The 57,671-nt window shown below is 54.4% G+C and carries 41 protein-coding genes and 1 rRNA gene (2 of these 42 cut by a window edge); 23 read left to right on the forward strand and 19 right to left on the reverse strand.

Annotated elements, in window-relative coordinates; all coding sequences use genetic code 11:
* Positions 1-3,785, forward strand: the 3' portion of a protein-coding gene (locus R3C20_10805; GenBank protein MEZ6040988.1) for a neutral/alkaline non-lysosomal ceramidase N-terminal domain-containing protein. The gene continues 1,825 nt to the left of window position 1, outside the view; the window shows 3,785 of its 5,610 coding nt (coding positions 1,826-5,610); its start codon lies beyond the left edge, outside the window; its stop codon occupies positions 3,783-3,785.
* 2 nt (positions 3,786-3,787) lie between these two features.
* On the opposite strand, the gene R3C20_10810 is transcribed toward R3C20_10805, so the two are convergent.
* Positions 3,788-4,174: a hypothetical protein gene (locus R3C20_10810; GenBank protein MEZ6040989.1), complete on the reverse strand. Its 387-nt coding sequence runs from the start codon at positions 4,172-4,174 to the stop codon at positions 3,788-3,790.
* A 253-nt stretch (positions 4,175-4,427) separates the two neighbouring features.
* Between R3C20_10810 and R3C20_10815 the strand changes: the two genes are divergently transcribed.
* From R3C20_10815 to R3C20_10825, 3 genes are all read left to right on the forward strand, one after another.
* Entirely contained in the window at positions 4,428-4,850 is a 423-nt protein-coding gene (locus tag R3C20_10815) for a hypothetical protein (protein MEZ6040990.1), read from the forward strand.
* Positions 4,851-4,915: 65 nt separating this feature from the next.
* Positions 4,916-6,232, forward strand: a complete 1,317-nt coding sequence (locus R3C20_10820; protein MEZ6040991.1) for an ABC transporter permease — start codon at positions 4,916-4,918, stop codon at positions 6,230-6,232.
* Positions 6,233-6,565: 333 nt separating this feature from the next.
* Positions 6,566-8,059, forward strand: a 16S ribosomal RNA gene (locus tag R3C20_10825).
* Positions 8,060-8,290: 231 nt separating this feature from the next.
* Here the strand turns inward: R3C20_10825 and R3C20_10830 are convergent.
* A complete protein-coding gene (locus R3C20_10830; GenBank protein ID MEZ6040992.1) occupies positions 8,291-8,776 on the reverse strand; it encodes a TadE/TadG family type IV pilus assembly protein in 486 nt (161 codons plus the stop codon).
* A 10-nt stretch (positions 8,777-8,786) separates the two neighbouring features.
* Positions 8,787-10,934 (reverse strand): VWA domain-containing protein, encoded by a 2,148-nt coding sequence (locus R3C20_10835; protein ID MEZ6040993.1) that lies wholly within the window; start codon positions 10,932-10,934, stop codon positions 8,787-8,789.
* Between the two features lie 237 nt (positions 10,935-11,171).
* Here R3C20_10835 and R3C20_10840 point away from each other — a divergent pair, with 237 nt between their 5' ends.
* Positions 11,172-11,729, forward strand: a complete 558-nt coding sequence (locus R3C20_10840; GenBank protein ID MEZ6040994.1) for a hypothetical protein — start codon at positions 11,172-11,174, stop codon at positions 11,727-11,729.
* Here R3C20_10840 and purN read toward each other — a convergent pair.
* The gene (gene purN / locus R3C20_10845) at positions 11,688-12,359 is read right to left on the reverse strand and encodes a phosphoribosylglycinamide formyltransferase (protein MEZ6040995.1); all 672 of its coding nucleotides are present in this window, start codon (positions 12,357-12,359) and stop codon (positions 11,688-11,690) included. The genes R3C20_10840 and purN overlap by 42 nt on opposite strands.
* Before the next feature lie 79 nt (positions 12,360-12,438).
* Positions 12,439-14,220 carry a hypothetical protein gene (locus tag R3C20_10850; GenBank protein ID MEZ6040996.1) on the reverse strand — a complete coding sequence of 594 codons (1,782 nt, stop codon included), beginning with the start codon at positions 14,218-14,220 and terminating at the stop codon, positions 12,439-12,441.
* A 367-nt stretch (positions 14,221-14,587) separates the two neighbouring features.
* Here R3C20_10850 and trxA point away from each other — a divergent pair, with 367 nt between their 5' ends.
* The 4 genes from trxA to hrpB all read left to right on the forward strand — a co-directional run bounded on the left by trxA (position 14,588) and on the right by hrpB (position 20,862).
* Positions 14,588-14,917, forward strand: coding sequence for a thioredoxin (trxA, locus tag R3C20_10855; GenBank protein MEZ6040997.1), 330 nt, complete (start codon positions 14,588-14,590; stop codon positions 14,915-14,917).
* 20 nt (positions 14,918-14,937) lie between these two features.
* Positions 14,938-16,881, forward strand: coding sequence for a hypothetical protein (locus R3C20_10860; protein MEZ6040998.1), 1,944 nt, complete (start codon positions 14,938-14,940; stop codon positions 16,879-16,881).
* A gap of 281 nt (positions 16,882-17,162) precedes the next feature.
* Positions 17,163-18,254, forward strand: coding sequence for a serine hydrolase domain-containing protein (locus R3C20_10865; protein ID MEZ6040999.1), 1,092 nt, complete (start codon positions 17,163-17,165; stop codon positions 18,252-18,254).
* Between the two features lie 37 nt (positions 18,255-18,291).
* Positions 18,292-20,862, forward strand: coding sequence for an ATP-dependent helicase HrpB (hrpB, locus tag R3C20_10870; protein MEZ6041000.1), 2,571 nt, complete (start codon positions 18,292-18,294; stop codon positions 20,860-20,862).
* A 95-nt stretch (positions 20,863-20,957) separates the two neighbouring features.
* On the opposite strand, the gene R3C20_10875 is transcribed toward hrpB, so the two are convergent.
* The 3 genes from R3C20_10875 to R3C20_10885 all read right to left on the reverse strand — a co-directional run bounded on the left by R3C20_10875 (position 20,958) and on the right by R3C20_10885 (position 27,228).
* Complete coding sequence (locus tag R3C20_10875) at positions 20,958-24,017, reverse strand: secretin N-terminal domain-containing protein (GenBank protein ID MEZ6041001.1); 3,060 nt, start codon at positions 24,015-24,017, stop codon at positions 20,958-20,960.
* Between the two features lie 166 nt (positions 24,018-24,183).
* The gene (locus R3C20_10880; protein ID MEZ6041002.1) at positions 24,184-25,644 is read right to left on the reverse strand and encodes a tetratricopeptide repeat protein; all 1,461 of its coding nucleotides are present in this window, start codon (positions 25,642-25,644) and stop codon (positions 24,184-24,186) included.
* Positions 25,645-26,070: 426 nt separating this feature from the next.
* Positions 26,071-27,228 carry a DNA-binding transcriptional regulator gene (locus R3C20_10885; GenBank protein MEZ6041003.1) on the reverse strand — a complete coding sequence of 386 codons (1,158 nt, stop codon included), beginning with the start codon at positions 27,226-27,228 and terminating at the stop codon, positions 26,071-26,073.
* 185 nt (positions 27,229-27,413) lie between these two features.
* On the opposite strand from R3C20_10885, the gene R3C20_10890 reads away from it, so the two are divergent.
* The 4 genes from R3C20_10890 to R3C20_10905 all read left to right on the forward strand — a co-directional run bounded on the left by R3C20_10890 (position 27,414) and on the right by R3C20_10905 (position 33,506).
* A complete protein-coding gene (locus R3C20_10890; protein ID MEZ6041004.1) occupies positions 27,414-28,529 on the forward strand; it encodes a Gfo/Idh/MocA family oxidoreductase in 1,116 nt (371 codons plus the stop codon).
* 193 nt (positions 28,530-28,722) lie between these two features.
* On the forward strand, positions 28,723-29,313 hold the full coding sequence (locus tag R3C20_10895) for a ThuA domain-containing protein (protein MEZ6041005.1): 591 nt from the start codon (positions 28,723-28,725) through the stop codon (positions 29,311-29,313).
* Positions 29,300-30,148: a hypothetical protein gene (locus R3C20_10900; protein MEZ6041006.1), complete on the forward strand. Its 849-nt coding sequence runs from the start codon at positions 29,300-29,302 to the stop codon at positions 30,146-30,148. The genes R3C20_10895 and R3C20_10900 overlap by 14 nt, the downstream gene beginning before the upstream one ends.
* Positions 30,054-33,506: a c-type cytochrome gene (locus R3C20_10905; GenBank protein MEZ6041007.1), complete on the forward strand. Its 3,453-nt coding sequence runs from the start codon at positions 30,054-30,056 to the stop codon at positions 33,504-33,506. The genes R3C20_10900 and R3C20_10905 overlap by 95 nt, the downstream gene beginning before the upstream one ends.
* 42 nt (positions 33,507-33,548) lie before the next feature.
* Here the strand turns inward: R3C20_10905 and R3C20_10910 are convergent, their stop codons facing one another.
* The 3 genes from R3C20_10910 to R3C20_10920 all read right to left on the reverse strand — a co-directional run bounded on the left by R3C20_10910 (position 33,549) and on the right by R3C20_10920 (position 35,433).
* Entirely contained in the window at positions 33,549-34,013 is a 465-nt protein-coding gene (locus R3C20_10910) for a thioesterase family protein (GenBank protein MEZ6041008.1), read from the reverse strand.
* Positions 34,014-34,184: 171 nt separating this feature from the next.
* A complete protein-coding gene (xerC, locus tag R3C20_10915; GenBank protein ID MEZ6041009.1) occupies positions 34,185-35,099 on the reverse strand; it encodes a tyrosine recombinase XerC in 915 nt (304 codons plus the stop codon).
* An 88-nt stretch (positions 35,100-35,187) separates the two neighbouring features.
* Positions 35,188-35,433 carry a hypothetical protein gene (locus R3C20_10920; protein MEZ6041010.1) on the reverse strand — a complete coding sequence of 82 codons (246 nt, stop codon included), beginning with the start codon at positions 35,431-35,433 and terminating at the stop codon, positions 35,188-35,190.
* A 350-nt stretch (positions 35,434-35,783) separates the two neighbouring features.
* On the opposite strand from R3C20_10920, the gene R3C20_10925 reads away from it, so the two are divergent.
* Positions 35,784-37,292, forward strand: coding sequence for an ATP-binding protein (locus tag R3C20_10925; GenBank protein ID MEZ6041011.1), 1,509 nt, complete (start codon positions 35,784-35,786; stop codon positions 37,290-37,292).
* 33 nt (positions 37,293-37,325) lie between these two features.
* On the opposite strand, the gene R3C20_10930 is transcribed toward R3C20_10925, so the two are convergent.
* Positions 37,326-38,354: a zinc-binding alcohol dehydrogenase family protein gene (locus tag R3C20_10930; protein ID MEZ6041012.1), complete on the reverse strand. Its 1,029-nt coding sequence runs from the start codon at positions 38,352-38,354 to the stop codon at positions 37,326-37,328.
* 359 nt (positions 38,355-38,713) lie between these two features.
* On the opposite strand from R3C20_10930, the gene R3C20_10935 reads away from it, so the two are divergent.
* The gene (locus R3C20_10935) at positions 38,714-39,556 is read left to right on the forward strand and encodes a MotA/TolQ/ExbB proton channel family protein (GenBank protein ID MEZ6041013.1); all 843 of its coding nucleotides are present in this window, start codon (positions 38,714-38,716) and stop codon (positions 39,554-39,556) included.
* 4 nt (positions 39,557-39,560) lie between these two features.
* Positions 39,561-39,962, forward strand: a complete 402-nt coding sequence (locus tag R3C20_10940) for an SxtJ family membrane protein (protein MEZ6041014.1) — start codon at positions 39,561-39,563, stop codon at positions 39,960-39,962.
* Between the two features lie 63 nt (positions 39,963-40,025).
* Here R3C20_10940 and R3C20_10945 read toward each other — a convergent pair whose 3' ends face one another.
* The 3 genes from R3C20_10945 to R3C20_10955 form a co-directional block, all read right to left on the reverse strand.
* Positions 40,026-40,301, reverse strand: coding sequence for a DUF5989 family protein (locus R3C20_10945; GenBank protein MEZ6041015.1), 276 nt, complete (start codon positions 40,299-40,301; stop codon positions 40,026-40,028).
* A complete protein-coding gene (locus tag R3C20_10950; GenBank protein MEZ6041016.1) occupies positions 40,298-41,356 on the reverse strand; it encodes a substrate-binding domain-containing protein in 1,059 nt (352 codons plus the stop codon). Before R3C20_10950 ends, R3C20_10945 begins: the two co-directional genes overlap by 4 nt.
* 66 nt (positions 41,357-41,422) lie before the next feature.
* Positions 41,423-41,938, reverse strand: coding sequence for a histidine phosphatase family protein (locus R3C20_10955; protein ID MEZ6041017.1), 516 nt, complete (start codon positions 41,936-41,938; stop codon positions 41,423-41,425).
* Between the two features lie 183 nt (positions 41,939-42,121).
* On the opposite strand from R3C20_10955, the gene R3C20_10960 reads away from it, so the two are divergent.
* Complete coding sequence (locus tag R3C20_10960) at positions 42,122-43,693, forward strand: sigma-54 dependent transcriptional regulator (protein ID MEZ6041018.1); 1,572 nt, start codon at positions 42,122-42,124, stop codon at positions 43,691-43,693.
* Between the two features lie 153 nt (positions 43,694-43,846).
* On the opposite strand, the gene R3C20_10965 is transcribed toward R3C20_10960, so the two are convergent.
* Together R3C20_10965 and R3C20_10970 are read right to left on the reverse strand one after the other, a co-directional pair.
* Complete coding sequence (locus R3C20_10965) at positions 43,847-45,358, reverse strand: sugar ABC transporter ATP-binding protein (GenBank protein MEZ6041019.1); 1,512 nt, start codon at positions 45,356-45,358, stop codon at positions 43,847-43,849.
* Between the two features lie 187 nt (positions 45,359-45,545).
* The gene (locus R3C20_10970) at positions 45,546-47,183 is read right to left on the reverse strand and encodes a Na/Pi cotransporter family protein (protein MEZ6041020.1); all 1,638 of its coding nucleotides are present in this window, start codon (positions 47,181-47,183) and stop codon (positions 45,546-45,548) included.
* Positions 47,184-47,343: 160 nt separating this feature from the next.
* Here R3C20_10970 and R3C20_10975 point away from each other — a divergent pair, with 160 nt between their 5' ends.
* The 6 genes from R3C20_10975 (at position 47,344) to R3C20_11000 (ending at position 54,659) form a co-directional block, all read left to right on the forward strand.
* Positions 47,344-48,057, forward strand: a complete 714-nt coding sequence (locus R3C20_10975) for a molybdenum cofactor guanylyltransferase (protein ID MEZ6041021.1) — start codon at positions 47,344-47,346, stop codon at positions 48,055-48,057.
* 60 nt (positions 48,058-48,117) lie between these two features.
* A complete protein-coding gene (locus tag R3C20_10980) occupies positions 48,118-49,179 on the forward strand; it encodes a bile acid:sodium symporter (protein MEZ6041022.1) in 1,062 nt (353 codons plus the stop codon).
* Between the two features lie 176 nt (positions 49,180-49,355).
* A complete protein-coding gene (locus R3C20_10985; protein ID MEZ6041023.1) occupies positions 49,356-49,622 on the forward strand; it encodes a hypothetical protein in 267 nt (88 codons plus the stop codon).
* 59 nt (positions 49,623-49,681) lie between these two features.
* A complete protein-coding gene (locus R3C20_10990; protein MEZ6041024.1) occupies positions 49,682-50,830 on the forward strand; it encodes an ATP-grasp domain-containing protein in 1,149 nt (382 codons plus the stop codon).
* Between the two features lie 180 nt (positions 50,831-51,010).
* Positions 51,011-51,946, forward strand: a complete 936-nt coding sequence (locus tag R3C20_10995) for a hypothetical protein (GenBank protein ID MEZ6041025.1) — start codon at positions 51,011-51,013, stop codon at positions 51,944-51,946.
* A 520-nt stretch (positions 51,947-52,466) separates the two neighbouring features.
* A complete protein-coding gene (locus R3C20_11000) occupies positions 52,467-54,659 on the forward strand; it encodes an alpha/beta hydrolase family protein (protein MEZ6041026.1) in 2,193 nt (730 codons plus the stop codon).
* Positions 54,660-54,758: 99 nt separating this feature from the next.
* On the opposite strand, the gene R3C20_11005 is transcribed toward R3C20_11000, so the two are convergent.
* Positions 54,759-56,837: a hypothetical protein gene (locus R3C20_11005; GenBank protein MEZ6041027.1), complete on the reverse strand. Its 2,079-nt coding sequence runs from the start codon at positions 56,835-56,837 to the stop codon at positions 54,759-54,761.
* 294 nt (positions 56,838-57,131) lie between these two features.
* On the reverse strand, positions 57,132-57,671 hold the end of the coding sequence (locus R3C20_11010) for an arylsulfatase (GenBank protein ID MEZ6041028.1). It continues 939 nt past the right edge of the window; only the last 540 of its 1,479 coding nucleotides appear in the window; its start codon lies beyond the right edge, outside the window — the gene reads right to left on this strand; its stop codon occupies positions 57,132-57,134.

Consider the following 57,671-nt stretch of genomic DNA (forward strand, 5'->3'; position numbering starts at 1 on the left):
CCGGATTTGCAACGCACAACGGACAGGCGCGAGTCAATAGTTTGCAGTGGGGCCTGGATGGTTGGGTCTATGGATCCTGTGGCTTGTTCGGCGGCAGGATCACCAACGAATCCGGTGTTGTAGTGGACGTGACAGGGCGAGATTTTCGAATACGGCCTGACACTGGCGAGATGGAGCCTGTGACAGGACGAACGCAGCAAAGTCGTGTCCGTGATGACTGGGGAAACTGGTTCGGATGCGATAACGGAACGCTGATTCGACATTACCCGGTTTCTGAGGATTACGCCCGCCGGAATCCTTTCGTACCGCCTTCCCCAACCGCGGTCTTTGTTCCCACCGGACAGGATGCCGGACGACTGTTTCCTTCCAGCGATCTTGTGTTATTTAAACTTTCCGGCGCCGCGGGGCGTGCAACGGCAGCCTGCGGCGTTGGAGTTTATCGAGACGACTTACTGGGCGAGAGCTACTCTGGAAACTCATTCAGTTGCGAGCCCGTAAACCAACTGGTCTACCGTCAACAACTGTTCCGTCAGGGAGCGACGATTCGCGGCAGACGAGCGCCCAACGAACAGTCCGTGGACTTCCTGACCTCGACAGACCAATGGTTTCGGCCGGTGCAGGCTCGTACAGGCCCGGATGGAGCGATCTGGGTTGTCGACATGTATCGGTACGTTATTGAACATCCCAAGTGGATACCGGAGGAAACTCTGGCTGAGCTGAATGTCTTTGCAGGCCAGGGACTGGGGAGGATCTATCGGGTGACCACGGCTGGCGCCGGACGCCAATCGGTTGGCGATCTGCGGGCGAAAAGTAACCCGGAACTTGTTGAACTCGTCAATCATCCGAATGGAACTGTGCGCGACATGGTTCATCAATCCCTGATTTGGCGAGAGGCGGCCGACGTGACAGATGCCCTGAACCACGTGGCAACGGCCGGAAGCCGTCCCGCCTCACGTTTGCAGGCGTTATCCATCCTGGACGGACTGGATCAGCTTTCACAAGACGTATTGCTGGTCGCACTGCAGGATAAACATCCTGAAGTGCGGCGAAACGCAATTCGTTTGTCAGAGGCTGTGCTGGCAAATTCCGGGGCGGCGACAGGAAAAACAGGTGTCCTGCTGGAACAAGTGCTGGCGATGAAAGACGACCCGGCATTTGAAGTTCGACAGCAGCTGGCATTGTCTCTGGGTAATGTCAGGTCTGCCCGGGCACCGGTGGTGCTCGCGGAACTCGCTCAGTCGTCCAGCGATCCCTTCATGTCCGGCGCCGTGCTGAGTTCCCTGAACACAACCAATATCGCTCCGTTCACCGAGATCGTTTTGCAGAACCCCGGTTTGCGTTCGCGATTGGGCGACGATGTGCTTGCATCTGTGGCAGGAATGGGCAATGAAGATGCCGTCCGCGATGTTCTGAGCGTGCTGCTGACCTCTGAAGGCAGTGCCAATGGGCTCCGGTGGCACTCCTGGCAGCTCCAAAGTCTGGCTCGGTTGCTGGATGGACTTGATCGACGCAAACCAGCACCGGTCGGATGCGTGACGCCGGAATTAGAGGCGGCGGCGGGTCATCTGGCCAGCGACATTCGCAAAGCACTGATGAACTCTGAAACCTCGGATGAAGACCTGTCAGCGATGCTGGGTTTGCCGGGACGTCGTTTGGGACCCGTTTCATTGAAACTGTTTCAGCCGGGTGACTTGCCTGACAGTGCCGAAATCGTCTCATTCGTTAGCCCGCAGTTTTCGTCTGATCGACAGCTATCAGCCGTGAGAGCAATGACGAATCGGGCAGAGGAGGATGGCGGAGCATTGCTGCTGAGCCGAATATCTGCCGCCACTCCTGCCGTTCGACAGGAGATCGTGAAGGCATTGCTCAGTCAGCGAAATTGGGACTCGGCAACCGTAACTGCGCTGGAAGATGGAAACCTGACTGCTTTCGATCTTGACGCCGCCGCACGTGAACAACTTACAGCGAGGCTGTCCGGGGATTTGAAAAAACGGGCGAGCAAGGTTCTGGAATCGACGCATTCGGATCGTCAGGCTCTGGTTGCCGAATGGTCGGACGTCGCCACAATGACCGGAGATTTATCGGCAGGCAGGGCGGCATTCGCGAAACGTTGTAGTGTGTGCCACCGGCTCGAAAACGTCGGCCATGTCGTGGGACCTGATCTTGCGGCCCTTACGGCACGTTCGACCAGCTTTCTCTTGAATGCCATTCTCGACCCCAATCGGGATGTCGATGCTCGTTATCAGTCATACGTTGTGGTCAACGATCAGGGACAATCGTTTAGCGGACTGATGGTCAGTGAAACGTCAACCAGCATCACTTTGCGTCAGCAGGAGGGAAAGGAAATCGTATTCCTGCGAAATGAACTGGAGGAAATCAAGGCCACCGGAAAGTCAGTCATGCCGGAAGGCCTTGAGAAAGATCTGACGAGGCAGGAGCTTGCAGACATTCTCGCGTATCTGCAGGAACTGGGGCCCGAACCAAAATCATTTGAAGGAAATCATCCTTCCCTGGTGAAAGCCATCGAAAACGGACAACTGAATTTGCTGGCTTCAACAGGTTCCATCTACGGAGACGAAATTGCCTACGAAACAGATTCGCCCTTCCGGAATATAGGTTATTGGCATTCCGCAGAAGATCGCGTTGTCTGGGGTTTACTGGTGACGGAATCCGGCGACTTCGATGTGTGGATGGACTACTCATGCGATGACGCAACAGCCGGCAATCATCTGCGAATCGATGGTGGTGAACCCACATTGACCACCGTCGTTGCTGGTACCGGAGGATGGGCCAGCTACCGACAAAAACTGATCGGGAGGATCCACCTGTCGTCCGGAAGAAATCAGCTTTCATTAAAAGCGGCCGCTGCACTGCGAGGCACCGCACTGCTGGACCTGCGAAGCCTGATCCTTGTTCCTGCAGGTGCCACTCCGTTGCTGGCCATGGACTCGACTTCCGAAAACAAGGATTTCAGTACGGTGTCTCCCGTCATGATTGCCAGAACTATTCTGGACGACACGATCTCAGGAGCAGACCGGGAAAAGGTCATTGCGGACAATTCACAGCATTCCGCCGCTGTTATACGGGCAATGACTGAGGACCTTCCGGAAGATCCCACAGAAGAGTATCGGCGGATTCCATGGATCTGGCGTGTTGCAATTGCAGCGGGTCGTCGTAATCAGTCAGGTGAGATTCTGGCGATCCTTGACGCGTCTTTGCCGCAACAAAATCAACCTCTGCGTGACTGGCAATCCGTTGTTATCGGTGGCGGAATCATTAACGGCATCAGTCTTGAAGGGGGCTGGCCACTCGATCGCATCCAGCGTCTGATTGCTGGCAACACGAATTTGAGCATCCGATGGAATCTGGCCATCCAGCAGGCAGGCATCATGGCTGATAACGATGCTGTTCGGAAAGGAACACGGTACGACGCCCTTCGAATGATCGCGTTACAGACCTGGGATGAGGCTGGCGAACAACTGGTGAAGTATCTTGGCAGGGATGTGGATGCCGAATTACAGCAAGGTGCAGTCAGCGGGCTTTCTGATATGCCTGCCGCCGAAGCAGGACGCCAGTTGCTGATTCATTTGCCACATTTGACAGCCAGGAACAAAGAGTTTGCACTCGATGCCCTGATGCGAACAACTGCTCGAATTCACCGGCTCCTGACCGCCGTTGAAAATGGTGATGTAAACGCATCAGATCTGGGGACGCACCGCATAGAGAGGCTCCGGGAACATCAGGAGCTTGAAGTTCGAGACAAAGCGAACCATCTATTGCCGTAACGTCAGGTTCCTGGTGCCAGCATGCCAAGAATCACAACGCTTGCGCTGCCGAGGAAAGCCACTCCGAAAAGGACCGTGCCAACAAGCGCCAGAATGCGAGAGCGATGCGGGATCAGAAGACCGTATACGCAAAGAATCAGAGCGACCACATTCAGCAATGCACCGCTTCCACCCAGGGCCACCAATTGAACGAGCGTCGAAGGATCGTTCTGAAGCTGATGAAGTTCCGCAGGAGATCCGGGAAGCCGTGACGCCCAGTAAAACAGCAGGGCATACAGACCGATCGATAAGAGACCAAACGCAAAACCGGCAATAGCCACGGTATTTGTTGATCCCTGGTCGACGACGATTGGCGGCTGGCTCGCTGTTTCCGTGTTTCTTTCTGACACAACTGGAATCCTGTGGAACGGCATGGTCAACTGATGTGCAGCAAATCTCACGCAACGGCAGTACGCCACGCACGTGCGTACATAGTCATAACTCTGCACCTACTCGCTGGGGTGTATCACATGATCTCCACCACAACACTTGACGCATCCATTAACATGTGGTGTCATATACGTTGTCCTCAAGGGTGGTTGCCCCCTGCCTCGTAACGGTTGGGCAAAAAGATTGGCACTGAGATTTTAACAGGAGAAAGAAATGCGTTTTGCAAGTTCAGCTGTCGTTGTCTTTCTGATTCTTGGTCTTGCAGGATCTGCTCCGTTCGGAGCGACCGCTCAGGAAAAATCGAAAAGCAAATCTTCTGCCTCTTCGAAAGAGAAGGAGAAGCAGGCGTCACCGTGGCGGCGGCTGCCGCCGGGCTACGGAAGTCTGGAGCTGTCAGAAACTCAAAAGGAGAAAGTTTACAGCATCCGGCAGGAGTACGGTGCGCAAATCGATGACCTTCAGGAACAAATCAAAACACTTCGAGAAAAGATGAACAAGGAGACCGAGGCGATCCTGACGACAGATCAGAAGAAATCGCTGGCAGCGAACGAAAAGCCTGAAGAAGGCGATTCGACAGAAAAGAAGAGCTCGGGTACAGCGAAGAAATCATCCTCAAAGTCTCGAAAAACCAAATAATCGTGGCTGCCTGAATCCGAGCTCAGTCACTCTACTCGTGCGAGACTGTTTGCTACAGTGGCCGCATGAAAATTGCTGTTCCGGACAGACGATCGCCGTTTCGGGCGATAGACGATTATGGAATGCTGCTGGTGCTGTTGTTGCTGGCAGCATTCTTTAGTGTCTGCACGTTTAATGAGCAACACCCGAGCGGTGCCGACGCGGGCATTCAGGTGGCCGACTTCATCGCAAATGGTCACTTTACCAATGTGTTAATCGTCGTTCGCGACACCGTGGAAGACGGAGAGTTTGCCGATGCCGTGGAAATGCGACTTGCGGAGAGAGACATCGATGTCCTCAGCACCGTAAGGGGCGGACCGGGCGACGTGCGAGTCGCAATCGACAAGATACTTTCAGAGGGAGGAAGAATCGACGCCGTTGCTGCTAATGACGTATCCGCAAAATGGACCATCTTTGATCGGTACGTCGATGTGGGACGTGAAAAGTGCGTGACTCCCCAGCCTTATCGATGGCCGGATTTCCTGAAGCGTTCCAACCTGCTGGGAGTGGCGAATCAGACCGCCATTTACGCGATCATTGCCGTGGGAATGACAATGGTCATCATGACCGCCGGGATCGATTTGAGTGTTGGTTCCCTGGTTGCTTTATCTTCCGTGACAGCAGCGGTCCTGATCCGAAAGGCGGGCGGAGTTGAGTGTGGCTTGCCTGCGATGATCGCCGCATGCTTCGCAGGAATCGTCGTTTGCTCACTTTCCGGGCTGTTCACAGGGCTGATGGTGACGCGATTTGGGGTGCCTCCATTTATCGTATCACTGAGCGTAATGATGATGGCCAGTGGCATCGCCTTTCGAATTTCCGAGGGCCGTTCCGTTCCTGAGGTTTCGCAGTCGTTCCTGTGGATTGGTGGTTCCAATATCATGGGGGTTCCCAGCCCGGTCTGGATGATGGGGATCATCTACCTGGTGGCACACTGGGTGATGTCTCGCACAGTTTTCGGTCGATACGTCTACGCAATTGGTGGCAATCCGGAGGCATCTCGATTGTCAGGCGTACCTGTCGGGCCTGTTCTGCTGGCGGTTTATGTGCTCAGCGGTGCACTTGCGGGAGCGGGCGGCATCATACTTTCGTCAAAACTGGCAGCCGGAGACCCAAAGTTTGGAGACATGTACGAACTGGATGTCATAGCCGCGGTCGTCGTGGGTGGAACGTCACTGATGGGTGGTGAGGGCCGAATTTTTGGTACGCTGATCGGGGCATTTATCATTGCAACGATCAAGAATGGAATGAACCTGACCGATGTTGATCCTTTCAACCAGAAAATCGCCCTCGGAGCCGTGCTGCTTGGCGCGGTGCTTGTTGATCGTCTGAAACGCCGTCCCTGAAAGCCGGCATGGAAGAAGTCAGCGTCCGCTAATTCCTGAGGTTGGTTTCTGAGAGAAAACAAACAGAAGGGCGTTGACAGCGGAACCGATAACGTTAGACTTCCCCGCTCGCCTGACGGAGGCCGAAGAGTCTTCGGGGCGAAACCGATCTTTGACAACATGGTTGAGAATGTGAGCCTGTGAGTTTTGTGCACTAGGTAAATTGTTGGTCGTTCTTTGACCGGAACGACAAACAGGTATTAAACCACTCTTGTTTTGTAGTCAGTCTCAAAATGGTGTCACGCCCGTGGCACTGGCTTCTTCGGAAGCAGTTTTGATGCTGATTCAAGCATATTTTTGAAGGGTTTGATCCTGGCTCAGAATGAACGTTGGCGGCGTGGATTAGGCATGCAAGTCGAGCGCTCATAGCAATATGGGAGCGGCGAACGGCGTAGTAATGCATCGGAACGTACCCTTCGGTCGGGGATAGCCACGGGAAACTGTGGGTAATACCCGATGATATCTGCGGATCAAAGGTGAGATTCCGCCGGAGGAGCGGCTGATGTGATATTAGCTTGATGGTGGGGTAATGGCCTACCATGGCGATGATGTCTAGGGGGTGTGAGAGCATGGCCCCCACGACCGGAACTGAGACACTGTCCGGACACCTACGGGTGGCTGCAGTCGAGAATCTTCCGCAATGGACGAAAGTCTGACGGAGCGACGCCGCGTGCGGGATGAAGGCCCTTGGGTCAAACCGTCAGAGGGGATGAAATCATGGTTGGCTATCCTTCCACGTTGACAGAGCCTCAGAGGAAGCACGGGCTAAGTATGCCAGCAGCCGCGGTAACACGTACCGTGCGAACGTTATTCGGAATCACTGGCTTAAAGGGGTGCGTAGGCGGCGGCAACTGGTCAGGTGTGAAATGAGCCCAGCCCGCGGCATTGCGCTTGAAACTGATTTGTTTGAGTATTTAGGTGGGAACTGCCAGTGGAGCGGTGAAATGTGTTGATATTGGTAGGAACACCGGAGGCGAAAAGGCCACACTGGGGGAATAACCGACGCTGAGGGCACGAAAGCCGGAGCGAACGGGATTAGATACCCTGGTAGTCCTGGCTGTAAACGATGAGTACTGGGCGGAAGCGTCTGCTTTTCCTGCCGTAGTGAAAACGTTAAGTACTCCGCCTGGGGAGTATGGTCGCAAGGGCTGAAAACTCAAAGTAACGACGGGGCTCACACAAGTGGTGGATGATGTGGCTTAATTCGAGGCAACGCGAAGAACCTTATCCCCGGACTTTACATGGCCGATTAACTCAGAAAGTGAGCTGCGCCTGGGGTGATACACAGGTGCTGCATGGCTGTCGTCAGCTCGTGTCGTGAGACGTCGCGTTAAGTCGCTTAACGAGCCGCAACCCTTGTCCTTATTGCGGGCGAGTAATGTCGGGGACTTAAGGAGACCGCCGGTGTCAAACTTTCGGGAGGAAGGTGGGGACGACGTCAAGCTGTCATCATGGCCTTTATGTCTCGGCTGCAATACACGCTAACGTGGCGTACAAAGGGCATGGAACCCGCGAGGGCAAGCTAATCTCAAAAGCGTCGCTCAGTTCGGATTGCAGGCTGCAACCTGCCTGCATGAAGCTGGAATCGCTAGTGCGTAATCGCAGGTCAGCTATACTGCGGTGAATATGTTCCTGAGCTTTGTACACCGCCCGCTGCCACGAGTGGGGAAGTTTCAAAAGTCGCCAAAGTAACTTTCGGAGAGGCAGGTGCCTAGGGCGAACTTCGTGATTGGGACTAAGTCGTAACAAGGTAGCCGTAGGGGAACCTGCGGCTGGATCACCTCCTTTCTAAGGATGATTGATGGCTCTCTGAGCTTTCCGTACAGAAAGCAGACCCATCTACCAAAAAGAAATCCTGGTACGACAAAACCACACTGATACTCTCAACCTGTTTATGTTAACGTAAAAAGGCGAGCGAGCCTTCATCGGACTCTCGCCTTTTCATGCGCGATACGCACCGCGGATCTGCCTGGCTCCTCTTGCGGAGACCGTTCTCTCGAATTCCGCTGCCGAATTGCCCTATTCGTGACGCATGGTTGTCTGTGCTGACAGTTGTTTTCCTTCAAGCCATCTTCCGGCAATGAAGCCCACTTTGTTGTATGGGATGGAAACATCAACCGTGACCAGGTCGTACATTTGAGCATCCGCAAGATTATTACCCGTGGTGGTATTTGCCGGATCCGGAGTAATGGTGATGGCAATGGAGATGCTGCTAACGTCGGCGTTTAATGCGCCCGAGAGCTTATCCTGAATATATGCCTCGATTTCCGCGTTGGTGGCCCCGTCCAGAACGCCACGGCGAGCGGCCTCGCGAGACGCATTCGTCACCAGTTGGCTCACCATCATCGCGCGGCCAAACTCAACTATGCCCGCGATTGCCAGAAAAAACACTGGCAACACAACAGCCGCCTCCACAAGCGCCGCACCTGTTCGCTTTGGCTTGCGAATGTTTCGGGGTCCTGGATTTGGCAGGCAGACGTGATTGCGATTGATGAAATGATTCATATTCGAAAGTCTATCGAACGAGTTTAGAACCCGGGCGGTCAATAATCTTCTTCAGGATTTCGGTGAGCTGTGATTCGTATTCAGCGGGGTTGCCCGAGCTGCGAGCGCTGATTCCGTTGTTATCAGTACTGGCAATTCGGGCCAGCCGATCCATAAAGTCGTAGTCTGTCCCAAGCCCCATCCCGACGCTGTAGAGTTTTCCGCGCTGGGTCATGAAGAACTGTTGTGTTTGTGCGAGGGCCGAATTGAACCAGTCATAACCAGCAGGGTAGAACTCCGCGCTCGGTTCGCTGGCCATGTATTGCTCAAGGGTGGCGGCATCCATTTCCCAGGAATTCGGCATACCATCGGTCAGCAGGATAATGACCTTGGAGGTGAACTTTCGCCCCTGGGGACCCAAAGGATCATTGGATGGATTTGACGATGATGTCCTTGCGGTCAGATGCTGCCGGGCCAGTGCCAGGCCGCTTTCTGTCGAAGTTGTAGCGCCAATATCACCCGCTGCCTGAAGAGTAGTGCAGGCCCGCTTTGCGGACTCAAAATCGTCAGTGAGCGGCTGGACGATCGATGGTGCATGCCACTGATCTCTTCCATCAAACGTCACGATGGCAACTCTGTCACCCGCGCCAGCTGCCACCCCTTGATTTCGGTCCTGAATGACCTGAAGTCCTGCGATTAGTGAACGGCGGACCGAATGCATCGGCTGAGTACGTGGGGGAAACTGAAATGTTCCGCCAGCTGTTGACTCCGTATGCAATGGGCAGTCCGGACTCAGAATTGACAGAGGCGTTTTTCCGGCCAATCCCGGATTGGAATTTTCGCTGTTGTCGAACTCCGGCGAACGCTCTCGCCCCCAGTCGAGCATGAATTGAACATAAGTCCGGTAGCCGTACCTGTTTCTCCAGTACCACGGTACGCTGGCAGACGGAAAGGATGCCTTGTTGGGATTGTTAAACTGATAAATCCGATCATTGTCGCAATACCATGGAACCCAGATATATTCGTTTGAACCGCGGCGCGGGCATCCCGGATAGGTCGATTCCGGCGCGATCACAATCGCAGAAGACATCGAAAGACTCAATCGCAGCGGACTGCTGAGCATCGATGATGTCAACAGACGACCACCGACGTACTCAATCGCATTCAATGGTCGTCCAAGGTTTCCGATGGTTGGCGGTGGTGGAGGTGATGGAGAAGTTGGCGGTGTTGTCGTTCCACCTCCGCCACCTGTCGACGTGGGTGGTGGCGTACCGACCCAGGCACCTTCCATCAGATAATCAATGTATCGTGACCAGTACTCGAAATTCTGTGAAGAATCCGGTGCTGGTTTTGCCGCAGGCATGAGCCTTGCAAGCTGGTAGTCGATAATCCATGCGTAGGATTTGCGTCGTCTGTCCCATTCTTCATCCGTGTTCAGGATTCTGTATTGGCTGGGAAGTGTGGAACTCGTCAGCGGACCGTCGTCCCGGGTGATCTCCGCGATGGCGTATCCGTTTTCGGGCGCACCGAGAGGGGCTCCCAGATATTCAGTCTGACCAGGAAAAGCGCCAAATCCAAAATCGGTGTAGAGATCCTGCATCAGGTCAGTGGCCACATCCGGATAACCGAGTGGTGAGTAGGTTGCTGTCAGCGCATCCGTTGCCCAGCAGGGTTCGGTGTCGTCATTCATAGATCCCGAAAGGTCAACGACAAAGACGACATCGCGTGGGTTCAGCATACCGATTGAAGTTGCCTGCATGTCGAACGCGTTGTTTCCCATCACCTGAGCGAAGAAATACTTCTGGTTCTGGACGCTCGCGGTCACGCGGACGGCATTTGCTGAACTGGGATTAACTACGAAAGTCTTCTGCGCGTAGTCGAAGAACCCCAGTTCAATATCTGAATCATCCAGAGACACTGGAGCTCCGGCCGCTTTGTTAAGTGCAGCGATGCTTTTGGCAGAAGAAGTGACCCTGGCTGCTCCGGCCGGTATGTCTTGTGCGCTTCCCAGGGCGGCAGCGTCTGCCGCACCCTGTAGCTGCGTACGCACGACCGCCATGTATCCGATATCGACAGTGAACGCGACAAAGGCAAAAACAGCCACCATCAGGATGGCGCCAAGGACCAGAATGATACCTCGCCGAGGTCTGTTTATTCGGGCTTTTTGACTTGTGAGCATTACGCGTTTCCACGGCCTGATAATCTGGCTTTGTTCCACAGGAAACTTAGTTCGCCAAATCTGCGCCCGGCGGGAAATACCCAATTTTGCAGAAACACCCGCCGGATGTTTCATCATGAGGTAAGATGCACTGGCTCATTTCCCGGGAATTCCTGCCTCGGGTTGTCGCCCTACCGCCAGTCTGTTTGCGTAACGCTATTCAGCCGTCTGGTTGCTGCACCCATTAGGTGATTGCACATGGAACTTTCTCGATCCAAGCGCACAACGCGATACATTTCATCAGCGATCCAGGGAAAGCTGATGGTCCGGCTGTCTATCTACTGGATCGTTTACAACTCAGCCTTGCTGGTCGTCATGGCTGGGCAACAGCTGGTGCGACTGGCTCCGGATCTGGTGACCGGGCAATCAAACTTTGATCTGGGTCGTTTCTCGCATGAATTCTTCTCTTCGAGTCGCCCGCTGCTGATTTCTATGTCTGTGTTCTGCCCATTAATCATCTGGGACATGTTGCGATACTCGCACCGAATTGCTGGCCCGATCTATCACTTCCGCCGTGTCATCGAGACTTACAACGACGGCGGGGAGCTGCGGAAGGTGACTCTCCGTGGAGATGACCTGCTGCAGGAATTTCAAGTGACGTTCAATCGACTTGTCGACCGCGTTCACCAAAAATCAGGCACGCAGGTACCGGAAGAAGTCGTTGACCTTGCGGCTGAATCACAACTGGACGCGATCCATTCTTTGATCGAAGGCTCAGGCATCCGTGCTGTAGAAGCACCGCCCGTCAGCAACTGACAGATGGCCTGATGCGATTCGCCGAATGGCTTCGGGATAGGCCACTTTTTCGGTCTCAAAGACCATCGACGCCAGTTGATCCGGGGTGGCATCGTCCGGGACCGAAACAACTTCCTGAAGTATGATTGGGCCGTGATCGTAATGATTATCGGCAAAATGGACTGTGCATCCGCTCACTTTGACGCCTCTGGCAATCGCAGCTTCGTGAACATGGTGACCGTAGAATCCCTGTCCGCAAAACGCCGGGATGAGCGACGGGTGAATATTCAGAACCCGCCAGCGAAAATCCTCTGGAACAATCAACAGGCTTAGAAACCCCGCCAGAGCCACCAGGTCAAGATCATAACGCCGGAGTTCCGCAAAAACGGCGGCACTGAAGGCATCAACATCCATGAAATCACGGGGTCGAATCACCAGAACGTTGAGCCCCAGGTCTTTCGCCCGCTGGACACCCTGACAACTTCGCTGACTGGCGATGACCACAGGTATGACAGCAGAAAGTGTTTGTGCTTCAATCTGAGAAACAAAATTCAGCAGTGTTGTGCCCCCACCGCTGATAAGCACGCCCATTCGAATCGGGCGATCAGCGATGGCATCAAATTCGTGCGTGTTGGCAGCGGAGTCTGGCATTTGTATCCCTGGCCTTCCGTGATGTTGTGGACGGACTGATGTTCAGCGAAAGAAGACCGTCGTAGCATTGCCAATGTCTTCAAAGGACCCCATTGTCCGGCTCGCCAATTTGCGATGTTTCTCGCAGGCGAGCCAGCACAGGGTCGATCAGATGCTGATCAAAATCCCGCTGAGACTCCACCACTTCCAGCAATCGTCGTCGTTCTCTCCGATCCCGCTGCACACGACCCCAAATCATCATCATCACAACAAGGGCGACAAAACCAAGCAGCATCACTCCCGTTTCGCTCAGCTTGTTCGAACTGTTTCGCTTACGTGCAGCGATCACGGTCGCCGAATCCGCCGGCATGGAGCCTTCATTGGCCAGCGATCGAATCTGGTCATCCGTTGGTGACCAGAAAATCCGGCCAGCCAGTATCAGAGGAGCAATTCGGTGGTCCTGTTCCGCTCGATAGACATACGGCTTGAAGAAGCAGCCCGTGACAGTGACGCGGTCGACCACTTCCGCCCCCACAGGAAACTCCGGGGGCAGGTTCGGGGTCACGATGACCGCCGGATTTCGTTGCGAGTCATCTGTATAGAGCCACAGTTCGTGCAGAGTCTGACTACCGAAAAACTCGCTGCTGCCCGTATAACTTGTTACGCGCCGAACGTGTCCATGAAGCGTTAGCAGCTTCCCTGTCCACACCTGCGGATGTTGAAACACATCAACGTACAACGGAAATTTATCCGGCTCGGTCAGGTACTCCCGGTGTCGCTGAAGACGAAACGCCAGTTGCCTTTCCAGCCTTAAAGATCGCGAGTGGTACTGCTGTTCCGTGATCTTCTGCTGTCGAAGATTTGAAGCCAGACTCTTCTGAGCTTCCTCTGTCTTATGCTGGATAGCCGACATCAGGTCGTTAATTCGATCCCTGATGTTGGTCGCAGCGATCTGCGACTGCCCGGCAGCATTGGTCAACTGCATCTGACGGAGGGTTTCGTAGTAAATCCACTCCTCCTCAGATGTCATTGGTCGTCTTGGCTGGGCATAACGTTCGATAAATGCGTCGTACGGTTTTGGGTACAAAATGCGAACAGATTCGGTCATTACCAGGGGATACTGCCCCCAGCGTTTAATAAACCATCCCTTGACCATGACAGGGATCGCAGCGGATTCCGTCGGCCAGATGCGCGTGGGCAGCATCTGTTCGTAGGGCGTGATATACCCGGCAGCATGCACCATCGCCAGGGTCCGGGAATTCGAAAGATCCTTGAGGACTCCGCCCTGAAAGGCCAGGGGTGGTTCATCCTTCTGAAGGACCTCATAGCGTGACGGAGGAAGCTCGACCTGGCCTTTGGGGATAAACATTCCATACAACACGATGGGCCGACCGACGAAATGGTCCGGATAAGTCGCTATGTCGGCGAGCAGAGAATACGCTGCCTGGGGGGGACGAGTCCCAAAAGGGGTACGGCTGCGGTGACTTGCATCATCGGCTTCACCGGGGATGCCCTGCAATTCCAGTTGACCGTTTCGCCAGGCACGCCTGCGAGCGGCCTCAAATTTGTAAAAAGAGGACTGCCAGAGGTTCTCAATCTCCTGCTCGGTCAGGGCTTCGTCAAATTCCTGGGCGGCCGCGTACCGACGCTCCTCGATGACGCGATACAATTCCCGATAGGCTTCCGCTTCTGAATCCGTTAGTCCCGGTGTGCCATGAACGAACGGAAGGTCCAGCCCCATTCCCAGGTCAGAAACAGAAACTCGCTGCTGAACCCAATCGAACTCAATGATGTCCTGCCGTTCAGCAGGTAAAGATGCAGCAGTTTGTCCCTGGGCGTAAACACGAAGGAACAACAGACACGGCAGCAGAAACAGATTCACTAGGCACGTCAAGCGGCGCTCAGGCTCCCGGCGCGAAAGAGTCCTGCCATTTGATAATGTGTGGCCGTCAGAAGTATCCATTTCTGAAGTGCTTTCGAATTGCCGGAGCGCGCGCCTGATGAAGAATACCGAGCCTGCGAAGTTTAGGTGTTTTACGTCGATTGTTTCCAGTGCGGTACCCGGGGAATTACCGTGTGGCACCAGGAACGGCAGACTTTGCCGAACGAAAGCTATTTATTTGTAAGGACTTTCGACTGATGAGCGTCCTCAGGAGTCACGTTGACACCGTTTGGCGTTCGTCCAATAATCTGCAGCTTTCCACGGTCTAACGCTAAGTGAAGGCGGCATTGTTCAGGAGAAGTGGTTGATGGCTGGTAATCTGGTTGAGTTTACTGATGACAATTTCCAATCCGAAGTTCTGGAATCGGCCACACCGGTTCTCGTCGATTTCTGGGCTCCCTGGTGCGGGCCCTGCCGGATGCTGATGCCGACCATCGAAGAACTTGCCGCTGAATATGATGGCAAAGTGAAGATCGGAAAGGTTAACACAGACGAGAATCAGCAGACCGCAGCCTCATTTGGGATCACCAGCATTCCAACAGTGATGTTGTTTAAGGGTGGCCAGTTGGTAGACAAAGTGGTTGGAGCCCCGGGCAAGGCGCATTTTGTGAACATGATCGACAAGGCCAGCGCCTAGTTGTTGAACCATGGCCGGGCATGCGAGGTACTTCGCTGTTTCGGCTGAATCTGTTTGGCGCGTGTGAACCGTGGTTTGGGAAGGGAATCCCGAACATGCCGGATGACGAACTGAATGAGCTGCTGAGAAATGCCTCGCAGCCATTCCGCGCGCCGAACGAGGTTCCTCTGACCTCAACCCCGAGCAAAGACGGACCCATCGAGGTACCATCCGTTCATGTGCTGCCGTCAACATCCAGCACGATGCCCCGGGTCCGGAGCCAGCCGGTCAAGCCGGATTCCGGTCAGGTGGCTTCAAGTGATTCCGACGCCCTGCGCATACTCCTGCAAGCTTCGGCTGCTGCGGAATCCCTGCAGAAGCGGTTCACCGAACTAAACCAGCAACGCTCCGAAATTGCAGCCGAACATCAGCAACTCGCAGCTGATCGTCGCGCCTTTGAATCCCGAGCCCGTGAGTTTGCCGAACAGGTTGCGCGCGATCGCACTGCGCAGCGAGAACTACAGGCGGAACTGGACCAGCGGATCGCTCGCGTTGCCACTCAGGAGGAACAACTCGAACGACAAACTGCGGACCTCCGCGCGGCGCAGCGTGCACTCAGCGAAGAACGCGTCTTGCTGAAGCAATCCGTGAAGGCAGAACTGGCCGAGCAACAGTCGCAGCTAGAACAACAAATGAAGCTGGTTGAGACAGAGCGACAGCGGGTTCTCGAACAGAATGAAAAAGACCGCCTCGAACATGCGGAACGGATGAAGCAGCTGGACGCCGAGCTTCAGTCGGAACGCGATCGACTTCTGGAAAAAGTCCGGAAAGAGGTCTCCAGCGAACTGGCGCAACTGAATCGCGAGAAGCAGGAATGGGCAACTCAGCGCGAAGCACATCGACTGGAAATGCAACAACAGCAGGAAGACCTTCAGCAACAACGCGAAGTATTCGGAGAACAGCTGGAAACGGAACAGATGCGACTTCGTGAAGAGGTTGAAAAGCGTCGCCAAATGCTGTTGACGGAACAAAGTAATTTACAGCGGCGATATCGGTTTCAGTTCGAACATCTTGGACGAGCCAGAGAAGACCTGGAGTTCGAAGTTCGCGAACTTCGACGGGAGCAGCAGCTGTTTCGCACCGAACGCCATCGGTTCACCGAGCTGCATCGACTTCGGTTTCACCAACTGGAACAGGTTCGACGGACACTTGCTGCCACAGAAGCTTCACTGGCTCGAGACACTCGCATTGTTGAACGATCGCGCACAGCAGCTCTGGCAGACATCCAAAAGCAGCAGCGTCGCGCGGAAGAGGAACGTGATGCGCTGAATCAGGACACGGAAAACCGGCTGCGACGAGTTCGCCAGCAGGAAGTGAACCTCGCTGAATTGGCCACCCAGCTCGAAGAACGTTCTCAGCGGCTGAGCCGCCTTCGTTCCGAGTTGGATCGGACACAGGGAGAAATTCTTGAACAGCGGCTGGCCGTTGAAGAAGCCCGGGAATCCCTTTTCAGGGACAGTAGTCTCGGCGAAACCGCACGCATCCGCCTTGAGCAGGCGCGGGGAGATGTCCAATCATTCTTCGACCGCATGAAGAGTCAGATCAACAGCGAACGGGACAAGGTGGAGTCGTTATCCGCTGAAGTAACGAATCGCCAGGCGCAGTTTCGGCAGGACCGTGCGGCGCTGGAAGAATGGTTCCTCGAACGCGAAGCGTCCCTGAACGCCCGGACATCCGAATCCGTGGTCGAGGAATTGCAAACGACAATCCAGCAACAGCAAGCCGAACTCTCCCGGTTGCAGGACCGCTGGAAGGCCGACCGACGTGAGGCAGAACGCAGCATTCGTGAACTCCTTGATCAGCTCGCCACAATCGAAATGAATGCGGTGCGAGCAATGCCGCCCCGTGGTCAGGCGACGAATCTGACTGAATCTGAAGATGGCCAGCAGACGTCCGGGCATGAAGATCACCGCGACGCCGCTTGATTTCGCACGGGTGCTTGTCCACGATGCGATCCCTTTCCCGGCATGGCAGCACGACGATGTCCGAAACTGACAACCCGTTGAAATCTGCGAACCTGATGCGCCGGCAAAGGACCCGCGTCTGGTGAATCCCGGCCAATATGTCTCTGACAGGTGCGTCGGGCGGACAGCAAATGAGATTTTTCGCTGATTGCTGGCTCACCAGACTTCAGACCGACCAGGCCACCATGGAGATAGCTGTTGCAAGCGGAATGACCGTGGGCCTCTGACAATCGAGAACGTGAATGAACGAGCATTTCGATCCGGAGAAAATCAGACAGAGGATTGCGGGGATCTGCCACGATGCGCGGTTACCCGCGGCAAGCGTTTGTTATGGTTCATCGAAGGGCCCTCTTCTTCTTTACGATTGGTGCAGCACCAATGACACAGCGCTGATCCCGGGTAGTCGCCGCTATTTGGTTGCCTCTATCACGAAACCCGTGATTTCGATGCTGGCCATGTTGCTGGTCAGTCAGGGGCGACTTCGTCTGGGAGACCGCGTCTGCGGAATTCTCGACTCTTTCTGTAAGCCTGGTCTGCGTGGCATCACCATTCGACACCTGCTCACTCACACCTGTGGCTTGCCAGACATGCTGCCTGAGAACCAGCAGCTCAGGGAGAGGCACGCCACGGTGGCCGATTTTGTGGAAGCAGTCTCCCGGGCAAACCCGGATTTCGTCGCAGGAACCGACTGCCGTTACAGCAGCATGGGTTATGCCGTTCTTGGTCACCTGATCGAACACATCGCCGAAGACCAACTCGCCACCGTGCTCAGGAAGTCCCTGCTTGAGCCGTTGGGAATGGATTCCACGTGGCTTGGCGTGCCGGGATCTCTGGCAGAAACGATCCTGCCCACCATTGAAACCTGTCAGCTGCCCATCTGGCAAGATTCGGATTGCTACTGGAACTGGAACAGTCGTTACTGGCGAACACTCGGTGCGCCCTGGGGTGGTTTGATTTCAACGGCTGAAGATCTTGGACGGTTTGCGCTGTTGATGCTCAGGCTTGGTCGAACTATCGATGGTCGCCCGATCATTCCCGCTGCAGCCGTGCGTGCTTCGATTCGAAACCAGACAACGCAGATGTCTCTACTTCCGGATTCCGTCCGCAGATCACAACAATGGGGCTATGGGTGGCGGATGAACTGGAACGATCATTCTGCCTGCTTTTGTGAGCTACTGCCCGAGACAACATTCGGGCACTGGGGTGCGACCGGAACCGTGTTTTGGGTCTGTCCGGAATACGATATCTGGGCAGTCGTGTTAACGGCTGTCCCCTATGAAATCAGTCAGGCTCCCATCCAGAAGATCAGCAATCTGCTTGCCAGCACTTGTTGATGCTCAGTTCGAGATTTTCCAGCTAAATCCAACCTTTATGCCAGTGCCATTGCCGATCGATGACGTCCTGCCCGAACTTGTGGCTGCTTTGCGTTCAAACAATTGCGCGGTGCTGAAGGCTGATGCCGGCGCCGGGAAAACGACGCGCGTACCTCTCGCATTACTCCGGGCCGGCTTCACCTCCGAACAGACTTCCCACGTCGGCAGTCCTCTGGGAGACCAGCAGATCGTCATGCTTGAGCCTCGACGAATTGCCGCCCGAACCTCCGCACGAAGGATTGCCAGTGAAACCGGTGAACAGGTCGGCCAGACGATCGGTTATCGGGTTCGTTTTGATGAGGCTGTAAGTGCATCGACGCGCGTGCTGATTGTAACGGAAGGAATCCTGCTGCGCAGGCTGCAGGACGACCCCTTCCTCGAAGATATCGGCGTCGTTGTATTCGATGAATTTCACGAGCGGCGGCTGGACAGCGATCTGGCACTGGCGATGGTGCGCCGGGTTCAGCAAACCGTCAGACCGGATCTTCGGATTGTTGTCATGTCTGCAACGATGGATCCCGGACCGGTTTCCCACTGGCTGGGCAATTGCCCGGTCATCGAAAGCCGGGGGCGAACATTTCCGGTGCGCGTGGAATATCTGCGTCGGACGGATCGAATTCCCCTGCCGACTCTGGCCGCCCAGGGTGTGGAACACGTTCTAGCTCAGACAGACGGAGACATCCTGGTGTTTCTGCCCGGGGTCGGTGAGATCATGAAGACGCAGCGAGAACTGGATTCGCTCGCGCGGCGTCATAACATTGCCATCATGCCACTCTACGGAGACCTTAGTTCCGAAGAACAGGATCAGGTACTGGCTCACAACGTCCGCCGTAAGATCGTTCTGGCAACAAATGTCGCAGAGACGTCAATCACGATCGACGGCATCACGGCTGTGGTGGATTCTGGTTACGCGAGGCAGATGCACTTCGACGCGGATGTGGGACTGGACCGTCTGGAGATGCGTCCCGTTTCCAAAGCCTCGGCGGATCAACGGGCCGGGCGGGCCGGGCGAACTCGGCCCGGCGTTTGTTTGCGTTTGTGGGATGAATCGGCCTATCGCACACGCGCGGATTACGATCAGGCCGAACTGCACCGAGTAGACTTGTCAGCTGCAGTGCTGCGACTCCATGCCTGGGGCGAAAAAAATGTGGCCCTGTTTCCCTGGTTTGAATCTCCTCCCGAAACGGCTCTTCGTCATGCGGACCGGTTGCTGCGACTCCTTGGTGCAATGGATGACAATGGCGTCACGGCACACGGCCAGGCCATGGTTCGCCTCCCGACATCTCCGCGAATTGCCCGATTGCTGATTGAAACACAGAACCACGGGCTGGGACGACGCGGCGCTTTGCTGGCCGCACTTCTCACGGAACGGGATCCGTTCGTGGCGGGAAATGGACCTGTGGCGGGAAAAACTCCTGCCGCGCGGTCGCAGTCCGACGTTCTGGATCGTCTGCTGGCGTTTGAATCGTTTCAACAGACGGGAAATCCTGTGACCTCATTTGGAACAATCCACCGAGCAAACGCTCGAACAATTCAGCTGGTCGCTAGACAATTCGAGCGAGTGCAAAAGGATTCTGAGTATGGGTCTGATGAGTTTCGTAATCAGGCCGATGAGTGGATTCTGCGTTCGCTGGTCGCGGCCTTTCCTGATCGGATTGCAAAGCGACGGGAACCAGGCAGTGATCGCGGCCTGATGATAGGCGGCCGCGGGGTCAGGTTTGGAAGTCAGTCTTCCGTCCGTCAGTGCGAGCTCTTCCTTTGCGTAGATACTGATGGTCGGGGTACCGACGCCCTCATTCGCAAAGCATCGGAAGTTCGCCGTGAATGGTTGCCGTCTTCCCTGATCAGAACCGTGGATGAGTTGTTCTTTCACCCAACTCAAAAATCGGTGACCGCCCGACGTCGCACCTATATGGAGGACTTATTACTGGATGAAACGCCCACGGCAGTCGAGGACACCAGTGAAGCGGCCGAGATCCTCTTTCAGGCAGCGAAATCAAACTGGTCGAGTGTGTTTCCGTCGGACGACGTCGCTGTTGCTGGTTTTTGCACGCGTCTGGCCTGCCTGACAGAGTGGATGCCGGAACTGAATCTGCCAGCACTCGGCGGGACGGAGTTGCAGGAGATTCTTCGGGAGATCTGCCAGGGGCGACGTTCGTTTTCCGAAGTACGCAGAGCCCCTTGGTTAGCGGTGATTCAATCGCGACTGGATTACGCGGCAATTCGCACAATTGAGCGTGAAGCCCCGGAGTCTATCCTTGTTCCCAGCGGAAGTCGGATCCGACTTGTTTACGAATCCGGCCGACCACCTGTTTTGCCAGTGCGAATTCAGGAGATGTTCGGGCTCCGGCAGACTCCACGAGTCGCAGGTGGCCGCATCGCCGTACTGTTGCATCTGTTGGCTCCGAACATGCGACCTCAGCAGGTGACAGATGACCTGGCAAGCTTCTGGGCCAACACCTATCCGGAAGTTCGAAAAGAACTGAAGCGTCGCTACCCGAAACATTCATGGCCAGAGGATCCCCTGACTGCCGAAGCAGTCAGCGGCGCAAAACGCCGACAGAACTAACAAAGATTTGCAGCGCATCCTCGCGGCGGATTTGCCCAAGACTCATCAGGTCAGAATGAATGCTTAACCGTTTGGGCAACGGCTTATTTCCGGCGTCACTTTTCAGAGCCGTCAGGTTTCTGCGATTGGCGATTGCCTGGTTGCTGTCCGGGAACCTGCGGTTGCTGATTGCCTTTTTGAACCGTCGGGCTCGTCAGCAGTTTATCGAGGCGTTCCTGAATAAGCTGTATATCGACCGTTGGATCAACCTTGATGACCTGCATGATCGATGTGGTATTGGCGGCTTCGTCCAGTGATTCGATCATCTGTCCAAGTGTTTCCATTAGAGAAGCAGTCGACGAGACGATCAGTGTGTTTGACGATTCATCCACGCCAATGGAAAGTAGTCCCTTGAAACGAATCGGCTCGTCTTCGTTTGAATCATCGGACATGCTGGCAAGGAAAGAAGAAAACCCGCCCGATGGTCGTTGATTCTTGTCGTTCGATTCCAGGGCCTTGTCATTGGAGCTCAGCAGATCCCGGAACACATCCTTCACCGCATTTGCGACAGATGTCGCTTTCGCATTCTGAAGGCGAAACAGTTTCGTGATTCGCATCGCACGGGTATCTGCCGGTTCCGGGACATCGTAGAGTTCGATGAGTTCCTGAATGGTCTGCATCTGGCGTGCGTCCGCATCGCGCACCAGAATCGTGCTGGTGAAATTGTCCGTTATGAATTGAGGAACTCGACGACGAGACAGGCTGTTCTTGCCTTTGACAGCTTTCTCAACTGGTCTCATACCGAACCAGGGATCGAACTGCATGGAAGACTCCGTTTCCTGTTCAGCTTTAAAGTAGTCGTCCAGGTTTAAAGCGACCCAGGAGGGAGTCGCATACTTCAGCGTGAAAACGCGATACGGGGGACGGCTCCGGCTGATTGATTTGAACAGGTCTTCAAATTCGAGCATCGCTTCAGGATCGTCGGTATTGACCAGTAATCTTCCATCCGGGCCGACGGAAATCCGCACGTTCGGAAGCTCGGCGCCCTTCCGAAGACCCTTGGTTTCCTGTTGGGGCGTGGCAGCCGGATTCTGTAACGGTTGATTCGTAACAATTGCTGCATTTCGGGGCCGCCTTTGCGGAATCCGAGTTCGCACGGGAACGTCGAGAGTGGCGTTCCGCGGAGACCGAAACTTGTTTTGACGAGTCGTCAGTAATTCGTTGAATGTGCGGGGCCGATCGCTGGCACCCGAGGCTGCCGTTGTTTGATTGTCATTCTTTGGCACAACAGGATCGTCCATCGCAGGATCGTCCTCGGTCGGCAGATCTGCTGGTTCGTCGGTTGTCGATTCGGGCAAATCAAACTGCAGTTCGTTATCGCGTTGCCACAGAAATTCCAGTCGCTTCCTCAGTTGCTCCAGATCTTCATCCGGATGCAGGTCAAAAGATTGAACTCCTGAAAAGGCCTGGTCTTTGGGCGGCAATTCTCCCAGCTTTCGAAGCAGGTTGTGGATTTCTTCCATTTCGACGTTGTTTGCGAACACCAGCAGGCGATTGAACTCAATATCTGCCTCCACCTTGAATCCTTCGCTTTGATCTTCTTCCTCCTGTTGCGGCATTCCGAATCCGTACACAAAATACCGTGACGAATTGCGATTGCTGTTCTGGTCCTTTTCAACCGGCCCCATTAACGCACGTATTGTGCCCGCAACATAGTCGGCTTCGAGTCGTCGCAGGGGGATAACTTCCACGCTTCGGCCGGACTGATCCAGTTTCTCCACAAGCGTCGTGATCGTCAGGTGATCGGCAAGCGATGCCCACGCAATGATAGCCTTCTTGGACTTGTCGACCTTGAGTACGGTCCCTGGATCCAGATCACCCAGTTGCTGCAACAGATCCGACAGAGTCTGGGGGTCGACGGTTTCGAGTCGATAGATTTTCATTCGGGACATGTTGTTCAGCAGGGATCGACCAGATTCCTGTGCGACATCGACCTGTTGAATGGCCTGATCAATAATTGCCATCTGATCAGGAGCAGCCTGTGCAAGAATCATGTTCTCGCGTGAATTCAGGACCAGCCGTGTTTCTGCAGGCCCTTTTGCCTTGGTACCGCCGCCGGCTTTGCTGGCCATTTGCTGCTGCATTTGTTGTTGCATTTGCTGCATCTGCTGTTGCATCTGCTGCATCATGCCCGGGTTCATTCCACCAGACCCCGCGGAGCCTTTGTCGTCTCGAATACCAAGCAGATCACGCAACAGAACGATGACTTCTTCTGCGCGCCGATGTTCGAGCCTGAAAGTTCGGACGAGTTGTTCTGTACCGGATTGAGATTGTTCGGCATCCAGCAGATCCCGAATATCGCGAAGACTGGACGCGACGTCCAGAATTTCCAGGCGATTTGTTCGACTCAGCTTATGGATCTGCCCTGCAGAACTCAGCATCGGCTTCAGCTCTTCGACAGCTTCGTCTGCGAGAAGCCAGTTCAGGTCAAATGAAACTTTGCACAGTGTGTGGTCCGGCAAGTCCGTGAGTTCTTCAGCAGAGACTCGGGGCACGAGCGAGGGGTTCAGGTCCTTCGTCTTCAGAACTGAAAGAATCTCACCTCGCTGAATAATGCAGTATCCACGGATCAGCAGGTGTCGGTTGATCAGGTCCCTTGCTTCGGGAAGTGTGTAGCTTCGTGTGGTAATCAGATTCAGATAATCGCTCGGAAGTTCCTGCCAATCCAGCGACAGCTGTGAAGCGTCAGCAATCCAGCGCAGCACATCCAGCCAGGGTTGGCCCGAAAGATTGAACTGAACCGTTCCGTTTGGATCACGCCGAATTTCCTCATCGATCTTGCGCGGCACAAACCCTGCCGCATTCGGACGTTTTACCGGCCCGCTGTCTGGCTGACCCTCTTTTTTTGCATTCTCCTCCGGTTTCTGTTCACCGTCGGCTTTACCAGCCGCGCTATCGGGTGTGCCTTTACCGGATTCTGTTGTTTTCGTGTTGGCTGCAACGGGCGGGCCCCCTTCCGACTGGACGGTCGCCACGGGTGTCACCTGTGCGGTCGATCGTTGAGGACCAACGACGGATTCCTGAGCAACGGAAACATCCAACCGAAGAAGGACGCTCCACAGGAGGACGCTCCAAAGGAGGACCAGAGGCCAACGGGATGGCAGGGGTTGCGGCACGAGCGTATCCTTTGACAGAACGGGTTACACTCACCGGACCTCCGTCGAGCGAGCTCTTGTCTGCCTGATTCTCGGATACCGTCACTCAAATGCAATAATTTTGAAGGAAAGACCGGTAATCCGCGGGAGAACCGAGACCATGAGCCTGACTCGGACGTCGTGGCTGTCATTCCTTCTTAGTAGACGGATCGGCAGGTGAATCAGAAGCCGCCGCACCCGTGTCACTGTTTGTCTGGTCAGTGGCCTTTTTGGTGTCGCGGTGTTTTTCCGGGTCAGTATCGATCTTTGTGGGATCGATCGGCGGAATATCTGTTGGAGGAGTGGACGATACGTTTTCCGGAAGGACTCGAAAACTTCCCAGTGACACGAGTTCCGGCAGCAGTCGCAACAGCTCGTTCTGAAGACGTGCCACTTCGCCCGTGCGCTCGGGTTCAATTCTCTTTGCTGTGGTCAACCAGAATTGTGATTCTTCGAAATGGCCGCAGGCCGCCGCCAGGCGGCCCAGATTCAGACGGCTTTCGACATCCTCTACTGTATCAATGACCTGGTCACGCAGTTCGTGATATTGTTTTTCCCGGTCAACCAACTGTTCATGATTCTGAAGGTAAAGATTCGCTTCTTCTTCGTGGCCTGTCAGCTTGAGGGCTTCAGCCATGTACCCAAAGTATCGAGCGTTACGTGACATGCGTATCATTGATTCGCGAAGCTTTGGCAGCTTAATCTCCACTTCCGACTGATCGACCTTCCCGGAAGCCAGTATTTTCGCCTCGATCTCGATCGTGCTGGAATCGCGAGCCTCTGCCATGTTGGTATCTTCGATGACCTTCAGTGCGGCAGTCACATCACCTGTCTCAAGCAATGCCTCTGCGCGAATTGCTTCCTTCTTTGCTGACTGGTCCGCGGCATCAATCATCTCCAGCGTTTTGGAGAATTGTCCCGCCTGATTCAGGCTTTGCAGCATTCGCAGCGCGATGTAGCCATTGGCAACGTTGCGAGGGTCTCTTGAGAGTGCCGCTTCAAAATCTGCGGCTGCCTCCTCACCGCGCCCCAATTCAAGAAGCATGTTGCCTCTGAGGTTATGTGCTGACGCGGCTTCTTTGTCGGTCCCATGCTCAGTCGTCACCGCCAACTCTTGCAGTGCTTCGGTATAGGCGCCGATTTCATACAGGATGCCACCCAGGATTCCGTGTGGCATCTTGTCATCCGGATCATTCTGAATGGCTTGTCTCAGGACGCCAATCGCTTCTTTCCGCTGGTCACCCCGCGCCATTGCCTGAGCCTGGTATGACAGGGCCAATGTTCGGATGGACTCGTTTTTTGCAGCTTCGGCGAAAACAGGAACGGCCTTCAGTGGGCGTGAATTTCCGAGCAGATCAAGCGCTTCAAGCAATTGCACATGCGATTCATAGCCCTCCTGAGTTTTCAGAGTCGCCAAGAGGGCTTTGAAGGCTTTCGCGTCTTTTACATCATAGGCAGCCATCGCATCCTGGTAGGTTTGCTCCGGATCGACGGGCGTCAAACTTACAACTGTAGCTGCCAGCACGCCACCGCCGACCAAAATCAGCAAAAACCAGATGTACCAGGGGATACCGGATTTGACGCGAATTTGTGGAGTGTTTTCAGACATGACAGGAAACTAGTTCTACGAAACAGAGGACCTGTGGATTCTTAACTCCTTTCCAAGAAAGAAGTTAGGCGGATCTAGCCGTATCCATATTACCAACGCGACCACGAATTCTGTCGACTGGATGGTGCGAACGCTATGCAGGAAGCGGCAATTGTCGAATTCCGCCAGCCTGTGTGTTCTGGATGTTCCAATTAGTCGAGCCAGAAGGCACCGTATTTCACCGCGCACAGCGCACGGCAAAGCAGAGGCTTCGGTCTGACTACGCTGTCGCACCAATCACCATTTGAAAATTAGCCCACCAAATTCTGCATTCAGGTTCTACAGGCAGGTCAGGACGGGTAATAAAGTGTCCGTCAGGACACTCATCCTCCTATGTCGCAGAACGGCAATTGGCGACCAAACGAAAGCTCGCATCGCACCGACTGACTACTGCGGTCGCACTAAACGGCGATATTCACGCGGGGTTCGTCCGGTCGCTTTACGAAAGGCGACCGACAGATACTCAACGTGCCGAAATCCTGCGGCCTGAGCAATTGACGCCAGAGGTTGTTCCGTTTCACGCAGCAATGTTTTCACTCGATCAATCCTGACGCGAGTAATCTCTGCATGAGGCGTGCGTCCAACAAGGGTGCGAAAACGACTTTCCAGCACCCGACGCGACAGTGGGACCGCTTTGAGAACGTCACTGACGTCGATCCCTTCACACGCCCGACTGCGAATGAACCGTACCGCTGCTGAGACATGGTCGTCATCGATTGCGAGTATGTCTGTCGACTGTCGGGTTTCGATACCGATCGGAGCGATCAAATGACCACACTGGTCGACCATTCTTCCGGACATCATTTGATTGAGCAGAGATGCTGCCTGGTAACCTGTCTTCCATGAATTGGGCACCACGCTGCTTAACGGCGGATCGCAGAGCTCGCACAGGCGTCGATCATTGTCCACTCCGATTACAGCGACCTCTTCGGGCACTCGAATCTCTTCGTCACGACAGATCGACAACAACTGCTGCGCTTTAATGTCATAGCACGCCATAATCCCCACCGGACGAGGCAGCCTGCGTAGCCAGCTTCGAAGCTTTCTGCGATCTCTGTTCCATGAGTAATCGGTGTCCATCCGCGAGATGCTGTTGTGGATATCGCATGTACATCCTGCGGCCAGAGCGGATTGTTCAAACTGAGTCTGTCTCATGAAGGACCAGTTGAACCCCGGGTCGCCACAGAACGCCAGATGCTGAAAGCCTCGCTCAATCAGATGTTCTGCTGCCAACATTGCAATAGTTGAGTCGTCTGTTTCCACCCATGGTACGCCCGACAAGAAACGGCCCGCACTGATATCGACGGTCGGCAACTTTGTTTTTTGAACCGCCCTGGCGATGGATGTATTTTCGACGCGGGCAATAATGCCATCGCCCTTCCATCGATTCAGCCAGTCCGGCGGGCGGGCGCCACGCTCCTGCTCCGGGAGGTACACGGACCAGTTTCCCGTCTGTCGCACAAACGATATCACGCCGTCGATAATACCGCGCGAATAGGCATTTGAGGTCTCAATCAGCAGTGCTACGGAATGTCGACGCTTCACAGTTCACGTCTCGCCAGGGAAAATATCTCAATTAATTTGCGCAATTTATCATGGCAGATCGCCGACTGCCAGAACACCATGTGGCTGGGGTTTGCGGACCCCGACCTGACACGTTCTGAATCAGAATTTTGCTGTTCTTCTCTTCTAAGCACGTTTCACCTCCTTTTGTCTATGGGTTTGTCGCTATGAGCCAATTGAATGTTGCCATGATCGGGCTGGGGTTTGGTGCGGAATTTATTCCTATTTATCAGGCTCATCCCAACGCCAACGTTGCCGCCATCTGCCGTCGCAACGTGGACGAAATGAACAAAGTGGGCGATCAGTTTGGCATCGAAAAACGCTACACCGATTACGACCAGGTGCTGGCTGACCCCAACATCGACTACGTCCACATCAACAGTCCGATTCCCGACCACGCGTGGATGTCGCTGAAGGCTCTGGACGCCGGCAAGCACGTCATGTGTACCGTGCCGATGGCAACCACCATTGAAGATTGTCAGAAGATTGTCGAGAAGGTCAGAGAGACCGGCCTGAAGTACATGATGGCCGAAACCGTTGTCTACAGTCGGGAATATCTGTTCATCAAAGAGATGTACGAAAAAGGCGAGCTCGGCAAGATCCAGCATCTGGCGGCTTCGCATCCTCAGGACATGGACGGCTGGCCCAGCTACTGGGAAAAGATGATCCCCATGCACTATGCCACTCACGTGGTCAGCCCGTGCCTGGGCCTGGTGAACGGACTGGCCGAATACGTCAGCTGTTTCGGCAGCGGTACTGTGCGAGACGATATTGCTCAGAAGTCCGGCAACAGCTTTGCCGTCGAAACCTGTCACATCAAAATCAAAGACACAGACCTGACGGCTCACATCTGGCGCTTCCTGTACGATGTGGCTCGCCAGTATCGCGAAAGCTTTGACGTGTACGGCACAAAGAAAAGCTTCGAGTGGACTCTGATTGAAAACGAACCGCACGTCATTCACACGGCCAAGAAGCCGGAACACGAGATCGCAGAAAAGATCGAAGTGCCGGACTTTGCTCACCTGCTGCCCAAAGAAATCCAGAAGTTCACACAGCCTGCAGAGATCCACGACACGGAACACCTGAGCTTCATTCAGGGCGGTGGCCACGGCGGATCACATCCGCACCTGGTTCACGAAATGGTCAGTGCAATTCTGGAAGACCGAGATCCACGCCCCAACGCTGTCACATCCGCCAACTGGACCTGCGTGGGCATCTGTGCTCATGAATCGGCGAAACGCGGTGGCGAAATCGTACGTTTGCCTGATTTTACGCTGGGATAACTGACGCCGGAGGAAAGGGAGTGGCGAAGGATTCGTTTCTCACCGCTCCCTGATCCTTCTCGTGTTGAAAACCGCAAAGCTCGAATATTCGCTGAGTTTCTGAATCTCTCTGTCGGTGAGTGAATAACAAGACGTTTCGTCCTTGATGTTTGCCTGCTTGCCGTCCTTCTGTTTTTACCATCAAGGCGCTTCCATGAAGACACCTTCCCTTCGCCTGTTTGTCGCACTGGTTTCTGTCAGTGTGTTCCTTATGGGTTCAGCGTGTGAGTCTGCCGAACTCAAGATGCTGTTCATGGGCGACAACGGCCATCATCGGCCGGAGGCGCGGTTTCAGGAACTGGCTCCGGCGCTGGAAGCTCGGGGCATCGAACTGAAGTACACCGACCGCATGGAAGACCTGACCCCGGATACGCTGGCGAAGTTCGACGGGTTGGTGCTGTATGCCAACATCGACCGCATTGAGGATGATCAGGCAAAGGCGGTTCTGGATTACGTCGCCAGCGGCAAGGGCTTCATTCCTCTGCATTGCGCGACCTATTGCTGGCGAAATAACAAAGACATCGTCGCGCTGATGGGCGGGCAGTTTCAGCGCCACGGCGGGCAGGTGTTTACCACTGTGATTGCCGAACCCAGCCATCCGATCATGAAGGGGTACGGTAGTTTCACCAGCTGGGATGAAACCTATATCCATCATCTGCATAACGAAAAAACCGTACGGTCCTGGAATACCGAGTCGAAGGGGATCAGGCCGCTGGCAACGACCGCGAACCATGGACGTGGGTGAGAACTCATGGCAAAGGTCGAGTCTTCTACACCGCCTGGGGACACGATCACGCACCTTCAATCAGCCGGGATTTCATAACCTTGTCGAACGAGGCATCCGCTGGGCGTGCGGCGATGACCCTTCTGTTGTGCCTGCGTTCACCGATCCCGATTCCTTTGCGACTCCAAAAATGACTGAGCTGCGGAAGGACGTCGCACCATTTGAATTTGTGGATGTCGGGCCGAAGATTCCCAACTACACCAAGGGCGACAAATGGGGCGTGCAGGGCAAACCCAGGACAACGATGCAGTTGCCATTGTCTCCGGAAGAGAGCATGAAGCACTTTGTCACTCCCGAAGGCATGGCCGTGAGACTGTACGCTGACGAACGCCATTTCCTGGCGAAACCCATTGCCATGTCTTGGGATGAACGCGGGCGACTGTGGATTTGCGAAACCGTTGACTATCCCAACGAACTGGGCACCAATCGCGACCGCATTCGCATTTGCGAAGACACCGACCACGATGGCAAGGCAGACAAGTTCACGGTGTTTGCGGAAGGACTCAGCATTCCCACGGCGATCGTTATCGTGCGAGGCGGTGCAGTCGTGCAAAACGGTACCGAAACCATTTATCTGAAAGACACCGATGGCGACGACGTCAGCGATCAAAAGACAACGCTGATCACCGGCTGGGCGGCTGGGGGATACTCACGGCGGAGTCAGCAATTTTCGCTACGGCCTGGACAACTGGGTCTGGGCGATGCAGGGTTACAACAACAGTACGCCGCAATACGGCGACAAGTCGGCTCAGTCGTTTCGCATGGGTTTCTGGCGATTCAGGCTGTCGCAGACTGATCCGCCGAAGGTCACCGATCTGGAATTCATTCGATCCAGCAACAACAACACATGGGGACTGGGCATCAGCGAAGACGGTCTGATCTTTGGATCGACCGCCAACCACAACCCCAGCATGTTTGTGCCCATTCCCAATCGTTATTACGAAAGTGTAAAAGGCTGGGCTCCGTCGACTCTGGGCACCATCGCCGACACTCATCTGTTTAAACCCATCACCGAAAACGTGCGTCAGGTGGACCAGTTTGGTGGTTACACCGCCGGAGCCGGACATGCTCTGTACACGGCCAGAACGTTTCCTCAGCAGTGGTGGAACAAGACCGCATTCGTTTGCGGCCCGACTGGCCATCTTGTCGGCACCTTCGTGCTGCGACGTGACGGTGCTGATTACAAATCCACCAGCCCTATCAACTTGCTGGCCAGCGACGACGAATGGAGTGCTCCGATCATGGCCGAAGTGGGTCCGGATGGAGCCGTCTGGGTTCTGGACTGGTACAACTACATCGTGCAGCACAACCCGACGCCTCAGGGCTTTGAAAACGGCAAAGGCAACGCTTACGAAAGCGATCTGCGAGACAAGAAGCACGGCCGCATTTACCGAGTGGTCCCGACATCCGGCGATGGCGATTTTGTGCATTCCTTCAGCAGTCTTGCGGATGCCAGCAATCAGCAGCTTGTGGAAACACTGAAGCACCCGTCGTTCATGTGGCGACTGCACGCACAGCGATTGCTGGTGGAACGCGGGGCTCGCGATGTTGTCCCTGAGCTTCTGGCATTGCTGGCTGATGAATCCGTCGACGCCGTCGGCCTGAACGTTGCTGCCATCCATGCGCTGCACACGTTGAAAGGGTTGGGCGTCGTTGATGGCGAACAGGCGGCCGCCGCAGTGAAGCCTGTCGTTCCGAGATCAGGGATTTGCAGAACAGAACGGCCCTCGTCTGACGCTGCAGGCGCTGCGATTTCAGCCGCGGAGCGGCGACAGGATGTAGCCCCGGGCGTTAGCCCGGGGAACGAATTCCAACAGACCGCCATAGCCCCGAAGGGGCGGCACATTGCCGACGCCGGATCTCCTGCCGTCCCTTCGGGACTGAATCGCAGCGAGGCTCTGAATCGCAATGTGGCGCAGAATCGCAGCCTGGCCCCGAATCGCATGCCGATCCTGACATCTTTGCCCGCCGCAGAGGATGACGTTCTTGCTGCTATTGGCAAGGCATTGCTGCATCCGTCTGCAGCCGTTCGACGAAATGCGCTCAGCGTTCTGCCTCGGGATGAGCGCGGGGTCAGCCTGCTGGCAGGCACGAAGATGAGGAAGCTGGCAAATGAAGATCCGCAGGTGCAGTTGCAGTGGATTCTGACCGTCGCCGATATGCCGCTGCCAAAGGATGGCGAGGTAGCCGGATATATGGCGATCGCTCTGGCCGGATGGATCGATCAAACCGACGATCCCGCGCTGCTGGATGCTTTGACCGCGGCTGCCGCGACGTATGCTCCTTTGTATCTGAACATGCTGTGCGAAGAACCCGTTCCGGAAGGGGCTCGCATGCTGGGGTTTGCAGTTCCCGGCAGTTATGAAACGGATGTCCGCGGAACGGTGGGAGCCAACAATCTGAAAGTGGCCCGGCGAGTTGCTGAGCACATTGGCCGCAGTCGTCCGGATGCTCCAACACTGCTGTTTCTGGTTTCGCGTGTTCCGAAGGCCAATGCCGAGCTGACCAGCGCAATTCTGGACGGTCTCACCGCTGGCATTCCGTCCAGTTTCGAATTCGAAACCACCGACGCTTTCGATAAGGCTCTGGTAGATGCATTGAACGCAGCAGACGGTTCTTCCAGGAGTAAGCTCGTTCGGCTGGCAGCTCAGTGCGGTACGAAGGCGCTTGATGCTCATGCGGCGGAAATCGTCGCGTCGATGCTGGCCGTTGTAGAAGATGTCGATGCGAAAGACAATGATCGAGTTTCCGCAGCCAGGGATCTCATTGGTTTCCGACCAGACGATGCCGGCGTCGTAAGCGACATCGTGTCTCAGCTGAACGCTCAGACCACCCCGGAACTTGGCCGAGCATTGTTGCAGGCGGTCCGGGGAAGCAAGTCGGCCGCGGCAGGGGACAGACTTGTTGAAGTCATGCCGGCTCTGACTCCGCAGTTGAAATCGGCAGCCCTTGGTACGCTGCTCAGTCGCCCGGATTGGGTAAAGTCGCTGCTGTCCGGGATCGAAAGCCGGACCATCGAACTGTCCGATCTTTCGCTCGATCAGAAGCAATCGCTGCGATCCTTCCCGGATAAGGCGATTCAGGAGCAGGCCGAAAAACTGCTCGCCATGGGCGGGGGGCTTCCCGACGCGAACCGCGACAAAGTGTTGAAAGCTTTGCTGCATCTGTGCGAAGAAGAAGGCAATGTTGATGCCGGTCGTGAGATGTTCAAGAAGCATTGCATGAAGTGCCACAAGCACGGCGACATCGGCGACAAGAATATCGGCCCCAACCTGACCGGCATGGCCGTGCATCCCAAGGAAGAACTGCTGACTCATATCATCGATCCGTCTCGCAGCGTCGAAGGCAACTTCCGCATTTATACGGTCGTGAATATTGATGGCCGAGTCATGAATGGGATGCTGGCATCGGAAACTCGTACCAGCATCACGCTGATCGATACGGAAGCCAAAGAAACAAGTATCCAGCGGGAAGACATCGACGAACTGGTCGCTTCAAAGAAGTCTGTGATGCCGGAAGGTTTCGAAAAGCAAATGACGGAAAGGGAACTTTCCGACCTGCTGGAGTTTCTGACCAACAAAGGCAAGTACGTCCCGGTTCCGCTGGATCGCTACGCCACTGCTATCAGCACGAAGGGGCTGTTCGGCCCGACAGACAACGGCCCGGATCGCATGGTGTTCAGCGACTGGTCGCCCAAAATGTTTGGAGAAATTCCTTTCCTGCTGACCGACCCAATGGGCAAGAGCAAGCCGAACATCATCCTGCTGTACGGCCCGAATGCACCTCTGCCTGCTTCTATGCCGAAGTCGGTGACACTTCCATGCAACACAGCTGCGAAGGTCATCCATCTGCTGGGTGGTGTCGGGGGCTGGAACCATCCGTACAACAGTGATGAAACGGTCTCGATGATCGTGCGTCTGCATTATGCCGATGGCACTCATGAAGATCATGAACTGAAGAACGCTGTCCACATTGCAGACTATATTCGTCGAGTCGACGTGCCCGGCAGTGATTTTGCTTTTATGTTGGGTGGCCAGCAGGTGCGTCACGTCGCGGTGACTCCCAAGCGGGCGGACAAGATCAGCACGATTGAGCTGGTGAAGGGACCGGATCGTTCAGCTCCTATTGTCATGGGAGTAACCATCGAGCGTTAATCCCGGTTCACGGCGTTCAGGGGGATGCATTTCCCCCTTCCGTCAATGCTGGTCTGGTACCGGAGAATTGTGCGGGACTTGAAAACACTGCTGGACCATCTCCGGAATTGAACGTGGTCGACCACTGTGGGTATCAATGAATACCCAGTCCGTTTGTCCCTGCGCCACCAGTTTCTGGTCATCCAGTCGCACAAATCGATACCGGCGTGTGGATCGAACTCTGCGAAAATCCGCGATCCATGTTCTGACCACAATGCGCTGGCCCTCCACGACTGGCAGCAGATATTCGATATGGTGTGAACGCGCAACCCATGAAGTGTCCGCTAATTCGTCTGCATTCCGTGGTATGCAGCTTCTTGCATGAGCAACGGCTGCATCCTGCATCCACTGAACATAGACAACATTGTTCACATGCCCGTTACCATCGATGACATCGGCCGTCACATGAATCGCGAACTCAAAGATCGCGGAAACTGCATCCTTTTCGTCTTGATGCTGTTCAGACATATTTTTGATACAGAAACAAGGATGACGATGTTCCGAAGAAACGAATGGGCCCCGGGAACGAACCTTCGGGCGCCGGTGTGAAGTCGTCATCATAGCAGGTCGGCATCATCGCAGAACGGCCCGAAACATCCTCTGACTGCAAACAGGCCCAGCGCGAAGCATTGGTGGGAGCTAGGATGCACGATTGCGAGCCGCGTGCGGGTGAGCTTTCTCGTAAGTTTCTCGCAGGCGTCTGGTGCTGACGTGTGTGTAGATTTGAGTGGTGGTCAGGCTCTTGTGACCCAGCAATTCCTGAACACTTCTCAAGTCTGCTCCACCATCCAGCAGGTGCGTTGCAAAACTGTGTCGAAGTGTGTGCGGCGAAGTCTGCTGCGAAAGACCGGCTGTCTGAATATGCTTTTCGAGCATTCTTCCTATGCTGCGCGTGGTCAGTCGCCCTCCAAAACGATTCAGGAAAAGCGCGTCCCGGTCCTTCTCTGGAACTTTTTCTCCAGGAGTACGGATTTCCAGCCAGTGAAGAAGCGCCCTCGTGGCGTAACTTCCCACAGGGGCGATCCGCTCCTTGCGTCCTTTGCCCAGTACCCGGATGACACCGGCCGCTCGATCCCAGTCGCTTAGATTCAGACTCACGAGTTCCGCGACACGAAGGCCGGCCGAGTAGATGGTTTCGAGAATCGCTCTGTCTCGAATTCCCTGGTCACTATTCGCGGGCGGAGCCAGCAACAATGCACCAACCTGATCCGTCGTCAGGAAATGGGGCAGCTTCCGGCCTGCGCGAGGTGTACGTAATGGTTTCGCCGGATTGGTGTCGCACAGACCATCGCGATTGCAGAAACGAAAGAAACTGCGCAGGCATGCCAGTCGTCTGGCGACAGTTGTCCGGGCGTACCCGCATTCGTGCAGATAAGCCACGTAATTTCGCAGGACACCGACTTCAATCTCGCGTGGAGCCGGTACTTTTCCATATTGCTCCTGAAAGAACTCCATCAGGTGTGCCATATCATCGGCGTATGACTTGATGGTCAGGTCCGAAGCATTTCGTTCGATTCGCAGGTAATTCAGAAACGCCTTTGTTGCACTTTGCATGGCATCACGCATCGACGACTTGAAAAGGTCCGCTTCAGTTCACCACTTCAGGACGCATCATCTGATGCAGATCGACTGATGCGGGTCGTCAGAAGAAGGAAGGGAAATCTTCTGAATGCTCAAATTCTTCATAGCTGACAGAATCCTGCGACTGCCGAAGACGCCGAACACGCTGAGCCAGTACGGCTGCGTCGTACCAGGTGAATTCGAGGTCCGGGTCACTCGCGTATTCGCTTAGCGTGGCAAGAACGGTTTCGACGCTGTTGTCGTCGTAAAGAAAGACAAACCGATGTCCATCACGGACCAGCGCCAGGACATTGACCGCTCTGCTCATTCGATTGCCTCCCTGCAATGCTCACGGGTGATCGCCGCAATTCGCGCCCGTATGCAAGACGGGCCCTCCTGTCTGAAGCTCCCGAGTTTGAAACGCGAACACTGACATCCCTTATCGGTGTTTCGTTTCGCCGCCTCAAAGTAAACCACACACAGACGTTAACGCCGAACCAGTCTTCCCGTTCGTTAAGGCGATCCTGACGAGACGCACGCTGGTTCGGCACGAATGGCCGGTTCTGTAAAGTTCCGACAGATTTCGCTATCATCGACGGAACGATGGATACGTAGATTTCCGTCCGTGTGATTGCGGACGTTATCCGTCGAGCTACCAGACACAGATTGCGATCAGCAATGAGTTCCGCCGATTCTGCAGCAGGATCTTCCGTCACACTGGAAAACTCGGCCCTCGGAGATGACTTAACAGGCTCTGCGGGCACTGAATCATCCGTCTCGACACCGAAACGATTCACTTTTTTTCGAGACCTCGCGGGTCTCCCCCAGTCTGCTGCGCTGGACCCCGTCAGTCGTGAGCTGCAGGCCGAATCGATCACGGTTCGAATCCGGTGGTTTGGCCTGGCAATCGGCTTCTTCTACGTCAACATGGTTTACCGTGTTACCGGAAGACCCGAACTAAACGCCATGCTGACGCTCGGAATGCTCTACGCGATGCTCGATACACTCGCAAGCCTTCGAGGTCGAATTCTGCTGTCACACTACCGCATCGGTATCTCGATGATGGAGGCATTGTTCATCGGGCTACTGTGCTTCTTCGATCAGGGTGTCGGAAGTCCCTTCCGGTTTTATTACTTCCTGTCTCTGCTTGTCTGCGCGATCCGTCATTCGCCGTCACTAACGTTTTCGTCCTACGCGCTGCACTCCATCAGCTACATTGTGCTGGGAATGTATGCAACACCGAACACTCCTGACGAGGGCGTGACGGTCATTCTCACACTGGTCTTCCTTGGTTGGACCGCGTGGGCAATTACAGCTCTGACAGGTTTACTCAAATCCGCAGATAAGCGACTTTTCAAGCTGAATCGGGAACTTCAGAAGAACCAGCAACAACTGGAAGCGCGCATTGCCGCGCGATCGCGGGAATTGCAGGAATCGCAGGCCATGCTCGTCCAGCAGGAGAAGCAGGCCGCTTTCGGATTGCTGGCCTCCGGAATCGCCCATGAAGTCGGCAATCCCCTGGCTTCGATCAGTTCGATCATTCAACTGTTGAGCCGCAAGAATGAAGATCCGTATTTTGGTGAACGACTTCAGATGGTCGATGGACAGCTCACACGAATTCAAAAGATCCTGCGGGAGCTTAGCGGATTCAGCCGCCCCACCAGCCGCCAGTCAACAAGCGTTGATGTCCACACCGCCATCCAGGAATCGCTGAACATTGCCAAGTACTACAAGCGTTGGAAAGGAAAGCATGTTCATTCACAACTGCAGGAAGGCCTGCCAACAACCCGGGCTGTTTACGATCAGCTCGTTCAGGTTCTCCTGAATCTGATTCTGAATGCCCTGGACGCAACTGAAGAAGGTGCAAGGATTACGATCGCGACTTCTCGTCCATACAAGGACGGCGTGCCACAACCGTGGATTTCCATTACCGTTGCGGATGAGGGATGCGGAATCGCCCCGGAAGCTCAAAAGCAGATCTTTCAACCTTACTTTACCACCAAATCGACGGGAACAGGCCTTGGACTTTTTGTGTGCCGACAACTCGCCGTTCAAACACTTCAGGGCGACATTCGTCTGGTGAAATCTGATGCATCCGGGACCACTTTTGAGCTGCTGCTGCCCATCATCGAATCGCCCGACGCCGATTCATCAGTCATCGAAATGACGCCCAAATACGCTACGTAAACCAGAGACGACCACTGAAACCGGGGCCCGCAGCTAATTCATATGAACCACGGCCTTGATGACACCGGCATCCGGGTTCAGCCACGATGGAAATACGTGTGGTACTTCTTCGAACTGAGCGTGGTGCGTGATCCAGGGATCCGTATCAATTCTCTTGTTGCGGATCAGGTCCACGATCCGTGAAAAGTCGGACGACAAGGCATTCCGACTCGCAAGTAACGTCAGTTCACGACGGTGAAGAAAGGGTGCGTGAGCAAACTCGAGATTCTGCTGGGTGATTCCCACGTAAACCAGCCGACCTGCGAATGCGCAGAATTCCATCGCTCGAATCATCGACTTGTTGTTGCCGGTCGCATCAATGACCACATCAGCCAGCTGGCCGTTTGTCGCACAGGACAAAGCAATCGCATCCGAATCATCGCCCTGAACTGCGATCGTATGCTCGACACCCATTCTCTCCCGAACAAATCGTAACCGTGACTCGGCGATATCCATCACGATCGGGGTCGCGCCACTGAGCTTTACAAATTCCAGAGCGGAAAGCCCGATCGGTCCCGCACCAATGATTAAAACATTCTCGCCCGACTTCGATTGGGATCGATCGACGGCATGACATCCAATCGCCAGCGTTTCGACCAATGCACATTGCTCCGGCGACAAACCACCCGCGGGATGAAGTTTTCTGGCTGGCAAAATAATTCTGTCCGTCAGCCCCCCATCACACATGACGCCCAGGGTCTTATGGTGTTCGCAGCAGTTCGTGAATCCTCGCCGACACGAATAACATTGCTGGCAATTCAGATAGGGCTCCACTGCGCAGAGATCCCCCGGATTCAGATGCGACACACCCTCTCCCGTTGAGATCACTTCCACGCCCAACTCGTGGCCGGGAATACGTGGATAGGAGAAAAAGGGCATCTTCCCGAGGTAACCACCCAGATCCGTGCCACAGATGCCTACACGCAAAACGCGCACCAGCGCTTCACCGGCTGCCGGGGCCGAGGGCTCGTCAATATTGATAATCCGCCAGCTCTGTGGCTTCTCCAGCTGCAGTGCACGCATAAATCTCACAACCTTTAGGTGATTTCTGCCCCGAACACTTGTCGAATTCCGGCACAAAAGAACCGTCCGAACCCAAAGAACTCACAGCGAAATCACGGATCCGGTAAGAGTATTCCGTTTATCATCCGGTGGTCCGACACTCGCTCATCCGAAGTCTCTGCATCGGTGCCTGCATCAGTCGATTTAAATCGGAATCTCGCGATCATGATAGCGAAAATACGTTCACCTGCGACCGGTAGCGTGCCGAATGCCAGTTGCACTATATTTCCTCGCATGCACTGCCGTCACTCAACGCTTGAGGCTCCGGGACAACGGATTGCGGGACGACTACGAATTGCGGGATCAAAATGGATTGCCGGATGAAAAATGTCACTTCAAACGATTCTACAGAAATTCGATTCCGGGACCGTCTTCGGACCCTCGGTCGAACAACTGCTGTGCGGACATCGTTTGCGATTCTGGTGCCGATGTTTTGTTTATTCGCTCTGAGTAACACTGTCGTCGCAGATGAAGTGAACAACGTCGTCGTCAACAATGAACCTTCTGCGATGCTCGGTCCCCGGGAAATGCTGGCGGCTGGCGGAGCGATTGGGTATGTGGTCGTGTTGTTCAGCTTCCTGATGGTCGCACTGATCATTGACCATATGATGAATATCCGGCGCAGTACCCTCATGCCGCCGGGACTCGCGGAAGAGGTTCATCGATGCCTTACTGAACGACGCTTCGAAGAAGGCAAAAAGTACTGCAAAGAACATCCCGGCTTTCTGAGCCGTGTGCTTTACGCCGGACTTGACGAAGCCGGGCTTGGCTATGCAACCATCGAAAAAGCGATGGAAGACGCCGCTGTGGAACAGTCGGCCCGACTTTTTCGACGCATTGAATACTTGTCTGTGATTAGCGCTTTGGCACCCATGCTGGGTTTGATGGGAACGGTATGGGGAATGATTCAGGCCTTTCTGGAATTCGAGCAGAAAGCCAATCCGCAAGTAAGCGAATTGGCGCCGGGAATCTATCGCGCTCTGATTACGACACTGATGGGACTAGGCGTCGCCGTGCCTGCGCTGGCAGCATTTGCCATTTTCCGCAACCGCATTGAAGAACTCACTGCCGAAACAACCCTTCTGGCCGAACACGTTTTTTCCGATTATCGCCGCGCTCTGCAGACCCGTCGTACCTCCCGACAGTCCGGCAGCGCACAATAGCTGCATGATTTCATTCAACTGGTCACCTACAGAACGACAACTCCGACAATTCGGCGGTGTCGCTGTCGTTGCCCTGCCCGCACTGGCGTGGCTGTGGACACGCGACGTTCCTACGGTTCAGTGGAGCCTGATTGCAGGGGCCACCCTGTGTTCAGCCGGTTTTGTCAAACCCCAACTCCTGAAACCAGTGTTCATTGGGCTTTCACTACTGTTTTTTCCTGTTGGGATCGTGGTCAGCGAAATCGCCCTGATCATGATGTTTTTCTGTGTGCTCACTCCTGTTGCCTTATTTTTCCGGCTAACGGGTCGCGACGTTCTGCACCGGAAGATCGATCGATCCGCGGAAAGCTACTTCTCCGCTGTCCAACCGACCACTGACCTGAAGCGGTACTACCGGCAATTCTGAACAGCCGTTTTGACGCAGCCGAGTCCACCAGTAGATGACCTCGATACCGGAGCCGTCAGCACCTCAGAAAATGGAATAGATAAAGGGGCTTGCCCCTGTCGCGCTGAGCCACGCAAAGACCGTTATCAGCAGCATTACCAGCAGAATAGGTGTCAGCCACCATTTCTTGTTGTCGCGCAGGAAAAGCACAAATTCCATCGGAAGGGACAACTGAGGCTCTTCGTTCATCGACTCGAATTCTGACACCGCATCGGTTTCCGAAACAGTTTCATGCGATTCCCTGACAACCGGGCTGTCAGCGATGAGCTGTTCAGCAGGCTTTTTCGGTGCGTCTGTCATTTCTCTTCACCGGTATTTGTCGACAGTAATGCCGGGTCCTTTTCTGCATCCGTTTTGTAATACAGTTCTGAGGGTATCAGGATCTCGTTTGTCTGATCGTCGTCAATCTCGCCATCGAAGTATTTCTGGATCATTTCGATTGTTGTCTTGCCAATTCGATCAGGAAACTGGATCGGGTCGCAAAGAATCTTGCCATCCAGAATCGCGCGTTTGCCTTCAATCTGACCATCAAATCCAATGATCGTCACCTGATCGGCTTTGGACGCAGATTCCAGAGCAGCTCGGGCCCCCAGCGCTGAGGGGTCGTTAATTGCAAAAATGGCTGCAAGATCAGGATTGGCCTCAATTGTGTCTTTTGCAGCTGCAAACCCTGCGTCGCGTGCACCCTTTCCGTTCAGCGTAGCAACCACTTCGATCTTCGCTGCCCCATCTTTTGCGTTGTGGGACTCGAGGATTTCGTTAAATCCCTGAACTCGCATCTGACAAGATTCCACATCGGGATAATGGAGCACGGCCACCTTGCCACCGGATTCTGCCAGCAGCCTGACCATGGCTTCGCCGGCAAGTCGCCCTCCCTGCAAATTATCCGTTGCGACATGACAAACCACTTTGCCATCCGTTCCGTCATACTTGATGTCATTGGTGAAGACCGGGATGCCAGCTTCGTTCGCCTTTCGTATTGCCTGACCAATTGATCGAGAATCACATGGGTTCAGCACAATGGCTGTGACGCCCTTGACAATGAAGTCTTCAATCTGATCCGACTGCTTCTTCACATCCTGATCACCCGACACGACAATCACTTCATAGCCAAGCTTTTCCGCTTCTTCCTTCATTGTGTCTGCGATGACCTTGAAGAATGGATTCGTCAGGGTCAACGCTGAAAATCCGATTGTCCCCTGAGACATTGTCCGGTCGGAATCGTCGGAGTTCTCTTTCGCATCCGTGTTGCCTACCGGGTTTGCCGCCTGTTTCGATGACGCATCGCCGCCGCACCCGACGGCAACAGCCAGAAACATCAGCACCACTTGATATCTTGTCAGCAATCGTGTCATTTCCGAAACTACTCCGGTCATCTCAAAAAGGATGGTGTCAGCCGCGAACTGAAGGCACAACCTGACTTAATTCTCCGCTACAACTTCGCCACGGAGTATCATGAGTTTTAATCGCGTCTTCGGACGCTGATGGCGAACTTCAGAAAGATCACACCACGAATCCGCCGAGAATTCAAACACGCATGTCGTCGCTGTCGGAACCTCCAGGCCCCGATTTGCCAACCCGCACATCAGACTACCGATACCTGGATTGTGTCCCACAACCAATGCCGTCTGAAAATGATCCTCTGCATACTGGCTGACTGCTGTCAGATAGCTCTCGGGGCTCGCGAGGTACAATTCGTCCAGAGCATGAAACGGCGTATCCGGGCACAGGACTTCTGCCACTGCCTGAGCGGTCTGCATTGTCCTTCGAGCGGCGGAAGCAAGCAGCGAGTCGATCTGAATTCCTGCTTCCTTGAGATGTTTCACGGACTCTGCTGTCCGTTCGAGCCCTGACTCTGTCAGACAGCGATCAAAATCCCGTTCGCCGGGGCGTAAAGGAGCCGCCTTTGCATGTCGCATCAGAATCAACGTTTTCATTCGGCAGTCTTTGGATCTCAAAAGGCTGTTGTCGTGGGGCACCAAATGTTGCCAGGGAACAACATGTTTGGCAATGAGCCGACAATCAAAATCCCGTGTTTCATCGACTGAACACGATTGTCAGCCTTATGGCACCGGATTTGTAAACATCTCCATTCAGTAAACCGTCGCGCGGATGCGCTGATGGGTGTCTTCCTTTGGCTGAATGAGGTATTCGTTGTGAAGTCCCCCGAACTTGCTTTGATGTGCAGTAGCTCACCTGGCTTCTTTCGCAGTCTCGGCTCTGCACTGGGAGAACACTTTCGGCTGCTGGAATGCTACACGATCCAGGAGTCGGCTCAAATGATGCATCTGCATCAGCCAAAGCTGGCCATCATCGATCTTCGCGGATCACTGCCCACACAAGTGGCTCGCACATGGGCCACGGCTCAGTCTGCTGCCACCACACGTTTTGTCATTGTCACAAACCCCGGGCAGATCTCCGACTCGGACATCCCCGTTGAAATTCATCAAAGGGTCAACATTCATTCTCTGCAGCCGGGCGAGGAAGCGATTCAGCTACTGATCCAACACGTCATTGCAATCGGCGAAAACCCAACGGAGAAGAACCGCACACTGAGTCCTCTTCACTCAAAGGTCACGGAGCCGACTCCGGAAACTTCATCGACCTCTGCTTCTGCCGTTGCGGAGTCCGGCAACAGGTCCCATGCTGCTCCCGCAGGATCGAAGCGAGACTCCGGTCCGACTGCGGTACCGGATGACGAACCCGCTTCTGGTATGTCAGACAAATTCCGCACACGAACCCCCGAACTGCGTTCCATGCTGCGTCGACTCGAAATCGCTGCGCGGCATAACGTCACGATCCTGCTGATCGGAGAAACGGGTGCAGGAAAGACCCACCTGGCGAGACTCATCCACGACGTTTCGCCGAGGGCCGGTGAACCATTTCTGCATCTGGCCTGCGGAGCCCTGCCTGGTGATCTGATCGAAAGCGAATTGTTCGGTCATGTGAAAGGTGCATTCACCAGTGCGCATGCGGACAAGGATGGCAAGTTTCTTGCTGCAGGAAACGGGACCATCCTGCTTGACGAAATCGATGTCCTGTCGCCGGAACAGCAAGTCAAACTCCTGCGAGTCATCGAGAAAGGTGAATTCGAACCTGTGGGTTCGAACCGGACACTCCACGTCAAAGCCAGGATCATTGCCGCAAGCAATCTGCAGCTCCAACCGCTCGTGGAACAGGGCTTGTTTCGCCCCGACCTCTACTATCGCCTCAATACACTCAGTTTCCACCTGCCACCACTCCGAAAACGGCTGCCGGACATCGAACCGCTCGCGCGTTTCTTTGTTCATCAGCATGCCACGCAACTGGGAGTTGAGATCCGGGAGATCGCGCCGGAGTTCATTGAATGTCTGTTGCACTATCCCTGGCCCGGCAATGTCCGGGAAATGGAGAATGCGATCCGAAGCGCCGTGATCTACAGCGATCATGGTGTCATGAAGCCGTCTGCTCTGCCTCAGCATGTCGTCGAAGGAATGGCTGGGCCAGGTAATGATCCCTCCGTGTCTGCTTTCTTCGCTGTGCGTCAGGGCGACTCGCTGGGCAACCGAATCGAACTGACCGAAAAAGACATTATCGAACAAGCCCTGCTGAAGAACAATTTCAGTCGAACAAACACGGCTCGGCATCTGGGCATCAGCCGGGTGACTCTCTACAACAAGATGCGCAAGTATGGAATCATGCCGGAGCGTTAACTGAACAGCCTGTTGAAGAACGGGACTGGCTCGAGCAGGACACCTGAAAACACGATGGTTTCCAGTCCTCCTGCGTGCCTGTCCTGGTTTTCAACGGACAGTTCACGTGAGATTCGTGTTCCGCCAGCCATCCACAGCGTTTTCGAATTCTCTTCAGGACATGCTTTCTGCGGTCACGTCACCAACGGCTAACTTCAGCAGATCCGGCTGAGTCACATTGTTCATGTCCGTGACTTCCCCGGTGATCTGACCTTCGTGCATGACAAGGATCCGGTCACTGACACCGATAATCTCCGGCAACTCCGAACTGACCACTATTACGGCTTTGCCCTGTTGAGCGAGTTTTTGAATCAGAAGATAGATCTCATATCGTGCACCAACGTCGATTCCGCGAGTTGGTTCGTCGAACATGATGAGTTCCGCATTGCGTTGCAGCCATCGTGCAAGCACAACCTTTTGCTGGTTGCCTCCTGACAGGTTCTTTGCCAGTTGTTCCTGACCGGGAATCCGAATATTCAGTGATTCCACGAATGATGCAAATGCATCGCGTTCCCTGCCCTGATGAACAACGCCCATAGAAGAAAACTGTCGCATGTTCGCCAGCGAAAAGTTCTCACGCACGCTGCGTCCCAACACCAAACCCTGAGACTTTCGATCTTCCGTCAGCAGCACGATGCCGTTCTGAATGGCTATGCGCGGGCTGGAAATCCTCAGTTGCCGTCCATCAAGCTCCATTTCTCCGGAATCCATTGGATCCGCGCCGAAGATCAGTCGCAGCGTTTCTGTTCGGCCGGAACCTACCAGGCCGGTGATTCCCAGAATTTCACCACGCCGAACCGACAGGCTGACATCACGAACAGCAGTTCCCCGGTTCAGGTGCCGTGCACAAAAGCGTTCCTCACCAATTTCGTGAGGAAGCTCTGGAAACTCCTGCTCAATAGAACGCCCCACCATCAGTTCGATAAGGCGTTGCCTGGAGAGAGAGCGGCATTGTTCATCAGCAACGTGCTGACCGTCGCGGAGCACAGTGACTACATCAGCGATTTCGAAGACTTCATCCAGGCGATGGCTGATATACACGATACCGATGCCGCGGCCTTTGAGCTCTTCTATGATCTGAAACAGGTGTCGAACTTCTTTCGGCGTCAGTGCCGCAGACGGTTCGTCCATGACCAGGATCCGAACATCCTGCGACAAAGCTTTTGCGATTTCCACTAATTGCTGCTGAGCAATCGACAGAGTCCGGCAGGGCACGTCGAGTGGTATGGTGACTCCCATCAGTTCGAACAATTCGCCGGCTCGCTTCCGTTCTGCATTCCTCTGAACAAAGAACCGCGATGACTCGCGACCAAGGAAGATGTTTTCCCAGGCCGTCAATGCTGGAATCAGGTTGAACTCCTGATAAATCACTCCAATACCCGCGCGGATGGCATCGGATGGGTCGCTCAGAATGATGGGCTGATCGTTCATTCGGATGGAACCCGCATCCGGCTGATGTGCGCCGCCCAGCATTCGAATGAGCGTACTTTTTCCTGCGCCATTTTCTCCCATCAACGCGACAACCTGTCCCGCTTCAACCCGCAGGTTGACGTTTTGAAGCGCCTTTACACCCGGAAAGGATTTGCTGATTCCGGACATCTCCAGCAGTGGCGCAACGGACGTCATTTGTGCGGGTTTCTTCGTTCTGAGGTCGTGCAGTTCTACCTGCCGGGAGGTCTCTCCCCCCCTCACCGGCTGTCTTTGATCAGATCCCGTGTTGCCCGAGGTGATGGGCGAAGAACCATCTCCGGCTCCGTCTTTCCCTTTCTTTGGTAGTTTGACGACTCCCGCCACAGAATCGTACCTGCATCCGTTATTTTTCCCCTGTCACGATCTGAAGGATATTCTGAGCATGATCGCGGACGCGGTCATAGGCATTCAGTGCGTTCAGAAAGGCAACCGTCACCTGCGGAGGCAGCGTTGTCTCAGACAGATCGTTCAGATGTGTTCGCCTCATCTCTTTGATCTGCTGCCGGATCTTCTTGCCCAGCGGATTGACGGATTCTGTCGCATCGACATTTTGCTTGCGGTACGCCTGACTGACGGCAACCACATAATCGACAGCGAACTGGTGCAGCGTGTTCAGATCCTGCGTTTGTGACTCTGTGAACCGAAGCTCCTCTTTTCGCAGCTTTTCGTCAAATCGGAGAATGGTTTCGATGTAGTCGCTGACCGACTCCCATTCATCAGCAAGTCGCAACTGCTGACGGCATTCTTCCGCCACATTGTGAGGCACGCTTCCTGACAGGATGTCGGTAATGAAGTGCGAGACTTCGTCCTGAACACTATCGAGAATCTTCTCCCGATTTCGCAGCTTCAGCACAAGTGGTGAATCGTGTTCCTTCTGGTTCAGCAACTCGTGAAGCCAGCCCAGCATCTTCACGCACCCGTCACCCATTTTGAGGATTTCGTTGCGAGATTGTTCGATCGCCAGCAGCGGCGTTTCCAGCATCACGATGTCAAGGTCCGTCAGGCGTGGCTTCTCCTTGAACCCTTTCGATGGAACGATGCGTTCCAGCATTCGGGTGAAGAAAGGCACAAAACTGATAAACAACAGTGTATTCGCGATGTTGAAGCCTGTATGTGTGGCTGCAATCTGGGTCTCTATATTTGACGGAACGAAGGACAGAATCAGTTTGGTGTACCATTGAAAAATGGCGGTAATCCAAAGAAATCCAAGCACATTGAAAATGATGTGAAAATAGGCTGCTCTTCGCGCATTTGTCGTGGCACCCAGTGTCGCCAGGTAGGCTGTGATTGTCGTTCCGATGTTCTCCCCGATCACCAGGGCTGCCGCGGTCGGGTATTCAATTACACCCGTTTGAGCCAGCGTAATCGTGATACCCAGTGTCGCCGAAGAAGACTGCACCAGCATTGTGAGCACACAACCGACAGTGGCACAGCCCACGACCCCCAAGTAACTGTCGGCCTGAAATCGATGGAACCACGCTTCAAATTCCGGGACTTCCTTGATGACTTTACAGGCACTGCCCATGGTCTCAAGTCCAAAGAAGACCATGCCTATACCCATAAAGACCATCGCCCAGCTGCGCCAGCGATCGCCCTTTGAGAACAAATAGACAAAAGCGAAGACACCGAGAATTGGTAACCCGTATTTTCCGATCTTGATGGCAATGATCCAACCGGTGATTGTCGTGCCGATATTGGCACCCATGATCACACCAATCGCCTGTTGCAACGTCATGACACCACTGTTTACAAATCCGACCACCATGACTGTCGTGACGGAACTGCTTTGAATTAAAGTCGTCACGAGTGTCCCAACACCCGTGGCCAGAAATCGGTTGTTCGTCACTGCCCCAATCATGCGACGCAGACTGCTTCCTGCTACAGCCTGCATTCCTTCTGACATATACTTCATGCCCAGAAGGAAAATTCCGAGGCCTCCGATGAGACCAAAAACGAGTTTCGCGAGATTGTCTGCTGACATTGAACCTGAACCGGATTGTGAATTATTTGTTAATATTTGGTGAAGATCCTACCGCCGACATTTACCCCTGTCGCTCGATTTGGCTCCTCTTTTCCTGTGTTTTTGGTAGCTCTCACTGACGGTTGTCCCAAAATTCTCGGGCCACCTGACCGGATCAAACATGCGGGCCACAGATTCCACAACTGCTGCCATCATTCTGTGTGGAGGACACAGCTCTCGAATGGGGACCGACAAAGCCACGCTGTCACTGGCCGGCGAAACTCTGCTGCAAAGGATGGTTCGGATTGTTCAGGAAACCCGTGCTGAATCTGTCGCGGGCAATTCCGGGGCAGAACCGGCAGTTGTCGTTGTGGCTGCATCCGAACAGGAACTGCCGGTACTGCCTGACTCCGTCGAAATCGTCCGTGATCTTCAACCCGATCTGGGGCCTCTCATGGGACTCGCCACCGGACTCCGGTTCATCGCCGGGCGTTACGGCCCAGAAACCGCGACACTGGTCACAGCGTGTGATTCTCCGGAGCTCCAGTCTGATGTGATCCTGTATTTGCTGAACTGTCTGAACGACGGCGCATCTGTCGTACCCTGTGACGAATGCATCGAAGACGGCAAGGGAGTGCTTGTTCCAGCTCCTTCGTCACAGATCTATCCCCTTTGCGCTGTCTATCGCGCGGGTCTGTATGCTTTGGCACAGCAACTTCTGGCAGCCGATGTTGCCCGATGTCGTTCCTTCGCGCTGGCAAGTCATCCGAGATGGGTACCACGTTCCGAACTGCGATCTTTTGATCCCGATTTGCGTTCGTTGAACAATATCAATACGCCTGGAGAACTTGCTGAGCTTAAGCGTCGACTGAAAACCGACTATCCTTCCGCATGAACACCACAGCTACCCAGCACACGACATCCTTCTCGACGCCTCGCGAAAGCTGATTCACCGTTGTCCAACAGTCGCAAACCGTTTGTCCAAATCTTTCACCTGGTGACACAGCACTGGTTTCTTTGTGGACTGATGCTGGTGATCCCTGCTGGAATCCTTCTGGGAACCTCGGAAACCGCCAGAGAGATGGCTGATTCCCTGCGAAAAATTCCCGGGACGTTGCTGACGGCTGTGATTTTGTTCTTGATGTCGATCACGCTTGATTCCAGTCGTCTGGTAGCCTCGGTACGTTCTCCCAAAGCCGTTCTCCTGGCAACGCTGATCAACCAGTTGATCATGCCGTTGATGGCAATGCCGATCCTTCCGCTGATTAGTTCACCCGACCTGAGACTCGGGCTCTTGATTGCTTCCATCGTCCCCTGCACGATGGCGGCAGCTTCGGTGTGGACGCGCATGGCGAATGGGAATGATGCGGTTTCGTTACTAGTCACTCTGCTGACCAATTCACTTTGTTTTCTTGTGATTCCCATCTGGCTTTCGTTTGCAGTCTCTGGTCAGCAACTGAACTCCGTCGCTGAAACACTCGCCTTTACCCCGATGGCGGCCCGCCTGGTGAAAGGGGCGGTTCTGCCTGTCTTTTTCGGGCAACTCGTTCGCCTGATTCCTCATATTCGATCGGAAGTCGATCGCAGGAAAAAAGTGTACAGCAATTCTGCTCAAATCATTTTGCTGTTTATTGTTTATATGTCCGCACTCACCGGAGGAACGCAGTTTTCCGAAGACGCAAAACCTCCCGACGTCAGCGTATTCCTGACGGTGCTGCTGGCCTGCAACGCACTTCATATCTGCGGAATGATTGTCTGCTCACTGGCCTGTTACTTCTTCAGCATTCGACCGGAGGATAAAATTGCCGTGATCTTTGCCGGCAGTCAGAAGACTTTGCCTGTGGGTGTCGCAGTTGCCCAGGCCAGTGGCGTGCCATTGGCAATTGTGCCGATGCTGATGTTTCATGCTTCACAACTGTTTGTCGACACGTGGGTCGCAGCCCGGATTGCTTTGCCACGAACATCGGATCGAACAGACGCCGGAGAGACAAAGAACTGTTCGGAACAACAATCCTGATGTTTCTTTTCAGCACAACTGTGTGCTCCAGGGCACATTGCAATCGCCTCGGGGCGTAATCTGGCGGATTGTTGAAATCGGGTCTATCCATTCTCCGAAGGCAATGTATGATGATTGACCGTTTGGGATAGCTATTCCCGCCTCTGTTCTACTCTGCGAAACGCATGGAGGTTTCGATGTCCAAACAGACCGAAGAACAACAACAGCTGCCCAGTTGTCATGAAATTGAAGCCGATGTTCGTCGTGAACTTCTGGCAACTGAGGGCGTCACCGTCAAGTCGCTGGTTGTCCGGCGTCTGGATAACGGTGTCTGCCTGCAGGGAGTCATTCGATTCGATGGTGCAGAATTTGATTTAGGCGACTCGATTCGACGGATCCCCGGGATCGATCGCATTCTGAATCACATGGTCATTTGCAATGACGCTGACGCTCGCGACTGTTGATCTTCCCGTCTCGTCGTGACTGCTGAGAACTTTCTCCGGACAACTGCAAGCGTTGCCGAATGCCATTAACTTTGAACTCTTCGCATAAAGTGGACTGCGTTCGCGTAACCTGCATTGAATATCTGCATGCCTTACCGCACATCTTTCGGTCGGCCTCCGACTCGATGCGTCTGGAGGCTGCTGCCATGTTCGGTGCTGTCTTTGAAGACTTCCTTACTCTTCGTGAGGTCTTATCATCACGCTCTTCCACAATTCGGCTGACAGGCGTCCTCGGCCATGGGCTTCCGGCGCCTGAGACCATTGGTCCTCACGCATCTTCCAGCGAGTGCTGGGAATTCACGACTGACGTCAACGACCTTGACCAGTTCATCGTGCGGTCTGCTGCCCGTGGCGACTCCATTCTCATTATTGCACCAGAGAGTCAGGGAACTCTGTGCCGTCTGATTCAACTCGTTGAAGAAAACGCCGTCAATAATGACCAGCTCATCGGCGTGCCTTCCAAATGGATTCGTGTGTTCTCTGACAAGATGGACTGTCACCAATGGTTGTCTGACCGCAGCATTCCTTCGATCCCAACCTCGACGATGGTGTATGACCAGAAACAGTTGTTTCCTGGAACTGTGGTGATCAAGCCACGAGATGGTGTGGGCAGTGACCGCGTATTCTGCGGAACATACAACGATTGTCTTGCGCGCGTTCAGCACTCAAATGGTGCCGCGGGAACCCGTCCTTTTAATGGCTCTGAATGGATTATTCAGCCATTCATATCGGGCAAATCATACTCCATCGGTTTCCTGGGAAGTGGCGTCGCTGGCAAGTCCATCGCACTTCCGCCAACAGAACAGTTTGTCCACCTTGACGACGGCCTGTTAGCTTACAAAGGTGGGCGGATTGGTATTTGCGAGGTCGCTTCTGAAGCGGATCGCTCGCGGATACTGAAGTTGCAATCTCTTTTACAACCCAACCTTCCGGCTTTTCGTGGCTATTTAGGAGTGGACATTGTTGTGCCTGAGGATGCAAATTTGGGCGCGTTAGCCGTGGAGATTAACCCTCGGCTCTGCACTTCCTACGTCGGTTACCGACAATTCCTCAAGGGAAATCTGGCTGCCCAAATGCTGGCATTGGGTGATTTGACCATCGATATCAATGAACAGACTTCGCGGTCTGTCCGATTCGACGTCAGCGGCAACTTCGTCCTCGACCCGTGATGTTTACCAGGGCCTGTCCGGTCTTCTGCAAACCATCACGTGCCGTGACAACTGACTTCTTCTGCTTTTTCCTGTAACAGTTTTGCCGCTAACGCGCCCTGAAAAATAACGCTTGCCAATTGTTGCGAGTCGTTTCCACAGTTTCGCAGGATTCAAACGCTGAGCCAGGGTGGTGTTAACATGTGCTTCTTCCTTAATCGAATCTGCCGAACCACTATCCAAACGTTTGCAACCGGTCTGGTAGCCGTCATGATGACGAATGCTCAGGCGCAACAGGATGAACTATTCTCCAGCCTTCGCGGAACGTCGGTTTTCGATACCGTCACAGCAACGACCACTTCCGGAACTTCCGCGGCTTCAAGGGTGACATCGATCGACGACGTCGCGAGCCTGTTACGAACGGCTGGATTTGAAACGACAACGTTGGATGGACGATTGGTTTCCACCAGCAAAGAACAGGATCCCTGGACGTTTCCTGTGCTGGTTGAAATCTCCGACGATGAACGCCATTTGATTGTTTCACTGGGTCTGGCCGTGGTAAAGGATGCGAAAGAAGTCCCTGCAGCAACCTGGATTGGCATGTTGACAGCCAATCAAAAGCACCCGTCGATTCAGTTTGCCTACAACCCAGACCGCACACGCACCGAGGTCATTTGCCAGATCCCGAACGCTGGCGTCGACGGTCTCACTTTGCGTGACAAGATCAACCAGCTGGCAATTCTTGCTCGGGATACCGATTCGGTCTGGAAACTCGAATCACCCAAATCCTCTCCAGCTTCGGAATCCCCGGACTCTTCTCTGACGAATCCGGCTCCACCAGCCGTTGAACCGGACTCCGCGTCCTTGTCTTCACTCACCGGTCGATGGAGTGCCGCTCGCTCTGCCTCTGAAGCGTTTGCCGCTGAGTTCAAAGCTGATGGCTCGTTCGTTCTCGTTCATGTGAGTCAAGGCAAACAAACCCGAACAACCGGCAGCTTTTCCGTTCGCGGAACGACTCTCACGCTTAGTGGCGATGGACTTACCCTGAGCGGCTCTTTCCTGTCAAAGGGAGATGATGCTTTCGACTTTACGCCCGCTAACACAAACGCTGCGATTAACTTTAAGCGAGCAAAATAAGCTGGTTTTGCCATGCGATGCGGATAAGAAGCTGGCGTTGTTCCGGGCCCACAGCCGCGTCTACGCTGGTCCGCTTTCCACTTTGGAAAGCAAGGGAAAGAGCGAGCTCACGGCTTCCTCCTTTGCGTCGGCGTTCCGAGGTGACGGTGTTCTGATCTCCCACAACGTGCTGAAGAGGGCTTGTGCCAATAAAGCGAGTGACCGCAAAGGCTTTGCTTGATTTGCCCCCGGCCAATGCTGAAGTCTTCCGAACGGAGATTCGACACGATTCGCTTCTGCGACCACCGTCTTTCACATCCAGCGGAAGCCCCCTTAATCTTCTGTTCGTGTGGTTGCGCTGACTCTCCCTTTGGGACCCCTTGAGCTGCTGCGTCCGCCGGATACCAGCGATGGTTAGCTTGACTTACTGCCGATGTCTCCCGACAACTCTGTTCAGCCTGATTACTGTGCTACAGCTCCGTTTTCTCGCCCTGCCTGCTGGCGTTTCTACAACCCACCTGCCTTCACCGAAAGTCTTTTCATGTTTCGTTCACCTTTCGATCGTCGTCAGATGTTGAAGTTTTCGGGGTCTCTTGCTGCGACGGCGATCATGCCGTGGACTGATCTTCTCTATGCGGCTGCCTATCCGCAAGCTCCTGCCGATCTCCCCAAAGACTCAAGGCTTGGCCCACTCAAGGACCTCAACGGTTATTTTCCATTTCAGCCCTCCGCATCTCCGGAAGACTGGGCTGTGCGTCGCGAATATGTTCGACGCCAGATTCTGGTAGCGTCCGGCCTGTGGCCCATGCCCGAACGCCCGGCCGTCTCTGCTACAGTTCATGGTCGTGTGGAACGCGAAGGTTATACGATCGATCGTGTTTACTTTGAGAGCGCGGACGGTTTTCTGGTCACGGGCAGTTTGTATAAGCCCGCCAGTGCGACCGGGAAGCTGCCGACCATCCTTTGCCCGCATGGTCACTGGGCCAACGGCCGATTTCATGATCACGGCGAGGCTCAACTGAAGAAGGAAATCGAATCCGGAGCCGAACAATTTCAGACAGGAGGCAGGCATCCTCTACAGGCTCGCTGCGTTCAACTGGCTCGGATGGGTTGCATGGTTTTTCTATACGATATGCTCGGCTACGCCGACGGAGGTTCTCTGACTGAAGCACTTGCTCATCGATTTTCCCAGCAGCGACCCGCAATGAGCTCTGCAGACCACTGGGGCCTCTTTAGTGCTCAGGCTGAGCTTCGGTTGTTGAACATCCTGGGACTGCAGACCTGGAACTCTGTTCGTATCCTCGACTGGCTCACATCGCGCGAAGATTGTGATCGCGAGCGTATTGGTGTCACAGGCGCCAGCGGTGGCGGCAGTCAGACTTTTCTGATCACCGCCATTGATGATCGCGTCGCCGCTGCCTTTCCCGCAGTTATGGTTTCGACTGCCATGCAGGGTGGATGCACTTGCGAAAATGCCTCCTATCTTCGGATCAACACGGGGAACGTCGAATTCGCCGCCATGGCTGCTCCGCGTCCGGTGCACATGTCTGGGGCAAACGACTGGACGGTGGATATCGAAACGAAGGGACTACCTGAATTAAAACAGCACTATGCCATGATGGGGGTACCGGATCTTGTGGAGGCCAGGCATTATCCCTTCCCACACAATTACAACGCTGTCAGCCGGCGGATGATGTACGAGTTCTTCAACAAGTACCTCAATCTTGGTCTGACCGATGCCGACCTGATCGAACGCGATTTCAAACCACTTTCTATTGCTGAAGCTACGGTATTCACGCCGAAGCATCCAGCACCGGAGAAGTCTGAGGAAAGCGAAGTCGCTTTCCTGCGTGCGTGGGACAATGCCTCGAACAGACAAATCCTGGCTCTAACTCCTACTGACACGGATTCGCTGGTCGAGTATCGGCGAGTGATCGGCGGAGCTTTGGAAATTATGATCGGCCGCTCGCTACCTGCGGCAGGCTCCATTGAATATGAAAAACTGACGGAAGTTGATCAGGACACTTATCTGCAGTACTCGGCCAGACTTCGCTTTACACAGCACGGTGAGGAGATTCCTGCAGCTTTCTTTTATCCAAAGAACTGGAATCAGAAAGTGGTCCTCTGGATCGATATGCACGGCAAGTCTGCCTTGTTCCGAGAAGACGGCAGCCCGAACGATGCTGTGCTGTCGCTGCTGAAAGCCGGTTATTCTGTTGGCTCAATTGATATGCTTTACACCGGCGACTACACGGAAGACGGCAAGCCAGTGGCGGAATATCGTACCGTCAATAATCCGCGAGAATTTGCTGGCTACACGCTGGGTTATAATCATCCTCTGTTTGCTCAGCGGGTTCATGATGTTCTGACACTGATCTGTTTTGCCCATAATCACGCCGAGAAACCAGCGGAGTTACATCTGATTGCCACCGGCGGAGCCGGACCCATCACCGCTGCTGCCTGCGCTTTGTCGAAAGGTGTTATCACCAGCATCCGAATCGATACCAAAGGCTTTCGTTTCAATTCGATCACGAATATCCGTGATGCGAATCTACTGCCTGGAGCCGTAAAATATGGCGACGTTCCAGCTTTGCTCGCACTTTGTTCACCTGTACCAATGACCGTGACGGGAGAAACCGCTTCCACGGCTGACGTCACCGCCGCTGCATATCGAGCGGCCAATGCTGATCTCTGGTTCGTCACTGACGCCCGAGAACTGTTCCCGAGCATCTGACGCTGTGGTCGCACTTTCTTTGGTGCAGAAGCAAGATAAGCCCAACCATCCTGAAATGGTCGGGCTTATGCTTTGCCACGCTGGTTGTTGCACGCTCTTTTATTGTGTGACGGTAATCGTCTCTTCACCGATCACTGCTTCACTGACGGATTCGCTGGCGATACGCAGCCTGATCCTGTGGTTTCCTTCTCGCTTGCATCGGAGCTTCAGTGCAAACACTGCTTCTTTGCCTGCATCGATTTCAGGCATCGATTTGAAGACCATCACTCCGTTTTCCGCGATATACTCGGATGGGCCCGCGACGTTCACAATTTCCAGAGAAGACGGTATCTCACAGGAAAAACCTACGTTCTTTGCTTCCCGAGCACCACTGTTCCCTATTCGTACTTCGTAGGTGATTTCCTCATTGACTGCTCCCTGAGTTCGATTGGCGTTCACAGCAAGTTCCAGTACGGCCGTACCATCAACCCGGGTGGTATGTTCCGCGAGTGTCGCACGACCCAGTTCTGAGATGACCCCAGCCTGGTGCAATGCTTCGCCTGTCTGCGTCGCCTTCAGTACAACCTTAAACTGGCTGCTGCCTCCCGCTCCTACCGTTCCCACGAACCACTCTATCGACCGGTCAGTCTCGTTAAACTTGCCACCACGATCTGCGGAAACGAATTCGTAACCTTCGGGCACCCGGTATTTCGCTCGAACGTTTGCCGATGGCACACTTCCGTCGTTGCCTACCTGCAAGGTGTATTCCCCGGTTCGACCCGCCATTTGTTCTCCTGGACCATGGATCTTCAGGGCCAGTTGTGGTTCGGCTATTTTCACGGATGCGACCGTCTGATCCAGTAGTCCACCATCGGCTACGACTCGAACAGCCACGTCATGGCTGCCTCCACGAATAGCCGTCATCATCAGATCCGCTTCTCGCGACTCACCCGGGCTCAAAGTTCCGATTTCGATCGTCAACAGGCTCCCACGACGATGTTCCAGACCTTCCGGTATCGCGGTTTGAATTCGCACATTGCTGGCCGTACCTGTCCCTGGATTGGTGACACGTACCGTGTATTTGACCTGCTGCCCCACTTTAATGTCTGCCGGCCCTTCCAAAGCGACCGCTATCATTGGCTCCTGAACCGAAAACGTCGACGAGCTGTATCCTGTCAGTCGGACGAAGCCCTCCATGTGTACATCACCACGGTGCGTCGGAACAACGCGAAACGTCACTGAGCGTTTTTCATTCGCTGCCATTTCGCCAAATGTCCATGTTGGCCCCGGAGCGACCGACGATGGTTGAGGCGTCACAGCTACGACGTCCAGACCGTTCGGGATGACTGTTTCCAGCATTACTCCGCGTACAGCCACGCGAGATGTGTTCTGAACCTGCAGTTCTACGTCACACTCCTGTCCGACATTAAACTGGCCGTGACGGATCCACTGCAAAGTCACACCTGGTGACTGAGCACCCGTTGCCGTGAATGACGTACCCGATTCGGTCGTTTCAGCAAAAGCCCGAGCAGGCCCACCTTGAGGAGTCGATCCCAAAGGTGCCGCTGTTTCTTCATCCTCACCGAAATCAAACAACGGTGGTTCCACCGCTGACGCCGGCTGAACACGCGGCGGTTGTGACAACATTTCTGCAAACGGGTTTGTGCCCTGTTGCTGTCTCTTTTCTGTTACGCCGCTCGTCTGAACAATGCCGCTTTCACTGGTACCTTCGTAGCCTGCCTGCTCAACCGAGGGATCACTTGACAGAGCTGACGTGGAGGAACTCCTGGCCGCCACCGGTCCCGATGGTGAATTCTCGACGAGGCTTTCAAATGCGGACTCCTGCACCTGACGCTGAGACTTCAGCCTCTCCACCATTACCGCTTCACTGCCCGATTGAGCGTTTAAGGGTTCTGGCTGATTCCGGACTGGCGATGCCTGACCCTTTGAAGTCGCCTCCTGTCGGGACGCGATTTCCGGTGCTGAACCGGTCGGAGCAAAATACTGCACACCGTTTGGTCTCGACGATTTCGCCCGACCTACCTGGCCCCCGCTCACTGACGATTCATTGATCGTAGTTTCGGTCTGTTTTGATATTCGGTCCCACTCTGCGAAGGGATTCTTCTGTTGCCCAACAACTACAGATGAACCTACGGACAACAGGCACAGGGCACTTACGATACGACGTCGGATCAACATCCTGATTCCTCCGGCGACTTTACGGTGAGAGTCAAGCAGCCCGGGACAACAAAAAGATGGAAATGCGTGGCACTGGAAAACCATACCACGCCTTCATCGAATGTTCGGCTGTAGCGATCCTGCGGCTTAAATAGATTTACTGCTTTAGGAAGATTAGCTTGTCTATTCTGATTATCCGGCTCACTCAGCGCACGTCTACCGGCAGCTTCTGCCGCTTTGTCCGTTGATGATCGTTTCCCGATGACCACAACTTGCGAGCACCATCAGTATTTCCCTGTTACCCCCGGCGTCCTGTCAGTCCAGCGGCTTCAGAGGGAAGACTTGTGATGGCTCCCGATGCTCTTCCATTGCTTTGTTCAGCCTTGCGACGATCTCCGGGTGTTCCTTCGCCACATCGTGCTTTTCTCCTGCGTCTGTTGCGAGGTTGTAGAGTTGCATTGTCAGATTCCCTCGGCCCATATTCTGGCGAATACCCTTCCAGTCGCCGACGCGTATCGATTGTTGACCTCCGTAACCGGGAAACTCTCGATACAGTTTTTCGCGAGGCTTCTGCTGTTTTCCTTCCAGCGTCGCAACCATGCTGATCCCGTCGATGTTCGCCGGTGTCTTCTTTGCGTGGCCCGTGGCCTCCAGAATCGTTGGTAGCCAGTCTTCAAACCCGCTGATTCTGTCCGACGTCGTTCCGGGTTTCACATGTCCTGGCCAACGCACGATAGTTGGCACTCGCACGCCGCCTTCGTACAGAGAACCCTTGAGTCCACGTAGTTCTCCTACGCTGTTGAAGAAGGTGTAGTCCACTTCCTTATCCAGATGTGTGGTACCGTTATCCGACGA

This window comes from Planctomycetaceae bacterium (genome assembly GCA_041398825.1).
Lineage (GTDB): Bacteria > Planctomycetota > Planctomycetia > Planctomycetales > Planctomycetaceae > F1-80-MAGs062.

Excerpts from the sequence above, each read along its gene's own strand:
- R3C20_10945 (MEZ6041015.1), bottom strand. The coding sequence starts at position 40,301 with ATGACAGACGCACCGAAAAAGCCTGCTGAACAGCTCATCGCTGACAGC.
- R3C20_10935 (MEZ6041013.1), top strand. The coding sequence starts at position 38,714 with ATGAAAAATGTCACTTCAAACGATTCTACAGAAATTCGATTCCGGGAC.
- R3C20_10900 (MEZ6041006.1), top strand. The coding sequence starts at position 29,300 with ATGGACGTGGGTGAGAACTCATGGCAAAGGTCGAGTCTTCTACACCGC.
- R3C20_10830 (MEZ6040992.1), bottom strand. The coding sequence starts at position 8,776 with ATGAATCATTTCATCAATCGCAATCACGTCTGCCTGCCAAATCCAGGA.
- R3C20_10970 (MEZ6041020.1), bottom strand. The coding sequence starts at position 47,183 with ATGTCAGCAGACAATCTCGCGAAACTCGTTTTTGGTCTCATCGGAGGC.
- R3C20_10890 (MEZ6041004.1), top strand. The coding sequence starts at position 27,414 with ATGAGCCAATTGAATGTTGCCATGATCGGGCTGGGGTTTGGTGCGGAA.
- R3C20_10920 (MEZ6041010.1), bottom strand. The coding sequence starts at position 35,433 with ATGAGCAGAGCGGTCAATGTCCTGGCGCTGGTCCGTGATGGACATCGG.
- R3C20_10910 (MEZ6041008.1), bottom strand. The coding sequence starts at position 34,013 with ATGTCTGAACAGCATCAAGACGAAAAGGATGCAGTTTCCGCGATCTTT.
- R3C20_10955 (MEZ6041017.1), bottom strand. The coding sequence starts at position 41,938 with ATGAAAACGTTGATTCTGATGCGACATGCAAAGGCGGCTCCTTTACGC.
- trxA (MEZ6040997.1), top strand. The coding sequence starts at position 14,588 with ATGGCTGGTAATCTGGTTGAGTTTACTGATGACAATTTCCAATCCGAA.
- R3C20_10990 (MEZ6041024.1), top strand. The coding sequence starts at position 49,682 with ATGCCATTAACTTTGAACTCTTCGCATAAAGTGGACTGCGTTCGCGTA.
- R3C20_10860 (MEZ6040998.1), top strand. The coding sequence starts at position 14,938 with ATGCGAGGTACTTCGCTGTTTCGGCTGAATCTGTTTGGCGCGTGTGAA.
- R3C20_10820 (MEZ6040991.1), top strand. The coding sequence starts at position 4,916 with ATGAAAATTGCTGTTCCGGACAGACGATCGCCGTTTCGGGCGATAGAC.
- purN (MEZ6040995.1), bottom strand. The coding sequence starts at position 12,359 with ATGCCAGACTCCGCTGCCAACACGCACGAATTTGATGCCATCGCTGAT.
- R3C20_10865 (MEZ6040999.1), top strand. The coding sequence starts at position 17,163 with ATGAACGAGCATTTCGATCCGGAGAAAATCAGACAGAGGATTGCGGGG.
- R3C20_11005 (MEZ6041027.1), bottom strand. The coding sequence starts at position 56,837 with ATGTTGATCCGACGTCGTATCGTAAGTGCCCTGTGCCTGTTGTCCGTA.
- R3C20_10895 (MEZ6041005.1), top strand. The coding sequence starts at position 28,723 with ATGAAGACACCTTCCCTTCGCCTGTTTGTCGCACTGGTTTCTGTCAGT.
- hrpB (MEZ6041000.1), top strand. The coding sequence starts at position 18,292 with ATGCCAGTGCCATTGCCGATCGATGACGTCCTGCCCGAACTTGTGGCT.
- R3C20_10960 (MEZ6041018.1), top strand. The coding sequence starts at position 42,122 with ATGGGTGTCTTCCTTTGGCTGAATGAGGTATTCGTTGTGAAGTCCCCC.
- R3C20_10835 (MEZ6040993.1), bottom strand. The coding sequence starts at position 10,934 with ATGCTCACAAGTCAAAAAGCCCGAATAAACAGACCTCGGCGAGGTATC.
- xerC (MEZ6041009.1), bottom strand. The coding sequence starts at position 35,099 with ATGCAAAGTGCAACAAAGGCGTTTCTGAATTACCTGCGAATCGAACGA.
- R3C20_11000 (MEZ6041026.1), top strand. The coding sequence starts at position 52,467 with ATGTTTCGTTCACCTTTCGATCGTCGTCAGATGTTGAAGTTTTCGGGG.
- R3C20_10985 (MEZ6041023.1), top strand. The coding sequence starts at position 49,356 with ATGTCCAAACAGACCGAAGAACAACAACAGCTGCCCAGTTGTCATGAA.
- R3C20_10975 (MEZ6041021.1), top strand. The coding sequence starts at position 47,344 with ATGCGGGCCACAGATTCCACAACTGCTGCCATCATTCTGTGTGGAGGA.
- R3C20_10940 (MEZ6041014.1), top strand. The coding sequence starts at position 39,561 with ATGATTTCATTCAACTGGTCACCTACAGAACGACAACTCCGACAATTC.
- R3C20_10930 (MEZ6041012.1), bottom strand. The coding sequence starts at position 38,354 with ATGCGTGCACTGCAGCTGGAGAAGCCACAGAGCTGGCGGATTATCAAT.
- R3C20_10925 (MEZ6041011.1), top strand. The coding sequence starts at position 35,784 with ATGAGTTCCGCCGATTCTGCAGCAGGATCTTCCGTCACACTGGAAAAC.
- R3C20_10840 (MEZ6040994.1), top strand. The coding sequence starts at position 11,172 with ATGGAACTTTCTCGATCCAAGCGCACAACGCGATACATTTCATCAGCG.
- R3C20_10965 (MEZ6041019.1), bottom strand. The coding sequence starts at position 45,358 with ATGACGTCCGTTGCGCCACTGCTGGAGATGTCCGGAATCAGCAAATCC.
- R3C20_10995 (MEZ6041025.1), top strand. The coding sequence starts at position 51,011 with ATGTGCTTCTTCCTTAATCGAATCTGCCGAACCACTATCCAAACGTTT.
- R3C20_10815 (MEZ6040990.1), top strand. The coding sequence starts at position 4,428 with ATGCGTTTTGCAAGTTCAGCTGTCGTTGTCTTTCTGATTCTTGGTCTT.
- R3C20_10880 (MEZ6041002.1), bottom strand. The coding sequence starts at position 25,644 with ATGTCTGAAAACACTCCACAAATTCGCGTCAAATCCGGTATCCCCTGG.
- R3C20_10950 (MEZ6041016.1), bottom strand. The coding sequence starts at position 41,356 with ATGACACGATTGCTGACAAGATATCAAGTGGTGCTGATGTTTCTGGCT.
- R3C20_10905 (MEZ6041007.1), top strand. The coding sequence starts at position 30,054 with ATGCAGGGTTACAACAACAGTACGCCGCAATACGGCGACAAGTCGGCT.